Origin of the sequence: Candidatus Palauibacter sp. (assembly GCF_965222475.1) — a bacterium.
GTDB lineage: Bacteria > Gemmatimonadota > Gemmatimonadetes > Palauibacterales > Palauibacteraceae > Palauibacter.
On record NZ_CBDCUB010000008.1, the window covers coordinates 634,388 to 692,058 of the forward strand.

General features: G+C 68.2%; 41 protein-coding genes and 2 rRNA genes (2 of these 43 running past the window's edge). 31 read left to right on the plus strand and 12 right to left on the minus strand.

Going from position 1 to position 57,671, the window contains the following annotated elements; all coding sequences use genetic code 11:
• A protein-coding gene (locus tag ACOQPP_RS18260; RefSeq protein WP_419167352.1) for a prepilin peptidase crosses the window boundary here: on the plus strand, window positions 1-239 show its final stretch. 469 nt of this gene lie to the left of the window's left edge; only the last 239 of its 708 coding nucleotides appear in the window; the start codon falls outside the window, past its left edge; the stop codon is at window positions 237-239.
• Window positions 240-275: 36 nt separating this feature from the next.
• On the opposite strand, the gene ACOQPP_RS18265 is transcribed toward ACOQPP_RS18260, so the two are convergent.
• Window positions 276-1,499 (minus strand): hemolysin family protein, encoded by a 1,224-nt coding sequence (locus ACOQPP_RS18265; RefSeq protein WP_420637121.1) that lies wholly within the window; start codon window positions 1,497-1,499, stop codon window positions 276-278.
• Between the two features lie 98 nt (window positions 1,500-1,597).
• Window positions 1,598-2,608: an AAA family ATPase gene (locus ACOQPP_RS18270; RefSeq protein WP_419167350.1), complete on the minus strand. Its 1,011-nt coding sequence runs from the start codon at window positions 2,606-2,608 to the stop codon at window positions 1,598-1,600.
• Window positions 2,609-2,840: 232 nt separating this feature from the next.
• Between ACOQPP_RS18270 and ACOQPP_RS18275 the strand changes: the two genes are divergently transcribed.
• From ACOQPP_RS18275 to rrf, 12 genes are all read left to right on the plus strand, one after another.
• Complete coding sequence (locus tag ACOQPP_RS18275; protein ID WP_419167349.1) at window positions 2,841-3,152, plus strand: AtpZ/AtpI family protein; 312 nt, start codon at window positions 2,841-2,843, stop codon at window positions 3,150-3,152.
• A complete protein-coding gene (locus tag ACOQPP_RS18280) occupies window positions 3,149-3,562 on the plus strand; it encodes a hypothetical protein (protein ID WP_419167348.1) in 414 nt (137 codons plus the stop codon). Before ACOQPP_RS18275 ends, ACOQPP_RS18280 begins: the two co-directional genes overlap by 4 nt.
• A 20-nt stretch (window positions 3,563-3,582) precedes the next feature.
• Window positions 3,583-4,560 (plus strand): F0F1 ATP synthase subunit A, encoded by a 978-nt coding sequence (gene atpB / locus ACOQPP_RS18285; protein ID WP_419167347.1) that lies wholly within the window; start codon window positions 3,583-3,585, stop codon window positions 4,558-4,560.
• Between the two features lie 99 nt (window positions 4,561-4,659).
• Window positions 4,660-4,923, plus strand: a complete 264-nt coding sequence (locus ACOQPP_RS18290) for a F0F1 ATP synthase subunit C (RefSeq protein ID WP_419167346.1) — start codon at window positions 4,660-4,662, stop codon at window positions 4,921-4,923.
• The gene (gene atpF / locus ACOQPP_RS18295) at window positions 4,923-5,474 is read left to right on the plus strand and encodes a F0F1 ATP synthase subunit B (protein WP_420637122.1); all 552 of its coding nucleotides are present in this window, start codon (window positions 4,923-4,925) and stop codon (window positions 5,472-5,474) included. Before ACOQPP_RS18290 ends, atpF begins: the two co-directional genes overlap by 1 nt.
• Window positions 5,475-5,501: 27 nt before the next feature.
• Window positions 5,502-6,035, plus strand: a complete 534-nt coding sequence (gene atpH, locus ACOQPP_RS18300) for an ATP synthase F1 subunit delta (protein WP_419167344.1) — start codon at window positions 5,502-5,504, stop codon at window positions 6,033-6,035.
• A 50-nt stretch (window positions 6,036-6,085) separates the two neighbouring features.
• Complete coding sequence (gene atpA, locus ACOQPP_RS18305) at window positions 6,086-7,723, plus strand: F0F1 ATP synthase subunit alpha (RefSeq protein WP_420637123.1); 1,638 nt, start codon at window positions 6,086-6,088, stop codon at window positions 7,721-7,723.
• An 18-nt stretch (window positions 7,724-7,741) separates the two neighbouring features.
• Complete coding sequence (atpG, locus tag ACOQPP_RS18310) at window positions 7,742-8,608, plus strand: ATP synthase F1 subunit gamma (RefSeq protein WP_419167342.1); 867 nt, start codon at window positions 7,742-7,744, stop codon at window positions 8,606-8,608.
• A gap of 53 nt (window positions 8,609-8,661) precedes the next feature.
• Window positions 8,662-10,110: a F0F1 ATP synthase subunit beta gene (gene atpD / locus ACOQPP_RS18315; RefSeq protein WP_419167341.1), complete on the plus strand. Its 1,449-nt coding sequence runs from the start codon at window positions 8,662-8,664 to the stop codon at window positions 10,108-10,110.
• Between the two features lie 52 nt (window positions 10,111-10,162).
• Complete coding sequence (locus ACOQPP_RS18320; RefSeq protein WP_419167340.1) at window positions 10,163-10,501, plus strand: F0F1 ATP synthase subunit epsilon; 339 nt, start codon at window positions 10,163-10,165, stop codon at window positions 10,499-10,501.
• A 172-nt stretch (window positions 10,502-10,673) separates the two neighbouring features.
• Window positions 10,674-13,702 (plus strand): 23S ribosomal RNA (locus ACOQPP_RS18325).
• A gap of 77 nt (window positions 13,703-13,779) precedes the next feature.
• Window positions 13,780-13,896 (plus strand): 5S ribosomal RNA (rrf, locus tag ACOQPP_RS18330).
• 109 nt (window positions 13,897-14,005) lie between these two features.
• Here rrf and ACOQPP_RS18335 read toward each other — a convergent pair.
• The 5 genes from ACOQPP_RS18335 to ACOQPP_RS18355 form a co-directional block, all read right to left on the minus strand.
• Window positions 14,006-15,085, minus strand: a complete 1,080-nt coding sequence (locus tag ACOQPP_RS18335) for an IS630 family transposase (RefSeq protein WP_420637124.1) — start codon at window positions 15,083-15,085, stop codon at window positions 14,006-14,008.
• A gap of 96 nt (window positions 15,086-15,181) precedes the next feature.
• Window positions 15,182-15,805 (minus strand): thiamine phosphate synthase, encoded by a 624-nt coding sequence (thiE, locus tag ACOQPP_RS18340; RefSeq protein WP_419167339.1) that lies wholly within the window; start codon window positions 15,803-15,805, stop codon window positions 15,182-15,184.
• Between the two features lie 20 nt (window positions 15,806-15,825).
• Window positions 15,826-16,857, minus strand: a complete 1,032-nt coding sequence (gene mltG, locus ACOQPP_RS18345) for an endolytic transglycosylase MltG (RefSeq protein WP_419167338.1) — start codon at window positions 16,855-16,857, stop codon at window positions 15,826-15,828.
• Window positions 16,854-17,327, minus strand: coding sequence for a Holliday junction resolvase RuvX (gene ruvX, locus ACOQPP_RS18350; RefSeq protein ID WP_419167337.1), 474 nt, complete (start codon window positions 17,325-17,327; stop codon window positions 16,854-16,856). Before ruvX ends, mltG begins: the two co-directional genes overlap by 4 nt.
• The gene (locus ACOQPP_RS18355; RefSeq protein ID WP_419167336.1) at window positions 17,324-17,821 is read right to left on the minus strand and encodes a hypothetical protein; all 498 of its coding nucleotides are present in this window, start codon (window positions 17,819-17,821) and stop codon (window positions 17,324-17,326) included. Before ACOQPP_RS18355 ends, ruvX begins: the two co-directional genes overlap by 4 nt.
• Before the next feature lie 88 nt (window positions 17,822-17,909).
• On the opposite strand from ACOQPP_RS18355, the gene ACOQPP_RS18360 reads away from it, so the two are divergent.
• Window positions 17,910-19,232 carry a thymidine phosphorylase gene (locus tag ACOQPP_RS18360; RefSeq protein WP_419167335.1) on the plus strand — a complete coding sequence of 441 codons (1,323 nt, stop codon included), beginning with the start codon at window positions 17,910-17,912 and terminating at the stop codon, window positions 19,230-19,232.
• 18 nt (window positions 19,233-19,250) lie between these two features.
• Here ACOQPP_RS18360 and ACOQPP_RS18365 read toward each other — a convergent pair whose 3' ends face one another.
• The gene (locus ACOQPP_RS18365; RefSeq protein WP_420637125.1) at window positions 19,251-21,494 is read right to left on the minus strand and encodes a penicillin-binding protein 1A; all 2,244 of its coding nucleotides are present in this window, start codon (window positions 21,492-21,494) and stop codon (window positions 19,251-19,253) included.
• A 152-nt stretch (window positions 21,495-21,646) separates the two neighbouring features.
• On the opposite strand from ACOQPP_RS18365, the gene tyrS reads away from it, so the two are divergent.
• From tyrS to ACOQPP_RS18405, 8 genes are all read left to right on the plus strand, one after another.
• A complete protein-coding gene (tyrS, locus tag ACOQPP_RS18370) occupies window positions 21,647-22,858 on the plus strand; it encodes a tyrosine--tRNA ligase (RefSeq protein WP_419167988.1) in 1,212 nt (403 codons plus the stop codon).
• Window positions 22,859-23,153: 295 nt separating this feature from the next.
• Window positions 23,154-26,504 (plus strand): SusC/RagA family TonB-linked outer membrane protein, encoded by a 3,351-nt coding sequence (locus tag ACOQPP_RS18375; protein WP_420637126.1) that lies wholly within the window; start codon window positions 23,154-23,156, stop codon window positions 26,502-26,504.
• Window positions 26,505-26,608: 104 nt separating this feature from the next.
• Window positions 26,609-28,330 carry a hypothetical protein gene (locus tag ACOQPP_RS18380; RefSeq protein ID WP_420637127.1) on the plus strand — a complete coding sequence of 574 codons (1,722 nt, stop codon included), beginning with the start codon at window positions 26,609-26,611 and terminating at the stop codon, window positions 28,328-28,330.
• Window positions 28,331-28,821: 491 nt separating this feature from the next.
• Window positions 28,822-32,187, plus strand: a complete 3,366-nt coding sequence (locus ACOQPP_RS18385; protein WP_420637128.1) for a SusC/RagA family TonB-linked outer membrane protein — start codon at window positions 28,822-28,824, stop codon at window positions 32,185-32,187.
• 105 nt (window positions 32,188-32,292) lie between these two features.
• Window positions 32,293-34,020, plus strand: coding sequence for a hypothetical protein (locus ACOQPP_RS18390; protein WP_419167330.1), 1,728 nt, complete (start codon window positions 32,293-32,295; stop codon window positions 34,018-34,020).
• Between the two features lie 350 nt (window positions 34,021-34,370).
• Entirely contained in the window at window positions 34,371-37,718 is a 3,348-nt protein-coding gene (locus ACOQPP_RS18395) for a SusC/RagA family TonB-linked outer membrane protein (protein WP_419167329.1), read from the plus strand.
• Between the two features lie 45 nt (window positions 37,719-37,763).
• Window positions 37,764-39,491: a hypothetical protein gene (locus ACOQPP_RS18400; RefSeq protein WP_419167328.1), complete on the plus strand. Its 1,728-nt coding sequence runs from the start codon at window positions 37,764-37,766 to the stop codon at window positions 39,489-39,491.
• Between the two features lie 193 nt (window positions 39,492-39,684).
• Entirely contained in the window at window positions 39,685-39,888 is a 204-nt protein-coding gene (locus ACOQPP_RS18405; protein WP_419167327.1) for a hypothetical protein, read from the plus strand.
• A 106-nt stretch (window positions 39,889-39,994) separates the two neighbouring features.
• Here the strand turns inward: ACOQPP_RS18405 and ACOQPP_RS18410 are convergent, their stop codons facing one another.
• Window positions 39,995-41,110, minus strand: a complete 1,116-nt coding sequence (locus tag ACOQPP_RS18410; protein WP_419167326.1) for a carboxypeptidase regulatory-like domain-containing protein — start codon at window positions 41,108-41,110, stop codon at window positions 39,995-39,997.
• A gap of 76 nt (window positions 41,111-41,186) precedes the next feature.
• Between ACOQPP_RS18410 and folK the strand changes: the two genes are divergently transcribed.
• From folK to ACOQPP_RS18440, 6 genes are all read left to right on the plus strand, one after another.
• Entirely contained in the window at window positions 41,187-41,750 is a 564-nt protein-coding gene (gene folK, locus ACOQPP_RS18415; RefSeq protein WP_419167325.1) for a 2-amino-4-hydroxy-6-hydroxymethyldihydropteridine diphosphokinase, read from the plus strand.
• Entirely contained in the window at window positions 41,740-42,894 is a 1,155-nt protein-coding gene (aroB, locus tag ACOQPP_RS18420; protein WP_419167324.1) for a 3-dehydroquinate synthase, read from the plus strand. Before folK ends, aroB begins: the two co-directional genes overlap by 11 nt.
• Before the next feature lie 49 nt (window positions 42,895-42,943).
• The gene (locus ACOQPP_RS18425) at window positions 42,944-44,560 is read left to right on the plus strand and encodes a class I adenylate-forming enzyme family protein (protein ID WP_419167323.1); all 1,617 of its coding nucleotides are present in this window, start codon (window positions 42,944-42,946) and stop codon (window positions 44,558-44,560) included.
• 164 nt (window positions 44,561-44,724) lie between these two features.
• A complete protein-coding gene (locus ACOQPP_RS18430; RefSeq protein ID WP_420637129.1) occupies window positions 44,725-46,965 on the plus strand; it encodes an NYN domain-containing protein in 2,241 nt (746 codons plus the stop codon).
• Window positions 46,966-47,006: 41 nt separating this feature from the next.
• The gene (locus ACOQPP_RS18435) at window positions 47,007-47,573 is read left to right on the plus strand and encodes a DNA-3-methyladenine glycosylase (protein ID WP_420637390.1); all 567 of its coding nucleotides are present in this window, start codon (window positions 47,007-47,009) and stop codon (window positions 47,571-47,573) included.
• Between the two features lie 17 nt (window positions 47,574-47,590).
• Window positions 47,591-49,027, plus strand: coding sequence for a Na+/H+ antiporter NhaC family protein (locus ACOQPP_RS18440; protein ID WP_419167321.1), 1,437 nt, complete (start codon window positions 47,591-47,593; stop codon window positions 49,025-49,027).
• Between the two features lie 99 nt (window positions 49,028-49,126).
• On the opposite strand, the gene ACOQPP_RS18445 is transcribed toward ACOQPP_RS18440, so the two are convergent.
• A complete protein-coding gene (locus ACOQPP_RS18445; RefSeq protein WP_419167320.1) occupies window positions 49,127-50,986 on the minus strand; it encodes a M1 family metallopeptidase in 1,860 nt (619 codons plus the stop codon).
• Between the two features lie 82 nt (window positions 50,987-51,068).
• On the opposite strand from ACOQPP_RS18445, the gene ACOQPP_RS18450 reads away from it, so the two are divergent.
• Both ACOQPP_RS18450 and ACOQPP_RS18455 read left to right on the plus strand, forming a co-directional pair.
• The gene (locus tag ACOQPP_RS18450) at window positions 51,069-52,289 is read left to right on the plus strand and encodes a DEAD/DEAH box helicase (RefSeq protein ID WP_419167319.1); all 1,221 of its coding nucleotides are present in this window, start codon (window positions 51,069-51,071) and stop codon (window positions 52,287-52,289) included.
• Window positions 52,290-52,456: 167 nt separating this feature from the next.
• The gene (locus tag ACOQPP_RS18455; protein ID WP_419167318.1) at window positions 52,457-54,400 is read left to right on the plus strand and encodes a gamma-glutamyltransferase family protein; all 1,944 of its coding nucleotides are present in this window, start codon (window positions 52,457-52,459) and stop codon (window positions 54,398-54,400) included.
• A gap of 25 nt (window positions 54,401-54,425) precedes the next feature.
• Here ACOQPP_RS18455 and ACOQPP_RS18460 read toward each other — a convergent pair whose 3' ends face one another.
• Together ACOQPP_RS18460 and ACOQPP_RS18465 are read right to left on the minus strand one after the other, a co-directional pair.
• Window positions 54,426-56,183, minus strand: coding sequence for an amidase (locus ACOQPP_RS18460; protein WP_420637130.1), 1,758 nt, complete (start codon window positions 56,181-56,183; stop codon window positions 54,426-54,428).
• A complete protein-coding gene (locus tag ACOQPP_RS18465; RefSeq protein ID WP_419167316.1) occupies window positions 56,176-56,460 on the minus strand; it encodes a hypothetical protein in 285 nt (94 codons plus the stop codon). The genes ACOQPP_RS18460 and ACOQPP_RS18465 overlap by 8 nt, the downstream gene beginning before the upstream one ends.
• Before the next feature lie 624 nt (window positions 56,461-57,084).
• On the opposite strand from ACOQPP_RS18465, the gene ACOQPP_RS18470 reads away from it, so the two are divergent.
• Window positions 57,085-57,671, plus strand: the 5' portion of a protein-coding gene (locus ACOQPP_RS18470; RefSeq protein ID WP_420637131.1) for a TonB-dependent receptor domain-containing protein. The gene runs 1,768 nt beyond the window's last position; the window shows 587 of its 2,355 coding nt (coding positions 1-587); its start codon is at window positions 57,085-57,087; its stop codon lies off the right edge, out of view.

Genomic DNA, 57,671 nt, shown 5'->3' on the forward strand with positions numbered 1-57,671 from the left:
GCGGAGGCGACGTGAAGCTGATCGCGATGGTCGGGGCCTTCCTGGGCCCGGCCGGCGTCCTCCTCACCATCTTCCTGGGTGCGCTGGCCGGCTCCGTCGTCTTCGGGCCGGTCTCGCTCCGGACCGGGAAGCCGGTTCCGTTCGGGACGTTCCTCGCTCTCGGCGCCGCCGTCTCGTTCCTGTTCGGCGATGCGCTGATCGACGCCTATCTGCGCCTCGCCACGTCCGCGAGCGGGTGACGGGGAGCGGCTGGCCGCGCCCGCCGATCCGGGCGGCTAGCGCCGGCGGATGCGTGCGCGGGTCACCTGCGTGTCGGTGGTCTCGACCACATGGATCCGCACGTCGCCGTGATCCAGGACCTCGCCCGCTTCCGGAACCCGTCCGAGTTCACCGAGCAGAAACCCGTTGAGGGAGCGGTGCTCGAGCACCGGGAACGAAGTTCCGAAAAAGTGGTTGATCTCCCGAAGTTCCGTCGCCCCGTCCGCGAGGATTTCGTTCCGGCCGAGCGCGACGATCGACTCCCCCGGCTCGTCCGTCTCGTCCTCGATGTCGCCGACGACTTCCTCCAGGATGTCCTCCATCGTCACGAGTCCGTCGAGCCCGCCGTGTTCGTCGACGACCAGCGCCATGTGCACCCGGCGCGCCCGGAACTGCTCCAAAAGTTCGATCAGGGTGATCGTCTCGGGCACGAAGTAGGGTTCCCGGGCGAGCTTCGAGAGCGGGACATCCCGCTGCCCGTCGAGGAGCGCCCGGTACGCCTCGGTCCGGTACAGCACGCCCGTGACGTCATCCAGCGAGTCGCCGTACACGGGGATCCGGCTGAAGCGGAGGTCGGACAGTTCGTCCTCGATGTCGCCGAGGCGGCGCGAGTCCTCCCACGCGAGGATGTCGACCCGCGGGGTCATGATCTCCCTCGCACGCAGCCGGTCCAGGGTGAACACCCGGTCGATGAACTGGCGCTCGTGCGCCTCGATGTCGCCCGCCTGCTGGCCGAGGCGCGCCATGGCGCGGATCTCCCACTCGCTCACGTGCGTGGCCGACTCGGCCTCGGGAAGCACCCGCCCGACGAGCCATTCCAGGGGTAGCACCACCGGCAGGAGGAAACGGCCGAGCCCCCCGATGAAGGGAGCGGCGAGGAGGGACAGGCGTTCCGCGTTGCGCGCCGCGAAGCTCTTCGGCGTGATCTCCCCGAAGATGAGGACGAGAAGCGTCATCACGCCCGTGGCGAGACCCACCCCGGCGGAGCCGAACAGCTCGGTCGCGGTGTAGGTGGCGACGGCGGCGGCGCCGATGTTGGCGACGTTGTTCCCGATCAGGATCGTGATGAGGAGCCGCTCGGGGTGCTGTTTCAGCTTCTCGAGCGAGCGCGACCCGGGGCGCCGCTCCTGCGCGAGCGCCCGGACCCTCGTTTCACCGAGCGAAAAGAGCGCGATCTCGGTGCCGGAGAAGAAGCCCGACAGCACGAGGAGGAGCGCGAGGAGCGCGAGGGTGCCGATCACCGGTGTCGTACCCCGGCGGCTCGCGGCGGGATCCCGCGTTGCGCCGCCTGTTCACGACCCGGCGGTGAGGCGCCCGTACTGTCGGTTTCGTCCAAGTTCTACCAGCTGCGGCTGTGCTCGATCAACTCCGCGACGATGTCGTCCGCGGTCCGCCCCTCGGCCTCGGCCTCGAAGCCCGGCACGACCCGATGCCTGAGGACGGCGGGCGCCACGGCCCTCACGTCGTCGAGATTCGGTACCGGCCGGCCATCGAGTACCGCGCGGGCCTTCGCGGCGAGCACGGTGTGCTGGGAGGCCCGCGGCCCCGCGCCCCAGCTGACCATTCTGCGCACGAAATCCGGGGACGATTCCTCCCGCGGCCGGGTGGCTCGCGCCAGACGTACCGCGTAGTCGACGACGGATGGCGAGGCAGGTACCCGCTGCACCAGCGCCTGATAGTCGAGGAGCTGGCCCGCGTTCACGACCGGGTTCACGCTCGCCGGCGCTCCGCTCGACCCCATGTCCGCGATGACCGACTCCTCCTCGGCCGTCGGGTAGCCGATCCGTAGCTCGAACATGAAGCGGTCGAGTTGCGCTTCCGGCAGCGGGTACGTGCCCTCCTGCTCGATCGGATTCTGCGTCGCGAGCACGAAGAACGGCCGGCCGAGGGGAAAGGTCTCGCTCCCGACCGTGACCTCGCCCTCCTGCATCGCCTGCAGAAGCGCGGCCTGGGTCTTGGGCGGCGTGCGGTTGATCTCGTCCGCCAGAATCACGTCGGCGAAGATCGGCCCCCGGACAAAGGCGAAATGGCGCTGGCCGGTGCGCTGGTCATCCTGAAGGACCTCCGTCCCGGTGATGTCGGAGGGCATCAGGTCGGGCGTGAACTGGATGCGGCTGAACTCCAGGTGGAGGGCCTCCGCGAGGGTGGAGACGAGGAGAGTCTTGGCGAGTCCGGGGACGCCCACGAGAAGGGCGTGCCCGTCGGCCAGAAGCGTGATGAGGAGCTTCTCGACGACCTCCCGCTGGCCGATGATCCGCTTTCCGACTTCCCCCTCGAGCTTCAGGCGTGCGTCACCCAGTTCCCGGAGAAGCCGAACGTCATCTGTCTCGACTCTGCGACCGGCTTCCAACTCGTTCGGCTCCAGGGCGCGAGTGGACGGGAAGGGTCGCCGGCGGCCCCTGCCGGCGAGGCCGTTTCGGGGTGGGCGAGGAACCCTCAATATGGTCGCAGCAACGTAGGCTTTCTCTGCCCAGCGTCAAGCGAAACCGGCATTGCGAAATTTTTCACAAGCGGACAGATTGCGCTCGCGAAATTTTTCACAAGCGGTGGCGGCGCGGCGCGGGCGATGGAGATGTCACCCCATGCGACAGCCGTATCGCGGGTCGGCGAACCGGCCGGAACCTGAAGAACCCGAGGAGGGCGCCGCACGCCTGTACGCGAAGGCGGCGGGCAGCGAGTTCGCGAGCCTCGGCATCGCCATGGGCCTGGCGATCGCGCTCCTCGCCGTCGGCGGCAACTGGCTGGATGGCCGTCTCGGGACCGCACCCCTCTTCGTGCTCCTCGGCGTGTTCTCGGGGTTCGCGGGGAGTTGCTACAGCCTGTTCGGCCGGCTGGCGGCCCGGCGCGCGGCGTCGGTGGCCGATGAGGCCGACGAGACGGACTCAGGCGCTTGAGCGGCCGCCGAGGCGGGCCGTCGCGCGGCCGGCTGATGTACGCGCTGGTCACGCTGGGGCTGGCCGCGGTGGCCGCGGCCCTGGCCGGCGGGGGCGATCGCGCGTGGGGTATCGCCACGGCCTGGGTGATCCAGGTCGCGGCGATGGGACCGCTGGACCGGGCGCTGGTCGCCGGACGGAAGGCAACGAAGCCCTGGCTGGGCGGGATCGCCCTCCGCGCGGGAGGGCTGATCGTGACGGCGGGGCTGGCATGGTCCGCGGCGGCCACCCCCGACCTGCCGATCGCTTACGCGATCGCGGTGTTGGTGCTGTTGTGGGGCGAGGCCATTCGACTCACGCGCGGGCTCAGGCGAGCCGGTGAGGCGGGGGGCCGGACGGACGAACTCGACACGGAACGAAAGACCGGATGAACCCGGTACTCGATAGATCGATGACCCCCTCCGGGAAGCTGGCGGGTTGGGTGCAGGAGCATGCCCCCGCGGCGGTCGCTGCGGCCCAGGAACACGGCGAGGCCGCGGCGGCGGGCGCGCACGCCCCCGAGGAGTGGGGCACCGACGTCATGATGCACCACGTCGTGGACTCGAACGTGTGGGAGTTCGGGCCCTTCGGCGAGATCCATCTCCCGGAGTTCCCCCCGCTGCATGTCGGCGGCCTCGAGATCGACCTCTCGATCACGAAGCATGTTCTGTTCCTCATGTTCGCGACCGTCCTCACCATCATCACGATGTTCATCGCCGCCCGTTCGACGCGGCGACTGGAGGAGGGCGAGAAGGCGCCGGGAGGGCTGCTCAACGGGATCGAGGCCTTCTATCTCTACCTGAGGGATGACATCGTCATGGCCAACATCGGCCGTGGCGGCGAGAGGTTCGTCCCGCTCGTCATCACCCTCTTCTTCTTCATCCTGTATGCGAACCTGCTCGGTCTCATCCCCTTCGGCGCGACGGCGACGGGGAACATCATGGTCACGGCGGCGCTGGCCATCATCGCGCTCGTCGTGATCGAGACGGCGGGTTTCGTAGCCCTGGGGCCGGTGGGCTACGCGAAGACGGTGTTCTTCCTGCCGCCGGGGCTGCCGACGGCGCTGAAGCCGCTCATGCTGATCATCATGGCCCCGGTCGAGTTGATCGCGAAGTTCTCGAAGATCATGGCGCTCGCGATCCGGCTGTTCGCCAACATGACGGCGGGTCACTTCGCCCTCCTCGCCTTCATGGGGCTCATCCTGACGTACGGGCCGATGGTGGGCGAGGATGGGGTCTTCGGGCTCGCGGTCGGCGGCGCGACGATCCTGGGGTCGTTGGGCCTCGCGCTGTTCGTGATGATGCTCGAGATCTTCATCTCGCTTCTGCAGGCGTACATCTTCGCGATGCTGACGTCGGTGTTCATTGGGTTGATCCGCCACGCACACTGATCCGCGAGGCGACTCGCGAAACTCCCGCGCCGGAGGTGCGCGGACTGAACGGGGGCGTCGTCCGGACCCCCGACAGGGAAAGGAAACCGGAGCAATACGATGCTGAACATGTTGACGCTGCTACAGGAGGCCATGTCGACCGGCCAGGGCCTCGCGATCGGTCTGGCCATCGTCGGAGGCGGGCTCTCGGTACTCGGGGCCGGTGTCGGAATCGGCCTCATCGGCGGGCGCATGACGGAAGCGATGGCCCGTCAGCCCGAAGAGGCGCAGACCATCCAGTTGGCCGCGATCGTGCTGGCCGTGTTCATCGAGGGTGTAGCGCTGTTCGGGCTCGTGATCGCCGCCTTCATTCGGGGCATCTGATGCGTTCGGTCGGACTCGGCGCGATCGCGGGGTTTGCGGCGCCACTGAAGCTGGCCGCCCAGTCGGAGACGGGGATCTTCTCGCTCAATGTGGGGCTCGTGGTGTGGACGTGGATCCTGTTCGGGCTCACGCTCCTCGTTCTGGTGAAGTGGGTCTTCCCGCTCATCTCCGGAGGGCTCGAGCAGAGGCACGAGAAGATCCAGGGCGCCATCGACGAGGCCCTCTCCGCACGCGATGAGGCCCAGGAGTTGCTGGCCAGGCAGGAGGCCGCGCTGGAAGCGGCGCGCGGCGAGGCGCGGGAGATGCTGGAACATGCCCGCCAGCACGCCGACGGCCTCCGGAAGGAGATTCTCGAGGAGGCGCGGGCACAGCAGGCCCAGATGCTCGACGACGCGCGACGGGAAATCGGACACGAGCGGGACCGGCTGCGCGAGGAGATCCGGCGGGATGCGGTGGATCTCGCGCTGGCGGCGTGCGAACGGCTGATCCGGGCCCGGCTGGACGCCGAGGAGAACCGGCGGCTCGTCCGCGAGTTCGTGTCGGGCGTATAGCGGTCCGATGACGGAGCGAGCGGAGCGATGAGCGCGTCGGCGGTGGCCCGCAACTATGCGGCGACTCTCTTCGATCTCGCGGCACGGGACGGGAGCGAGGCGGAGTACGGGCGGCTGATCGAGGAGATCGGAGACCTGTACACGAACGTCCCGGAGTTTCAGCGCTTCCTGGAGGTGCCCGCGGTGTCGCTGTTCGAGAAGAAGGAGGCGATCCAGGCGGCTCTTTCCGGCCGGGCGCCGAATCTCTTCGTCCGCTTTCTGATGGTCGTGCTGGACCGCCACCGGCAGCGGGCTCTCCCCGGAGTCGCTCGCGCCTACCGCGATCTCCTGGACGCGAGGGCGGGGCGCGTCAGGGCCAGCGTGACGCTGCCGTTCGAGGCGGATGACCGCGTCCGGAGCGAGGTGGTTGCAGCGCTCCAGCGGCGCTTCGAGCGGGAGGTCGTTCCCGAATTCCACATGGATCCGAACATCCTGGGCGGCGTGATCATCCGGGTCGGCGACGAGTTGCTGGACGCCTCGCTGCGGAGGCAACTCGAGCGGATGCGCCGCGAACTGTACTGAGACCTCTGTACCGGGAAGTTCGTACCGGAGAATAGAGAAGAGAAGAGAATATGACAGGTTTCGACAGCTCTCTTCGAGCGAGCGAGATCAAGAAGGCCCTGCTCGAGCAGATCGACCGCTACGAGGAGGAACTTCGGGTCGAGGAGGTGGGCGAGGTCCTCGAGGTGAAGGACGGCGTGGCCCGTATCTGGGGCCTTTCCACATGCGTGGCCAACGAGATGCTCGAGATCACGTCCCGCCACACCGGGGTCTCGGTGACCGGTCTCGCCTCGAACCTCGAGGAAGACAACATCGGCGCCGTGATCCTCGGCGACTATCTGGCCCTGAAGGAGGGCGACCCGGTGCGCCGCACGGGCCGCGTGCTCTCCGTACCCGTGGGCCCGGACATTCTCGGCCGCGTCGTGGACACGCTGGGCCAGCCCGCCGATGGCCGCGGACCGATCGAGACCGTGACCTACATGAAGGTCGACCGGAAGGCGCCCGGCATCGTCTACCGGCAGCCCGTGAACGAGCCGCTGCAGACCGGGCTGAAGGCGATCGACTCGATGATCCCGATCGGGCGCGGGCAGCGCGAGCTGATCATCGGGGACCGCGGCACGGGCAAGACGGCCGTGGCGATCGACGCCATCATCAACCAGCGGGGTCAGGACGTCGTCTGCGTCTACTGCGCGATCGGGCAGAAGGGTTCGACGGTCGCCGGCATCGTCGAGCGGCTGCGCGAGGAAGGCGCGCTCGACTATACGGTCGTGGTGGCCGCGAACGCCTCGGACCCGGCGCCCATGCAGTTCATGGCCCCCTACGCCGCGTGCGCGATCGGCGAGTACTTCATGTACGAGGAAGGCCGGGCGGTCCTCGTGATCTACGACGACCTCAGCAAGCAGGCCGACGCGTACCGCGAGGCGTCCCTCATCCTGCGCCGTCCGCCGGGGCGCGAGGCGTACCCCGGGGACGTCTTCTATCTCCACAGCCGTCTGCTCGAGCGGGCCGCCAAGATCAGCAACGATCCCGAGGCGATCGCCGGCCATCCGGACATCAGGAAGCCCGGCGGTTCGCTGACCGCGCTCCCGATCATCCAGACGGCGGCCGGCGACGTGTCGGCCTACATCCCGACGAACGTGATCTCGATTACCGACGGCCAGATCTTCCTTGAGACCGACCTCTTCTACTCGGGCATCCGTCCGGCCGTGAACGTGGGGATCTCGGTCTCACGCGTAGGAGGGAACGCGCAGATCAAGGCCATGAAGAAGGTCGCCGGACGTCTCCGGCTGGACCTCGCGCAGTTCCGCGAGATCGAGGCCTTCGCACAGTTCGGCACCGAACTTGACGCGGCGACGCAGCGGCAGCTGGACCGCGGCCGGCGGACCGTCGAGGTCCTCAAGCAGGGGCAGTACGACCCGATGCCGGTCGAGGAGCAGGTGATGGTGATCTTCGCCGCCACGCAGGGATTCCTCGACGACCTCGAGGTGTCGAGCCTCCGCGGCTGGGAGGTCGGATTCCTCGAGTACATGCGGACACGCCATTCGGGGGTCGGAGAGGCCATCCGGGAGGAGAGGGAGATCTCGAGCGAGACCGAAGCCGCGCTCCGCGCGGCGATCGAGTTCTACTCGGACACCTTCGCCCACGACGGCACCTCGCGCACCGACGGTTCGGAAGCCGCGGCGAGTCCGGCCGCGGCCGTGACGGCGTAGGGCAGCCGGGGCGGGGGCATGAGCAAGTCGAGAGACATCTATCGGCGGATGAAGTCCGTCGACAGCACGAAGAAGATCACGCGAACCATGGAGATGGTCGCGACCGCCAAGCTCGCGCAGGCGCAGGGGCGGGTGATCCGCGCGCGCCCGTACTCGGCCCAGCTGATGGACATGATCGCCCGGCTCGCCACGCCGGATCTGGCGGAGTCCCAGCCCCTGCTGCGGCAGCCCGACCGCATCGCGCGGGCCGCGGTCGTGCTCGTGACGAGCAATCGGGGACTGTGCGGTGCCTTCAACGCGAACCTCATCCGAACCGCGCAGGCGCAGCTTCGGGAGCTGGGGGAAGCCGGGGCCGCCATCGAGTTCCACGTCTACGGGAACAAGGGGATCTCCTACTTCCGGTTCCGGGGCGTCGAAATGGCGCACGCCCGCAACGACCTCGGGGATCCTCCGGCCACGGAGGATGCGCGGAGTCTGATCGAGGACCTGGCCGCCCGCTTCGTGTCGGGCGAACTGGATGCGGTCCGGCTCGTGTTCGCGGAGTTCCGAAACATGGTCAGCACGCCGCCCAGGGTCCGGCAGATTCTGCCGGTCGGCGTCGGAGAGGCGCGCAGCGGGCCGCAGCCCTTCTACATCCTGGATCCGTCGGAGGACGGGATTCTCGACCATCTCCTGCCGCTCTACGTCACGAATTCGACGTACAGCGCGCTCCTCGAGACGGCGGCGGCGGAGCAGGCCGCCCGCCGTACGGCGATGAAGTCGGCGACGGACAACGCCAACGACTTTCTCGACAACCTGCGACGCACGTACAACCGCGCCCGCCAGGCCGAGATCACCAACCAGATCGCGGAGATCATCGGCGGTGCGGACGCACTCGATGGATAGCATGCACGGGGGCGGCGACGCCCCTCACGAACCGAAAGCCATGAGGCTGACACATGTCTGAAGTATCGCCCGAGGGATCGACGAAACGAGGCGTCGGCCGGGTCGTGCAGGTCATCGGGCCCACGATCGACGCCGTGTTCGAGCCCGGGCATCTGCCGGAGATCTACAACGCGCTCTCCCTGTCGTGGCAAGACGATGACGGGACCGCGCACGATCTCGTCTGCGAGGTGGCGCAGCACATCGGCCGCAATCAGGTGCGCGCCGTCGCCATGGACGCGACCGACGGGGTGAGGCGCGGCATGGACGTCGTGGACACGGGTCACGCGATCACGACCCCCGTCGGCGAGGCCGCGCTGGGCCGGATCCTCAACGTCCTCGGCGAGCCGGTGGATGAGATGGGGCCGGTGGAGGCGAGCGAGCGCTGGCCGATCCACCGCAAGGCCCCCACCCTGCAGAACCTGGAGTCGAAGACCGAGATCTTCATCACGGGGATCAAGGTCGTGGACCTCATCGCCCCCTACGTGAAGGGCGGCAAGACGGGCCTGTTCGGCGGGGCCGGCGTCGGGAAGACCGTCATCATCATGGAACTCATCAACAACATCGCCCAGGAGCACGGCGGCCGGTCCGTCTTCTGCGGGGTGGGCGAGCGCACGCGCGAAGGCAACGACCTGTGGCTCGAGATGAAAGAGTCGGGCGTCATCGATTCGACGGCGCTCATCTACGGGCAGATGAACGAACCCCCGGGCGCGCGTCTGCGCGTGGGGCTCACCGGTCTCACGGTGGCGGAGTATTTCCGCGAAGTGGAGGGCCTCGACGTCCTTCTCTTCATCGACAACATCTTCCGCTTCAGCCAGGCGGGGTCCGAGGTCTCGGCGCTTCTGGGCCGCATGCCGAGCGCGGTCGGCTACCAGCCGACGCTCGCCACCGAGATGGGCAACCTCCAGGAGCGGATCACCTCGACGACGAGGGGCTCGATCACCTCGGTGCAGGCGATCTACGTGCCGGCGGACGACCTCACGGACCCGGCCCCGGCCGCCGCGTTCACGCACCTCGATTCGCAGACGGTGCTTTCGCGCCAGATCGCCGAACTCGGCATCTACCCCGCCGTCGACCCGCTCGACTCGAGCAGCCGGATCCTGAGCGAGCAGTTCCTGGGCGAGCGCCACTACCGGGTCGCGACGGCGGTTCAGCGGACGCTGCAGCGCTACAAGGACCTGCAGGACATCATCGCGATCCTCGGGATGGACGAACTCTCCGAGGAGGACAAGGTCATCGTGAACCGCGCGCGGCGAATCCAGAAGTTCCTCTCGCAGCCGTTCCACGTGGCCGAGCAGTTCACCGGGATCCCCGGCCGCTACGTGCCGCTCGAGACGACGATCGAATCGTTCGAACGCGTCGTCGAGGGCGAGTTCGATCACCTTCCGGAGCAGGCCTTCTACATGGTCGGCGGGATCGAGGAAGTGATCGAGCAGGCCCGGAAGCTGGAGGCGGAGGCCGCATGAGCGGGCGCGACCGGGACGGCCGCGCCGCGCCGGGGCGCGAGGGAGGCGGCTGATGGCGGCGGCGCGCATCGGGGACCACGACGGGCCCTGGAATGACATCCCGTCGGCCGCGAACCTGTCGACGGAACGTCGCCTGCGGGTGACGGTGATATCTCCGTCCGCAGCGGCCTTTTCCGGGGCCGCGACATCCGTCGTCGCGCCGGCGCACGACGGGGAGATCGGCATCCTGTACGGGCATGCCCCGATGGTGGTGCTGCTCGGCGAGGGCTTCCTGCGCGTGCGTACGGACGACGGACCGCGTCGATTCCGCGTCGCCCGCGGCTTCCTGCAGGTGCTCGACAACACCGTCTCCGTCCTGGCCGAACACGTGGACCCGGCCGAGGCCGAATGACCTCGGGGTGGGGCGCGCCGCGAGCTTGACGCGCGCCTCCCCGACCCTTATTCTCCCCATCTTCCCCGCGAGCCCGTTCCATGTGTTCGCGGGGTGCTTTTTGACAATCCGGTAGCGAGTGAGTGCTGGGCGCCGAGTGCGTCTGAGGTGCTTGATGCCGTCAATGAAGATGGATCAAGCAAGTAAGGGCACAGGGTGGATGTCTAGGCACGGACTGGCGATGAAGGACGTGGCAAGCTGCGATAAGCCGGGGGTAGCTGCAAGCAGGCGTTGATCCCCGGATTTCCGAATGGGGAAACCCGGCCGGGGTGATGCCCGGTCATCCCTTCGCTGAATACATAGGCGTTGGGAAGCGAACCGAGGGAACTGAAACATCTAAGTACCTCGAGGAAGAGAAAACAACCGTGATTCCCTTAGTAGCGGCGAGCGAACGGGGAAGAGCCCAAACCGCGGAGGTGCCAAGGCGGCAGCCGTTGCTTCCGTGGGGTTGCAGGGTGGTTCGTGAGAGTCTGCCGGCTCTCGGAGCGTCGCGCGACGGTGAGTCGAATCCGTCTGGAAAGCCAAGCCATAGAGGGTGACAGCCCCGTAGGCGAAGCCGACGTCGCGATCTCCGAACCATCCCTGAGTAGGTCGGGACACGTGAAATCCCGATTGAAACCGGCAGGACCACCTGCCAAGGCTAAATACACGTCCGTGACCGATAGTGAACTAGTACCGTGAGGGAAAGATGAAAAGTACGCCGGGAGGCGGGTGAAACAGATCCTGAAACCGTGTGCCTACAAGCGGTGGGAGCTCGACGCTTTCTTCGTGAGAGACGTCGGGTGACCGCGTGCCTTTTGCATTATGATCCGGCGAGTTATTCCTCAGTAGCAAGGTTAAGCCGTTCAGCGGCGAAGCCGAAGCGAAAGCGAGTCTTAACTGGGCGACAAAGTTGCTGGGGATAGACCCGAAACCAGAGTGATCTATCCATGGCCAGGTTGAAGCGAGGGTAATGCTTCGTGGAGGACCGAACCGTTGTGGGTTGAAAACTGCTCGGATGAGCTGTGGATAGGGGTGAAAGGCCAATCAAACCTGGAGATAGCTGGTTCTCCCCGAAAGATATTTAGGTATCGCCTCTGAGTGTAGACTGCGGGAGGTAGAGCACTGGAAGGGCTAGGGCCCTAAACCGGGTACCAACCCCTACTAAACTCCGAATGCCCGTCAGTTGGTCTCAGGGAGGAAGTGCACGTGCGATAATGTTCGTGCGCGAGAGGGAAAGATCCCAGACCTTCAGCTAAGGTCCCCAAGTGCTAGCTAAGTGACAAAGGTGGTGGATTTGCGGAGACAACTGGGAGGTTGGCTTAGAAGCAGCCATCCTTGAAAGAGTGCGTAACAGCTCACCAGTCAAGCGGGTCTGCGCCGATAATGGTCGGGACTCAAGCTAGCCACCGAAGCTAAGGCTGCGCGCCTCATGGCGCGCGGGGTAGGGGAGCGTTGTCTGAGCTGTGAAGCGGGGCCGGAAGGCTACCCGTGGAGCGCAGACAAGTGAGAATGCCGGAATGAGTACGCGAGAAACAAGGTGAGAACCCTTGTCGCCGTAAGCCCAAGGTTTCCTGAGCCATGTCAATCAGCTCAGGGTTAGTCGGCCCCTAAGGTGAGGCCGAAAGGCGTAGCCGATGGGAAACGGGTCAACATTCCCGTACCACACGATACTGCGCTTGAGTTCGCGGAGGGACGCAGAGGTGAAAGGTCCGTCGTTTCCAAGGACATGAACGATGCAAGGAGGTAGGCGTTTCCGGGTAGGCAAATCCGCCTGGTTAAGCCGAGATCCGACGCCGAAGAAGTCTTCGGACTTCGCTAAGGGATCGTAATCGAACTGCCGAGAAAAGCTTCGCGAACGAGGAGTACGTGTGACCGTACCGCAAACCGACACAGGTGGGCGAGGCGAGTAGCCTCAGGCGCTCGAGTGAGTCTTGGTTAAGGAACTCGGCAAAATGTCCCCGTAACTTAGGGAGAAGGGGAGCCGGCGGTAGGTGAACCCGCTTCGCGCGGGTGAGCTGACACCGGCCGCAGAGAATCGGCCCAAGCGACTGTTTAGTAAAAACATAGGTGTCTGCAAAGTCGTCAAGACGACGTATAGGCACTGACGCCTGCCCGGTGCCGGAAGGTTAAGTGGAGGGGTCAGCTTCGGCGAAGCTCCCAAACGAAGCCCCGGTAAACGGCGGCCGTAACTATAACGGTCCTAAGGTAGCGAAATTCCTTGTCGGGTAAGTTCCGACCTGCACGAATGGCGTAACGACTTGGGCACTGTCTCAACCAAGAGCTCGGCGAAATTGGAGTCTCGGTGAGGATACCGAGTACCCGCGGCAGGACAAAAAGACCCCGTGCACCTTTACTACAACCTGATATTGGGTTCGGGCATAGTCTGTGTAGGATAGGTGGGAGGCATTGAAGCAGGGCCGCCAGGTTCTGTGGAGCCATTGGTGAAATACCACCCTTGCGATGTCTGGATTCTAACCCGGGACCGTTCATCCGGTTCGGGAACAGTGTCAGGCGGGTAGTTTGACTGGGGCGGTCGCCTCCCAAAAGGTAACGGAGGCGCGCAAAGGTTCCCTCAGCGCGGTCGGCAATCGCGCGAAGAGTGCAAAGGCATAAGGGAGCTTAACTGCGAGACCGACAGGTCGAGCAGATGCGAAAGCAGGCCTTAGTGATCCGGCGGTTCTGTGTGGAAAGGCCGTCGCTCAACGGATAAAAGGTACGCCGGGGATAACAGGCTTATCGCCCCCGATAGTTCACATAGACGGGGCGGTTTGGCACCTCGATGTCGGCTCATCGCATCCTGGGGCCGAAGAAGGTCCCAAGGGTCGGGCTGTTCGCCCGTTAAAGCGGTACGCGAGCTGGGTTTAGAACGTCGTGAGACAGTTCGGTCTGTATCCGCCGTGGGCGTTGGAGATTTGAGGAGAGCCGCTCCTAGTACGAGAGGACCGGAGTGGAGTGACCGCTGGTGTACCTGTTGTCCCGCCAGGGGCATCGCAGGGTAGCTATGTCGCGAAGGGATAACCGCTGAAAGCATCTAAGTGGGAAGCCTACTTCAAGATGAGATCTCCCGCACCGTAAAGGTGCCTGAAGGACCGCAGGAGACGACTGCGTTGATAGGCGGCAGGTGTAAGGCGTGTGAACGTCTCAGCCGAGCCGTACTAATCGTCCGTGAGGCTTGATCCTGATCTTTATACAAGGTCTATAAGCGCTTCAGCGCACTCAAGAGTTTGGCACTCACTCGCTGCTTGTTCTCGAGAATTGCCGGCGGCTTTAGCGAGGGGGAAACACCTGGTCCCATCCCGAACCCAGCAGTTAAGCCCCTCAGCGCCGATGGTACTTGGGCGGAGACGCCCTGGGAGAGTAGGTCGCTGCCGGCGCCTTATCGGAAACGCCTCGTGTCCACGTGGATACGGGGCGTTTCTTGCATCGGGCGACGGGGGCGGGAAGGCGACGGGGCGTCCGTGATGCGGCACCCGGCCGCGCTAGCTAGTGTAGTGTCGCGAAAGTGGCGTTCGCACGGCTCACTTTCGCCAGGATGTCCTCCACGGCGGCGGTCCACTTGAACGGCGCCGGGTCCCGGTTCCGGTCGTCGATGTAGGCCGTGATCGTGTCGGTCAGCTGCTTCACGCCGGTCACGGCGAGCCGCTTGAGCCGGCGCTGCGCCAGCTCCGAGAAGAAGCGCTCGACGAGGTTGAGCCACGAGGACGACGTGGGGATGAAGTGGAACTTCACCCGGGGGTGCTTCTCCAGCCACGCCTCCACCTTCCCGTGCTTGTGCGTCGAGTAGTTGTCGAGGATGACGTGAAGGTCCAGCTCCGGATCGACCCGCGTCTCCACCTCGGCCATGAAGCGGAGGAACTCCCGGTGCCGGTGGCGGGGCACGCACTTGTGGATCACCTCCCCGGTCGCCACGTCCAGCGCCGCGAACAGGGTCGTCGTCCCGTGGCGCTTGTAGTCGTGCGTCATCGTGCCGCACCGGCCCTTCTTCCACGGAAGCCCCGGCTGCGTGCGGTCCAGCGCCTGGATTTGGCTCTTCTCGTCGAAGGCGAACACGACCGCCCGCTCCGGCGGGTCCACGTACAGCCCCACCACGTCGCGGAGCTTCTCCACGAACTCCGGGTCGGTCGAGAGCTTGAAGGTGCGCGTGAGGTGGGGCTTCAGCCCGTGCGCCCGCCAGATCCGCGCCACCTGGCTGTGGTGGAGCCCGGCCGCCTCCGCCATCAGCCGCGTGCTCCAGTGCGTCCCCCGCGGCGGCTTCTCCTCCAGCGTCCGGCGCACGACCTCCGCCTCCACCTCCGGCGTGATGCTCGTTCGCGGACGGCCCCGGCGGGGCCGGTCCTCCAGTCCGGCGAGACCCTCGGCCTCGTACCGGTCCAGCCACCGCTGCACGGTCGGCAGCGAGAGGCCGAACTTCCGGGCCATGGCCCGGCCCGACAGGCCGCTGGCCGAACCGAGGACGATCCTGGCGCGCTCGGCGCGCCGCTGCGGGGTCTTCCGGGCTCGAACCCGCCGTTCGAGCTCCTCGCGGTCCCCGGGCCGCAACCGGATCCTTCGTATCTTGGGCATGCGCCGAAGATAGCACGTGTTTCCCCCATTGACCATCTCATCTCTGCGACACTACACTAGGGCTGCGGACGGCGACGACCTTTCGCCATTGTCTTGCTACGGGGTGGTGACGGCGAGGAAGCGGCGGACGGCGGCGGCGGGGTCTGGGGCGGACATGACGGCGGAGAGGACGGCGATGCCGGCGCCGGTGGCGTGGACGCGGGCCGCGTTGTCCGGAGTGATGCCTCCGATCCCCAGGCAGGGCAGGCCGCTCGCCTTCCGGACTGCGCGGACGCGGTCGGGGCCGATCGCTTCGTCGGCGAGGCCGGGCTTGGAGCGGGTGCCGAAGACGGCCCCGACACCGAGGTAATCGGCTCCGGCCGCGGCGGCGCGGCGGGCCTCGTCCGGATCATCGGTCGAGTAGCCGATGAGGAAGTCGGGGGGAGAGAGTCTGCGCGCGGTGGGGAGGGGCAGGTCCTCGGGGCCGAGGTGGACGCCATCGGCGCCCGCGGCGAGGGCGACATCGAGGCGATCGTTGACGACGAGCAGGGCGCCGGCGGGCGCTGTGATCGCGAGGAGCCGGATGGTCGTCTCGAGCAGGGTTCGGCTGTCGACCGTCTTGTGGCGAAGCTGGATGGCGGTGGCGCCGGCGCCGACGCAGTCCGCGACGACCTGTTCGAGCGGTCGTCCGCAGGCGGGCCGTGGGTGCGTGAGCACCATGAGACGCCCCGGATCGGGCACGGCGGGCGCCGGGCGCGGGCTCAGCGCGCCGCGTCGCGGGCGAGCCGTATGCGGCTTATTGCGGCGTTGTGTTCCCGCAGGGTGCGCGTGAACTCGTGCGAGCCATCGTTCCGCGCCACGAAGAAGAGGTATTCGTGCTCCGCGGGTTGGAGGGCGGCGCGCAGCGACGCCGCGCCCGGAGAAGCGATGGGGCCGGGCGGCAGCCCCGGCTGCGTGTAGGTGTTGTAGGGGTGGTCCGCGACGGCATCGATGTCGCGGTAGAGGAGGCGCGACCTCGGTTCCCCAAGCGCGAAGTGCACCGTCGGGTCCGCCTGGAGCAGCATCCCGCGTTGCAGGCGGTTCCAGTACACGCCCGCGACGACCGTACGCTCATCCCCTCTCTGGACCTCCTTTTCGACGATGCTGGCCAGGGTCACGATCTCGCGCTCGTCCAGTCCGAGCGTCGCGGCCCGGGCTCGCTCGTCCTCGCCCCAGAACGCGTGATAACGGCCGACCATCGCGGCGACGATCGCAGGGAGGCCGACGCCCTCGGCGAACCGGTACGTCTCCGGAAAGAGGTATCCCTCGAGTGTCGGCCCCGGGACACCGAGTTCGGAAGCCCGCGCCGGATCTGTCAGGTAGGCCTGGACCGCCTCCACCGGATCTCCGCTGTACGCGGCGAGACGATCCGCGACTTGCGGGATCCCGAAACCCTCCGGAATCGTCAACGGTGTGGTGACGACCGCGCCGCTGTGAAGCGCCCGCAACAGGTACGCGTACGGCGCCCCTCTGGGAATCTCGTAACGGCCGGCCTTGAGCGACCTCGCCTCTCCCCTGAGGCGCACGTAGGCGTCGAACACTCCGAAGTGGCCGATCAGTCCGGCCGTCTCCAGCAGTTGGGCGACGTCTCCGGAGGCGACCCCCTCGGGCACGCGAATCTCGACGGTAGATCCGTCCGCGGGCCCCACCCCCCGGAACTCGGTGGAGAAGAACCCGTACGCCACGGGTGCCGCGGCCGCCAACACGGCGGCCACGCACCGACCCGCCTGCCGCCTCCCCGGCCGGCCGCTCATGGCCCTTCCGTGTCCGCGCCCACGGCCGAGATCGCAGTGCTCCGCAGGTAGGCGGAGAGCATGAGGGAGGCCGCGACCTCGTCGGCCCGACCCTTCTGTTCTCGCTTCGCCCTGGGCAGCTGCATGGCGAGAATCTCCCGTTCCGCGCGCGCCGTGGACAGCCTCTCGTCCCACTCGATGGTGCGTACCCCGGTGGCCTCCCGGAGGGCTCGCGCGAAGGTTCGTGCCTCCTCCGCCATCGCTCCCGCGGTACCGTCCATCGCGAAGGGAATACCCACGAGGATGGCCGCGGGCTCCACTTCGGTCACGAGCGCGACCAACCTATGTGGGAGGGCGGAGGCTGGTGCTCCCCGCCTCGGTCGCTCGATCACGCCGCGAGGCGTCGCGATCGTCCGGGTCGGGTCCGTGACGGCGACCCCGATGCGCCGCCGGCCGTAGTCGAGGGCCATGAGGCGCCCCGCGGGGGTCACCAGCGCCCCGCGCCTCCGAGGTCGACCCCGGCCGGGACCTCCCGGATCGTTGTCGCGGAGCCGAACATGAACCAGCAGGGCTGGCCGCCGCCGCATCGGACTTCCCTGACTGCCACCGGGCGGTTCGCCGCGCGGCTCAACACTCCACCGAGCAATGCGGCCGCGAAGTGACAGCACGCCCCGCCGGGAAGTTCCTCCGGCGCCTCAACGGAGTCGCGCCACGCAAGGGCGCCCGACCGTTGGCTTACGGGCCGGTACGATACCGAGCCGAGTCCGGCCCGGCGGAGGGCCGCATCGAGCCGGGACCAGAACTCGGACGCCGGCAGCGCCGCGGGCGCCTCGGCCAACGTCGCGAGAAGACCTCCGCCCGCGCGGTCGCCGGCTTCACGCACCGCCTCGATCCCCGGATCGCCGCGCTCGACGCAACGGCGGAAGAGGGTCGAGAGGGCGGACCTGGGGAGGCTTACGACGGGATCCTGCGTGGGGGAATTCATCGGCCGGAAAGCTAGACAGGCGATCGAAGGGGGACAAGGTTGGCCCGCACGCGTGGTCTGCGCGAAGCTCCCGAACCCGGATGATGCCTTGCTCCTGACGCCACTCATCGAGAAGAAACGCGACGGCGGCCGCCTCACGCCCGACGAGCTGGAGACACTCCTTCGGGCGTACATGGAGGGCGCGTTCGCGGACTACCAGATGTCCGCCTTCCTCATGGCGGCGTTCATCCGCAGCCTCGATCCCGGGGAACTGTCCGTGCTCACGCGGGCGATCATCGAATCGGGCACAAGGCTCGACTTCGCGGACGATGGCCCGCCGCCCGTCGACAAGCACTCGACGGGCGGCGTCGGCGACAAGGTCTCGCTCGTACTCGCGCCCCTCCTGGCGGAAGCGGGGCTTCGGGTTCCGATGATGTCGGGTCGCGGGCTGGGGCACACGGGCGGGACGCTGGACAAGCTCGAGTCGATCCCGGGATTCCAGGTCTCCATCGAACTCGACCGCTTCCGGACCATCCTCGACGAGGTCGGCTGCGCGATGATCGGGCAGACGAGGGAGATCGCGCCGCTCGACGGGCGGCTCTACGCCCTGCGGGACGTCACCGGGACGGTGCCCTCGCCGACCCTCATCGCGGCCTCCATCGTCTCGAAGAAGGTCGCCGAGGGGATCGAAGCGCTGGTGCTCGACGTGAAGTTTGGGCGCGGTGCGTTCATGACCGACGAGAGACGGGCCCGGGGACTGGCCCGGACGATGGTCGACCTCGCCGCCGCCGAGGGGGTTCGGGCCACGGCGCTGCTGACGGCCATGGATGCGCCCCTCGGCTATACGATCGGCAACGCGCTCGAGGTGGCGGAAGCGATCGAGACGCTGAGGGGCGGCGGGCCCGCCGATCTGCGCGAGGTCACGCTCGCCCTCGGCGCCGAATTGCTCGTCTCCACCGGCCGTGCCGCCGATGTCGAGGCTGCCGCGGCGGGGCTCGGCACCATACTGGAGGGTGGCGCGGCGCTGGGGCGGCTCGCGCGGCTCATCGAGGCGCAGGGCGGCGACCCGCGCGTGGCGGACGACCCGGGCCGGCTCCCGTCGGCGCCGGTGCGGGTGCCCTTCCGCTCGCCGGCTCCCGGCTGGCTCGACATCGACGCGCGCCGCGTGGGGCTCGCCTCGGTCGAACTGGGCGCGGGCCGCCGGCGCGTTGCGGACAGGATCGATCCGACGGTCGGCTTCGAGTTGCACCGCTTGGCGGGCGATCACGTGTCCGAAGGCGAGGTCCTGGTCACGATCCACGCGGCCGATTCGTCGAGCGCCGCCACCGCCGGGCAGCGTCTGATCGAAGCCATTGAACTCTCGGAGGAACCGCTCCCCCCGCGGAGGCTGATCCTGGACCGGGTCGACGAAGCTGGCCGGGCGGACGGCTGACATCCGCCCCCGCCCCGGTCAGTAAGGTGGGCCCACCGGCCGCCTTGAGGACGACCCGGCCGTCCACGGGCCGTGCGCGTCGCACGTCTCCGTCGGCTCGGTCCCTTCCAGGTAGATCTCGACGTAGCTGAGTTCGACCGGGCACCACCGCGTCGACAGGAGGCCCGTCGTCTCGTCCACCGTACGCTCGATGAGGCCCTCGGGACGTTCCCAGGCGTCGGGGTATTCGTGCGTCTCGTAGTAGTGCGCGAGCACCGCCGCCCCGACGGGCGCCGCCGTTCCGCCCCCGGTCGCCCCCCGATAGATCCGCTGCGGCCGGTCGAAGCCGATCCAGGTCGTCGTCACGAGATCCGGCGTGAAGCCGACGAACCAGGTGTTCGTGGCGTCGTTCGTGGTTCCGGTCTTCCCCCCGACCGGCACGGTGTAGGGAATCTCGTAGCGCGACCGCACCGCCAGCGTTCCCGTTCCCATGTCCACCGCGTCGCGCAGCATCGACTGGGCGATCCAGGCGATGCCGGGGTCGAGTACGCGCTCCCGCTGCACCTGGCTCTCCCACATGACGCGGCCTTCCTTGCTCTCGATGCGGAGGATCGACCGCGGGCTGACGCGGACGCCGAGATTCGCGAAGGTCGTGTACGCGGTGGCGACCTCGATCGGCCGCAGGTCGACGGAACCGATGGCGGCGGACGGAACGCGCGGGACTGCCGACGAGATCCCCATCCGTTCGGCCATCTGCGCGAACGACTCCTCTCCGACGCGCTGCCCCAGCTTGACGGCCACGACGTTGATGGAGCGGGCGAGCGCGCGCCGCAGCGTCAGCGGCCCCTTGAAGTCCTCGTCGAAGTTGCTGGGCGCGTAGGGGTCGCCGCCTACGTTCTCGAGGTAGTACGGCTGGTCGTAGATGACCTCGGAGGCCGGGATCCCGGAGGCGATCGCCGTCGTGTAGACGAACGGCTTGAACACCGAGCCCGGCTGCCGGACGGCCTGCGTCGCCCGGTTGAACTCCGAGTCGCGAAAATCGCGTCCCCCCACCATCGCGCGTACGTCGCCCGTCGCCGCATCCAGCGCGATGAACATGCCCTGGACGTACGGCATCTCGCCATCGCGGCTCGCCTGATACTGATACAGGCTGTCCGGGGGCCAGGCGCGCACCTCCTCGAAGGTGACGCCCGAAAACGCCGGGTGTCGGTCCACCCACTCCAGCTGCGCGAGCAACGCCGAGTCCGCCACGGCCTGGAGATCGGGATCCAGCGTCGTGTAGACCCTGTATCCCTTCTCGTAGATGTCCATGCCGTACAGAGCCTGGAGTCGCTGCCGCACCCATTCCACGAAATACGGGGCTTCCTGCCGGATTCGGGCCCCGCGCGTCAGCTCCAGCGGATACGCCTTTGCCGCCGCCGCGTCCTCGGGGCTCACGAGTCCCTGCTCCGCCATCAGCGCGAGGATGAGGTTCCGCCGCCCGATCGCCCGTTCGGGGCGGCGGGTCGGGTTGTAGCCGGCGGGATTCCTGGGGATCGCCGCGAGGAGCGCCGCTTCGGGCAGGTTGAGCTGCGCCGCCGTCTTCCCGAAATAGCGTTCGGCCGCGGCCTGGACCCCGTACACGCCGTCGAAATTGATCTGGTTGAGATAGGCCTCGAGGATCTCGGTCTTGCTGTACGCGCGCTCGAGATCGATCGCGACCCGCATCTCGCGGAGCTTCCGGCGCACGGTGATGTCCCGCCGGTCCACCGACCCCTGGAACATGTTGCCCGCGAGCTGTTGCGTGATCGAGCTACCGCCGGCGGCTCCGTAGCCCTGCAGCAGAAAATCGACAAACGCCTTGCTGGTCCGCCACAGGTCAACGCCGGCGTGGCCCCAGAAACGCTTGTCCTCGACCGCGATGAAGGCGTTGTAGATGTGCCGCGGGAGGTCGTCCATCCGGATTGGCGTGCGGCGCTCGATGGCGAGTTCGGCGAGGAGCGAGCCGTCCGCGGCGAACAGCTTCGTAGCCTCCTTGGGTTCGAAGGCGTAGATCTGGGCGATCGATGGGCATGCGTCGCAGAGGTGCGTCCAGCCCCGCCAGCCCAGGCCGGCCAGGAAACTCGCCGCGCCGAGGATGGCGACCACGATGCCCCCCCGCACTCGCGCCGGGAGCCTCCTCCAGCCCGCGATCGTCCAGCGGAGGGCGGTCTTCCTCCGCGGAGCGGTCTTCTTCCGCCGTGGCGTCCCGCGCCGCCCGCCGCGGGCGCGTCGCGCCTTCCGGGAGTTCCGCCTCCGCATCATGCCGCTCCCCGCCCTGCGCTCCCGCTGCCGCTCACGATCTCCTCCGGACTTCGCCCCTCGCGTCGAACCGCCGCGAGGCCGATTGTATCGTCACGCCGCTCCCGACGGGAGCCACGACGAGATGACAGGGAATATACCGAACCCGCGTGCGAATGTTTCTCCCCCTGGAAGAACAGCTCCGTCGAATCCGGCAGGGCGCCGAGCAGATCGTCCCCGAAGCCGAACTCCTCGCCAAGCTCGAACGCTCGGCGAAGGAGGATCGTCCACTCATTATTAAACAAGGCTTCGACCCCACGCGCCCGGACCTCCACATCGGCCACGGCGTCTCGATCCACAAGCTGCGCACGTTCCAGAAACTCGGTCACCGGGTCGTCTTCGTGATGGGGGACTTCACGGCCCGCGTCGGGGACCCGAGCGGGCGCGACGAAACGCGTCCGATGCTGTCCGAGGAGGAGATCGAGTCAAACCTCGCCACCTACGAGGAACAGCTGTTCCGCATCCTCGATCCGGAGACGACGGAGATCCGCCGGAACAGCGAGTGGCTCGCGCGGCTCACGCTCGCGGACATTCTGCGCCTCACCTCCCAGTACACCGTGGCCCGCATGCTCGAGCGCGACGACTTCGCGGAGCGCCACCGCGAGGGCCGCCCGATCAGCCTCGTCGAGTTCCTCTACCCCATGATGCAGGGCCACGACTCGGTCGCCCTGCGGGCCGACGTCGAACTCGGCGGGACCGACCAGCTCTTCAACCTCCTGCTCGGCCGGACGCTGCAGGAGCGTGCCGGACAGGAGCCGCAGGTCTGCCTGATCATGCCGCTGCTGCGCGGCACGGACGGCAGGCGGAAGATGTCGAAGAGCTACGACAACTACATCGGCATCTCGATGGAAGCGGAGGATGCCTTCGGGCGCGTAATGTCGATTCCGGACACGCTCCTCGAGGAGTGGATCTCGCTCGCGTCGAGCGCCCGGGGCGAGGAGCTTGCCCGGCGCCGGCGCGAGGCCGGGACCGATCCGCTGGCGGCCAAGCGCTGGCTGGCCGGGGACATCGTCGCGCGATATCACGGCGCGGCCGCCGCCCGGCGGGCGCGGGAGGCGTTCGACCGTCTGCACCGCCACCGGAAGGTGCCGGAGGATATCCCGACGGTCGCGCTCTCGCTCGACGGCCGTGATGGGTTGTGGATCGCCCACGTATTGCGCGACTCGGATCTCGCGTACTCCTCCTCGGAGGCCGGCCGGCTCATCCGCCAGGGAGCCGTGCGCGTGGACGGAGATGTCATCGCCGACCGGGACCTGCGCCTCGGCGCGGGTGAGTACGTCGTGCAGCGCGGCAAGCGGAAGTTCGCGCGAATCTCGGTTGAGCCGTAGATCGAGCCCTTGCACGCCCTGAAATGCCCGCTCATGTTATCCGGTCCCCTCCACCGGGGGAATTGGCGTTCCTGCACCCGGGAAGCGGACAGGGTGTCCCGAAACGGTGCGCTCGAACGTTATACACAGGAGCGGTAACGCGCAGCAGACTCTGACGGCTTGTTTTCGGACGCGGTGTATCGACCCGGCCGCGCCGACGAGGGGAGCACCTCTCGAATAGTTCCGGGTCCTGGAGGATCCCACTGCCACAGGAGGGTGATCCATGTTGTTTGACTTGTCAGGAAGGCGGAGGCGCGTGAGCGCGCTGGCCGCCACCGCAGTGAGCGCCTGGCTCTTTATCGGTGCGGCTCCGCTGCTCGCCCAGGGGGCGGTGTCGGGGACGGTGACCGACGCGGAGTCGCTCGCCCCGGTAGCGGGCGCGCAGATGTTCGTAGCGGGTACGGTGATCGGCACGCTGTCGGGCCCGGAGGGCACGTACCGCATGGAAGGGGTGCCGGCGGGCGAGCAGACGGTGACGGTGCGTCTGATCGGCTATCGCGAGCTCTCTCAGACGGTGACGGTCCAGTCGGGGCAGGTGGCCACGGCGGACTTCTCGGTGCAGCAGACGGCGCTGCGGATTCAGGACATCGTGGTCACGGGGGTGGTCGGCGCGACGCCGCAGGTGAAGCTCCCGTTCACGGTGGAGCGTCTCTCGGCGCAAGACCTCCCGGTCCCGGCCGCGGACGCCTCTTCGCTGCTCGCGGGTAAGGCGGCGGGCGTATCGGTCGTGTCCGGCTCGGGCCAGCCCGGCCAGCCGGCCGACATCCTGCTCCGCGGCCCGACGTCCATCAACGCATCCGGCCGTTCGCAGGCGCCGCTGATCGTGATCGACGGCGTGATCCAGTCCGAGCAGGCATCGCTCTCCGACGTGGGCGCGCTGGATGTCGACCACGTGGAGATCGTGAAGGGCGCGGCGGCGGCTTCGCTGTACGGCTCGCGTGCGCAGAACGGCGTGATCCAGATCACGACGAAGCGCGGCACGGGTCTGCAGACGAACTCGCTGAACATCCTCACCCGGGGCGAGTACGGCTTCGGCCAGCTCGTCGGCGAAATCGGCCTCGTGCGATCGCACCCGTACACGATGAACGCCTCCGGGACGAAGTTCATCGACTCGACGGGCAGCGAGGTCGACTTCCGCGACCTCAACCGTCCGGGCTTCGGGTCGGCGATCCTCTACAACCAGATCATGCCGGGAGAGGCCGCGACGCCACAGACGGCGTTCGCGAACCAGGCTTTCCCGAACGACCTCTTCAACCACATGGACACGTTCTTCGATCCGGGCGAGACGGTGGACATCTACGGGGCGGTGACGGGCCGCTTCGGCGAGTCGAGCTTCCGGGTGAGCGTGGACCAGTTCCGCGAGGCCGGGGTGGTCAGCTGCGCGGTGTGCGCCGACAACCTCGGCGATCTGAACGCGGACCGCGTCGCGCAGGGGCTGTCGGCCTTGAACGTCGGGTTGCCGAATGACGAAGGCTACCAGCGGCAGAACGTGCGCCTCAACGTCGACACGCGTTTCGGCGACCTGGACATCGCGGCGAGCGGCTTCTACTCGCGCGCCGACCAGGACGACCGGGCCGTTTCCACGGGCGCCTTCTCCCGCCTGACCTTCATGTCGCCCGCGATCGACATCACCGACATCGATCCGAGCGACGGGTATCCCGACATCAACGCGGACCCGCAGTCGATCGAGCCGAACCCGCTCTACCTGCTGGCCGTCAACGACAGCCGGGACAAGCGGACGCGGACGATGGGCTCGGTGGACCTCAACTACTCGCCCACGGGGCTCGACTGGCTGACGTTCGAGGCGAACGCCTCGTTCGACCGCACGGACTTCCGCGACTACAGGATCCGGCCCAAGAACGAGCGCACGGCCGGCGGCGGCGGCACCGGTGACTTCACCGGCGGCAGCCTGAGGGAGTTCAACTTCACGGACGAGGCGATCAACGCCTCGGTGACGCTCGGCGCCAGCCAGACGTTCATGGACGGCGATCTCACGGTGCGCGGGAAGGCCCGCTACCTGATCGAGGATCAGGACTTCGGCTCGAACGGCGTGTTCGGGAGCCGCTTCTCGGTGCAGGACGTGCCGAACTTCGGCGCGATCATCGGCGAGACGAGCGGGAACAACCAGGTCCGCCAGATCAAGGCGGAGGGGCTGTTCGGGATCGCGAGCGCGGACTACCGCGGCCGCTACATCCTCGACGGTCTGGTCCGTCGCGACGGCTCCTCGCTGTTCGGTCCGGACGAGCGCTGGCAGACGTACTACCGGGGCTCGGTCGCGTGGCGGATCGCGCAGGAGGACTTCTGGAACATCGACGCGATCGATGAGTTCAAGCTGCGCTTCTCGCTGGGGACGGCGGGCGGCCGGCCCAACTTCTACGCCCAGTACGAGACGTTCGGCGTCTCGGCGGGCGCGATCTTCCCGGTCAACCTCGGGAACACGGCGTTGAAGCCGGAGTTCACGACCGAGCGCGAGGCGGGGATGAACTTCGTGTTCTTCGAGAACATCGGGCTCGACCTCACGTATGCGTGGCAGACGACGGACGACCAGCTGCTGCAGGTCCCGCAGCCGGCGTTCGTGGGCTTCTCGAGCCAGTGGCAGAACGCGGGCGAGATCTCGGCCCAGACGTACGAGGCGTCGCTCCGCTACGCGGCGATCGACGAACAGGACGTGGGCCTGCAGTTCCGCGTGAACTGGGACAAGACGAAGCAGGAGATCACGCGCCTCGACGTTCCCGCCTATCAGTTCAGCGCCTTCTACGTCGCCGAAGGTCGTCCGCTGGGCGAGATGTGGGGCGAAATCTGGGCCGAGAGTTGCGCGGACCTCGCGCCGGTCGGCATCTCCGCCTCCGACTGCGCCTCGAACTTCCAGGTGAACGACGACGGGCTGCTCGTCCCGACGGGCAGCGCCAACTTCACCGACGGGTTCAGCAGCGGGCTGTGGGGCACCCAGGTCATGGTCGCCACGGAGGACGGCGAGAACTCGTACCACTGGGGTCTTCCCATCAAGATCCGGGACTACTCTCCGGTGTGCGTGGAGAAGAATCCCGGCGACTACATGGAGAAGTGCCCGCTCGTCGAAGATCGCCTCCCGATCGGGAACACGACGCCCAACTTCAACACGTCCTTCGCGACCAACTTCCGGTACAAGGGCCTGAGCCTGAACGCCCTGCTCGAGGCCTCCATGGGGCACCACATCTACAACGGGACGAGACAGTGGTCGCTTCGCGAGCTGCGTGGTGAGGACACGGACCAGACGGGCAAGTCCCTGGAACACAACAAGCCCGTCGGATACGCGTCGGCGATCTACTCGGTCAACGCCGACAACTCGTGGTTCATTGAAGACGGCTCCTGGATCAAGGTCCGCGAGCTGTCACTCGGCTACACGCTGCCGGCGTCGATCGTGGAGAGCCTGTTCGGCGGCGTCTTCGACCGCGTGACGATCAACGCGATCGGTCGCAACCTGTTCACGATCACCGATTACCGCGGCTACGATCCCGAGGTCGGCGGCGGCGGCGGCCAGCTGGGAAGCACGGCGATCAACGCCCAGGACAACTTCGCATATCCGAACTTCCGGACGTTCACCTTCTCGGCGGAACTGGTCTTCTAGACCTCAACCTGTTGACAGCGGCGGGCCCCGCCCTCTCCGGAGGGCGGGGCGCTCCCGGGTTTCGACGAACCGACGGGAGATCCCGATTGCATTGGAGGAGAAGAATGAAGAACAAGCTGGTACCCACAGCCTTCGCGCTGGCGATGCTGGTCGGCTCTACGGGTTGCGACCTCCAGGTCGACAACCCGAACGAGCCGGACCGCGCGCGCGCTCTGGCCGGGCCGGATGATGTGGAGACGCTCATTGCGAGCTCCTTCCAGAAGGTCTGGGAGGTCGGGCATTACTGGAACAACGCGAACTTCGCCTTCGGTCACATGGCGAGCCGCCACACGGCGACGTGGGGCAACATGGGGATGAACGACCTCGGCCGTGAGCCGCGGGAGACGCTCCCCAACTCGCCCTCGTATCGCTGGTCCTACGTCTTCGAGGCGAACTGGGGCGACACGTACGGCGGCATTTCGGCCGCGTCGGACGGGATCCGGGCCATCGATTCCGGTCTGGAGATCGGACCGGGCGGCGATCGCAACACCCGTGCGCGTGCCTTCGCCCAGACGAGCCAGGCGATTCTGAGCTGCCTGCTCGCGCTGTGGTACGACCAGGCGTTCATCGTCGACGAGACGGTCGACCTCTCCGGCGAGCTCGAGACGGTCGACTACAACGCGACGTTCAGCTACGCCATGGGCAAGCTGGACGAGGCCGAGTCGGCCGCCCGTTCCGCCTCGTTCGACCTCGAGGATACGTGGATCAACGGCAACTCCTGGAGTAACAACGAGCTTGCGGACTACCTCGTGAGCTGGAAAGCGCGCTGCGCGGCGAACCTGCCGCGGACGGATGCCGAGGCGGCGGGCTCGAACTGGAGCCAGATCATCGCGAACGCGCAGAACGGAATCCGCGACGTCGTCGTGCTCGGCGAGGACTCCTCGTCCGACACCGCGTGGTTCGACGGCCTCAAGTCGCTCATGCAGGAGAACGAGACCTGGCACCGGATGCACATGGACTGGGTCGGCATGGCGGACCAGAGCGGCGAGTATCAGGACTGGCTGTCGACGCCGACGGAGCAGCGCACGGCGCGCCTGCTGACGTTCGGCGATGACATGCGCTTCCCCCCGCAGAACCTGGAAGGGACGACCTCCGACGTGGTGAGTCCGTCCGTCGCGTCCTACGGGCCGCGGTCGCGCTTCAACGCGACGATCATCTTCCGTCCCGAGCGCGGTACGTATCGCCAGTCGCACTACGGCGACATGCGCTACGACGCGTACACGCAGAGCTGCAGCTTCTGCTTCTTCGGCGACATGGAGCACATGACGTCGCAGGAGATGGACGCCTACGTCGCCGAGGGCCATTACCGCATGGGCAACTTCGCGGGCGCGGCGGACATCGTGAACCGGACGCGCACGGAGGCGGGTCTGCCGGCGGCGCCGGCGAACCCGACGGATGCGGTGCCGTCGAACGGGGCGGGCGAGTGCACGCCGCGCAAGCGATACGACGTGCGGGGACGCTGCGGCAACCTGCGCGATGCGATGTGGTTCGAGCACTTCGAGACCGTGTTCAACGTGTTCGGCGGGCTCGAGCACTGGCACGGGCGTCGCAACGACCTCCTGCCGGCGGGGACGGCGCTGCAGTTGCCGATGCCGGCGGCGGACCTCGAGGTCCTGCAGCGGGACATCTACACGTTCGGTGGAGTAGGCGGAGTGAGTTCGGCTCCCAACCCGATTCCGCCGTCCGTGGTTCCAGGCAACCTGAACTCCGCGCTGGAGCGGGCGGCCTACTCGCTGGCCCGTCTCAAGGCGGATCGGGTCGCGAGGACGAGTCTCGTCCGGCGCTAGGATCCGACGCCAGCGGGTTGCGGGGGGCGTGAGCCCTCCGCGACCACGCTTCATACAGCGATGTTGCCGGAGTTCACGCACCTCCGGGCCAGGCCTTTCAGGGCCAGGCTCGGAGGTGCGTTGTTTTCGGCTTCAGCGGGGGTCGTCGTCGGGGAAGGGCCGCGGTCTTGTCACGGTCGCGGGGTCATGAAACGTTTAGGGTGAGGATATCCTCGGCGAACACGGAGCCTGGACGGGCTTCCCTGGCGTCCGGGGAGCGCGCCCTGGATTCCCGGGGCCCACGGAGGACGGCTCTTGCAGAGACTTCTTCGCAGACAGCAACCACGCACCTTCGCGCCACGCCCGCGGGCGGATGATGCGGATGATGCGGGGTGCGTTTTTTTGCAGTGATTTCTCGACCCGGCGTGTCGGCCCGGCCGTGTCGAGCGGGGGCGAGCGCCCCCGGAATTGCGGGCCGCAGGGGAGGATCCCGCTTGCACAGGAGGTGATCCATGCTGTTTGACTTGTCAGGAGGGCGGAAGCGCGTGAGCGCGCTGGCCGCCACCGCAGTGAGCGCCTGGCTCTTTATCGGTGCGGCTCCGCTGCTCGCCCAGGGGGCGGTGTCGGGGACGGTGACCGACGCGGAGTCGCTCGCCCCGGTAGCGGGCGCTCAGGTGTTCGTAGCGGGTACGGTGATCGGCACGCTGTCGGGCCCGGAGGGCACGTACCGCCTCGAGGGCGTGCCCGCGGGCCAACAGACGGTGAGCGTGCGTCTGATCGGCTATCGCGAGCTCTCTCAGACGGTGACGGTCCAGTCGGGGCAGGTGGCCACGGCGGACTTCTCCGTGGAGCAGACGGCGCTGCGGATTCAGGACATCGTGGTCACGGGGGTGGTCGGCGAGACGCCGCAGGTGAAGCTCCCGTTCACGGTGGAGCGTCTCTCGGCGCAGGACTTTCCGGTCCCGGCGGCCGATGTCTCTTCGCTGCTGACCGCGAAGGCGGCGGGCGTATCCGTGGTTTCCGGTTCGGGCCAGCCCGGCGCGGAGGCTTCGGTCCTGCTGCGCGGCCCGACCTCGATCAACTCGTCCGGCCGCTCGCTGGGACCGCTGATCGTGATCGACGGCGTGATCCAGTCCGAGAGCGCGACGCTCTCCGACGTGGGCGCGCTGGATGTCGACCACGTGGAGATCGTGAAGGGCGCGGCGGCGGCGTCGCTGTACGGCTCGCGCGCGCAGAACGGCGTGATCCAGATCACGACGAAGCGCGGCACGGGTCTGCAGACGAACTCGCTCAACATCCTCGTGCGAGGCGAATACGGGATGGGCCAGCTCGTCGGCGACGTCGGACTGACACGCTCGCATCCGTACCTGATGAACTCGTCCGGGACGAAGTTCATCGACTCCGACGGGAACGAGGTGGACTTCACCGACCTGAGCCGCCCCGGTTTCGGAGCCCCGGTCCTCGCGAACCAGATCAACCCGGACGAGACGGGCGATTCCTTTACGTCGTTCGCGAACCAGGCTTTCCCGCACGAGCTGTTCGACCACATGGACACGTTCTTCGATCCGGGCGAGACGACGGACGTCTACGGGGCGGTGACGGGCCGCTTCGGCGAGTCGAGCTTCCGGGTGAGCGTGGACCAGTTCATGGAGGGCGGCGTCGTGCGCTGCGCACCGTGTATCGACAACCTCGCCTCGCTCAACACCGACCGGGTCGCCCAGGGGCTGACCGCCTTCGACGTGGGGCTTCCGGATGATGACGGCTACAACCGGCAGAACGTGCGCCTGAACGTGGACACGCGCTTCGGCGACCTGGACATCGCGGCGAGCGGCTTCTACTCGCGTGCGAACCAGGATGACAAGGCCGTGGCGAACAGCGCCTTCAGCCAGCTGACCTTCGCGTCTCCCGCGGTCGACCTCACGCAGATCGATCCGACGGACGGCTACCCGCTCATCGATGCCGACACGCAGTCGATCTCGTCCAATCCGCTGTACCTGCTCGCGGTCGTCGACAGCCGCGACAAGCGGACGCGGACGATGGGCTCGGTGGACCTCAACTACTCGCCGACGGGACTCGACTGGCTGACGCTCGAGGCGAACGCCTCGTTCGACCGCACGGACTTCTACGACTACACGCTCTTTCCGAAGAACGAGAAGACGCGAGAGGGACCGACCGGCGGCAGCCTGCGCGAGTACAACTACACCGATGAGGCGATCAACGCCTCGGTGACGCTCGGCGCCAGTCAGACCTTCATGGACGGCAATCTGACCGCCCGCGGGAAGGTCCGCTACCTGATCGAGGACCAGGCCTTCGGTGCGAACGGCGTGTTCGGAAGCCAGTTCTCGGTGCAGGACGTGCCGAACTTCGGCGCGATCATCGGCGCGACGACCGGGAACAACCAGGTCCGCGAGATCAAGGCGGAGGGTCTGTTCGGGATCGCGAGCGTGGACTACCGCGGCCGTTACATCCTCGACGGTCTGATCCGTCGCGACGGCTCCTCGCTGTTCGGGCCGGACGAGCGCTGGCAGACATACTACCGGGGCTCGGTCGCGTGGCGGATCGCGCAGGAGGACTTCTGGAACATCGACGCGATCGACGAGTTCAAGCTGCGCTTCTCGCTGGGGACGGCGGGCGGCCGGCCGAACTTCTTCGCCCAGTATGAAACGTTCGGTATTCAGGGCGGCGCGATCTTCCCGGTCAACCTCGGGAACACGGCGTTGAAGCCGGAGTTCACGACGGAACGCGAGGCCGGGATGAACTTCGTGTTCTTCGACAATCTGGGTCTCGACCTGACGTACGCCTGGCAGACGACGGACGACCAGTTGCTCCGGGTGCCACAGCCGGCGTTCGTGGGTTTCTCGAGCCAGTGGCAGAACGCGGGCGCGATCGCGGCGCAGACGTACGAGGCGTCGCTCCGCTACGCGCCGATCGACACGCAGGACATGGGCCTGCAGTTCCGCGTGAACTGGGATCGGACCCGGCAGGAGATCACGCGGCTGGACGTACCCCCTTACCAGCAGGGGACGTTCTTCGTCGCCGAGGGTCGCCCGCTGGGCGAGATGTGGGGCCATGTGCTGGCGAGGACATGCTCGGACCTTTCGCCGATCGGCGTCTCGGCCTCGGACTGCAACGCGAACTTCCGGGTGAACGACGACGGGCTGCTCGTATGGACGGGCGGCGCCGATTTCACCGAGGGGTTCAGCAGCCGTCTGTGGGGCACCACGGGCGACGTGACCACGGACACCGGTGACCAGTCCTTCGGCTGGGGCCTCCCGGTCAAGGTTCTGGACTACTCGCCGGCTTGTGTGGCGAAGAACCCGTCCAACTTCACGGACAAGTGCCAGCTCACGGACATCCTGCCGTTCGGGAACACGACGCCGGACTTCAACGTTTCCTTCGGATCGAACTTCCGGTACAAGAGCCTGAACGTGAACGCCCTGGTCGAGTCGTCGATGGGCCACTCGATCTACAACAACACGGCGCAGTGGTCCCTTCGGGATGACCGCGGCGAGGATGTGGACCAGACGGGCAAGCCGCTCGAGTTCAACAAGTCCATCGGGTACGTGGCGGGGGTCTACCTGTCGAACAACGACAACGACTGGTTCCGCGAGGACGGCGACTGGATCAAGATTCGCGAGTTGTCGGTCGGCTACACGCTGCCCGAGTCGATGATGGGAAGCCTGTTCGGCGACGTGTTCGACCGGATCACGCTGAACCTCATCGGCCGCAACCTCCTCACGATCACCGATTACCGGGGATACGATCCCGAGGTCGGACGATCCGGCGGGGAAATCGCAAGTTCGACGCTGCAGAGATACGACAACTTCGGCTATCCGAACTTCCGGACGTTCACCTTCTCGGCCGAACTGGTCTTCTGACCGTCCTGCCGTCGTGGGTCGGCCAACCTCGTCGCGACGGGGCGGCTCCGGCCCGCGGCCCGGGAGAATGGAGCCGAAGATCATGATCGAACTAATGGAGGGACCATGAAGAGGAAGCTGACACTTCCGGCCTTTGCGCTGGCGCTCGTGGTCGGCTTTTCGGGCTGTGACCTGCAGGTCAGCAACCCGAACCAGCCGGACCGGGGGCGCGCGCTGGCCAGCCCGGACGACGTGGAGTCGCTCATCGCGAGCACCTATCAGCAGGTCTGGGCGATGGGACACTACTGGAACAACGCGAACTTCGCGTTCAACCACATGTCGAGCCGGCATACGGCGACGTGGGGCAACAACGGGCAGAACGACCTCGGTCGCGAGCCCCGCGAGCCGATGCCGAACTCGACCTCGTATCGCTGGTCGTATGTGTTCTCGGAGCACTGGCAGGACGCCTACGGCGGCATCTCGGCCGCTTCGGACGGGGTCCGGGCCATCGACGAGGGGCTGGAGATCGGCCCCGGCGGCGAACGGAACGCGCGGGCGCGCGCCTTCGCCGTCGCGAGCCAGGCCATGCTGAGCTGCCTGCTTTCGCTCTGGTACGACCAGGCCTTCATCGTCGACGAGACGACGGACCTCACCGGCGAACTCGAGACGGTCGACTACAACGCCATGTTCGCCTACGCGATGGGCAAGCTGGACGAAGCGGAGTCCGCCACGCGGGCGGCATCGTTCAGCATCGAGGATGCGTGGATCAACGGGAACCCGTGGAGCAACCAGGAGCTCGCCGACTATCTGGTGAGCTGGAAGGCGCGCTGCGCCGCCAATCTGCCGCGGACCGATGCGGAGGCGGCGGGAGCGAACTGGAGCCAGATCATCGCGAACGCGCGTAGCGGCATGCAGAACGTCGTCGTGATCGGCGAAGACCGTTCGTCGGACACCTCCTGGTTCGACGACCTGAAGGCGAAGGCGCAGCAGAACGGCACCTGGCACCGCATGCACATGGACTGGGTCGGCATGGCGGACCAGAGCGGCGAGTATCAGGACTGGCTCTCGCTCCCGACTCAGAGCCGGACCGCGCGCAAGATGACCTTCGGCGATGACAAGCGCTTCCCGCCCGTCAACGAGGACGGAACACTCGGGGAGAGCGTGAGTCCCACGGCCGCGTCCACGGGCCCGCGCCATCGCTACAACGCGAACATCATCTTCATCGCCTCGCGGGGGACGTATCGGCAGTCGCACTACGGCGACGCGCGGTACGATCACTACACCCTGAGCTGCAACTTCTGCGAGTCCGGGGACATGGAGGAGATGACCGGGCAGGAGTTGAGCCACTACATCGCCGAGGGCCTCTACCGGATGGGGGACTTCGGGGGTGCGGCGGACATCATCAACGTGACCCGGATGGAGGCCGGACTGCCGCCGGCGCCGTCGAACCCGACGGATCCGGTGCCGTCGAACGGGGCGGGCGAATGCACGCCGCGCAAGCGGTACGACGTGCGGGGACGCTGCGGCAACCTGCGCGACGCGCTGTGGTTCGAGCACTTCGAGAACGTGTTCAACGTGTTCGGTGGGCTGGAGTTCTTCCACGGCCGCCGCAACGACATCCTCCCGACGGGGACGGCGCTGCAGCTACCCATGCCGGCCGCGGACCTCGAGGTGCTGCAGCGGGACATCTACACCTTCGGCGGAAGCGCCGGCGGCGGAGCGGCGAATCCGACGCCTCCGTCGATCGTCCCGGGCAGCCTCGACGCCGCGCTGGAGCGGGCGGCCTTCTCGCTGTATCGCCTCCGGGCGCGGCAGAAAGCCGCGCGCGCGAACCAGGACCTCGTGGTCCGCTAGTTGGAATTCGGGACCTCGGCAGGCTTGGGGGGCGTGAGCCCCCCGCCCTGTCGCGGGGCGGATATCGTGGCCATGTTTGATCGGCAGGACGCGGCGGACGACACTTTTCGCTGTGCCGAGTGTCACGATTACGAGGTCACGGATCGTTTAATTTAATATGGAGCGTGGTGCCGGGTTCCCTGGAGGGGTTGGGGGCCATGAAGGTTGTCTCTCTACATACGTATCTCGGAGGAAGTCGTACGCACCTCCTCGTCACGCCCCATGCGGGCGATGACGAAGGGTGCGTTTTTTTGTCCCGCTGGCACAGGAGGTGATTCATGTTGTCTGACTTGTCCGGAAGGCGGAGGCGCGTGAGCGCGCTGGCCGCCACCGCAGTGAGCGCCTGGCTCTTTATCGGCGCGGCTCCGCTGCTCGCCCAGGGGGCGGTGTCGGGGACGGTGACCGACGCGGAGTCGCTCGCCCCGGTAGCGGGCGCGCAGATGTTCGTAGCGGGTACGGTGATCGGCACGCTGTCGGGCCCGGAGGGCACGTACCGCATGGAAGGGGTGCCGGCGGGCGAGCAGACGGTGACGGTGCGTCTGATCGGCTATCGCGAGCTCTCTCAGACGGTGACGGTCCAGTCGGGGCAGGTGGCCACGGCGGACTTCTCGGTGCAGCAGACGGCGCTGCGGATTCAGGACATCGTGGTCACGGGGGTGGTCGGCGAGACGCCGCAGGTGAAGCTCCCGTTCACGGTGGAGCGTCTGTCGGCGCAGGACATCCCGGTCCCGGCCGCGGACGCCTCTTCGCTGCTGGCGGGCAAGGCGGCGGGCGTATCGGTGGTTTCCGGCTCGGGCCAGCCCGGCCAGGCGGCGGGGATCCTGCTCCGCGGCCCGACCTCGATCAACTCGTCCGGCCGCAGCATGCAGCCTCTGATCGTGATCGACGGCGTGATCCAGTCCGAGAGCGCCACGCTCGCCGACGTGGGCGCGCTGGATGTCGACCATGTGGAGATCGTGAAGGGCGCGGCGGCGGCGTCGCTGTACGGCTCGCGTGCGCAGAACGGCGTGATCCAGATCACGACGAAGCGCGGCACGGGTCTGCAGACGAACTCGCTGAACATCCTGGCCCGGGGCGAGTACGGGATGGGCCAGCTCGTCGGCGACATCGGTCTTGTGCAGTCGCACCCGTACACGATGAACGCGGCCGGGACGAAGTTCATCGACACCGATGGGAACGAGGTCGACTTCCGCGACCTCAATCGCCAGGGTTTCGGTTCTGCGCTCCTCTACAACCAGATCAACGTCGGCGAGCCCGGCACGACGTCGACGGCGTTCGCGAACCAGGCCTTCCCCGGCGAGCTGCTCGACCACATGGACACGTTCTTCGATCCGGGCGAGACGATGGACATCTACGGGGCGGTGACAGGCCGCTTCGGCGAGTCGAGCTTCCGGGTGAGCGTGGACCAGTTCCGCGAGGCCGGCGTGGTGCGCTGCTCGGCGTGCATCGAGAACCTCGCCGACCTCAATTCGGACCGCGTCGCGCAGGGGCTGACCGCCTTTGACGTCGGCGTGCCCGACGACGAGGGCTACCAGCGGCAGAACGTGCGGCTCAACGTGGACACGCGCTTCGGCGACCTGGACATCGCGGCGAGCGGCTTCTACTCGCGCGCCGACCAGGACGACAAGGCCGTCGCTACGAGCGCCTTTGCGCGGCTCACCTTCGTCTCTCCGGCGATCGATATCTCGGGCATCGATCCGTTCGACGGATACCCCGACATCGACGCGGACCCGCAGTCGATCGAGGCCAACCCGCTCTACCTGCTGGCGGTCAACGACAGCCGGGACAAGCGGACGCGGACGATGGGTTCGGTGGACCTCAACTACTCGCCCACGGGGCTCGACTGGCTGACGCTCGAGGCGAACGCCTCGTTCGACCGCACGGACTTCCGCGACTACAGGATCCGGCCCAAGAACGAGCGCACCTCCGCCGCCAGCGGCACGGGGGAGGTCACCGGCGGCAGCCTGAGGGAGTTCAACTTCACGGACGAGGCGATCAACGCCTCGGTGACGCTCGGCGCGAGCCAGGCGTTCATGGACGGCGATCTCACGGCCCGCGGGAAGGTCCGCTACCTGATCGAGGACCAGAGCTTCGGCTCGAACGGCGTGTTCGGGAGCCGCTTCTCGGTGCAGGACGTGCCGAACTTCGGCGCGATCATCGGTGAGACGAGCGGGAACAACCAGGTCCGTTCGATCAAGGCGGAGGGGCTGTTCGGGATCGCGAGCGTGGACTACCGCGGCCGCTACATCCTCGACGGTCTGATCCGTCGCGACGGCTCCTCGCTGTTCGGCCCGGACGAGCGCTGGCAGACGTACTACCGGGGCTCGGTCGCGTGGCGGATCGCGCAGGAGGACTTCTGGAACATCGACGCGATCGATGAGTTCAAGCTGCGCTTCTCGCTGGGGACGGCGGGCGGCCGGCCCAACTTCTTCGCCCAGTACGAGACGTTCGGCGTCTCGGCGGGCGCGATCTTCCCGATCAACCTCGGGAACCGGGCGTTGAAGCCGGAGTTCACGACCGAGCGCGAGGCGGGGATGAACTTCGTGTTCTTCGAGAACCTCGGGCTCGACCTCACCTACGCGTGGCAGACGACGGACGACCAGCTGCTGCTCGTCCCGCAGCCGGCGTTCGTGGGCTTCTCGAACCAGTGGCAGAACGCGGGCGCGATCTCGGCTCAGACGTACGAGGTGTCGCTCCGCTACGCGCCGATCGACGAACAGGACGTGGGCCTGCAGTTCCGCGTTAACTGGGACAAGACGAAGCAGGAGGTCACGCGGCTGGACGTCCCGGACTTCACGCAGGGGACGTTCTTCGTCTCCGAGGGTCGTCCGCTGGGCGAGCTGTGGGGTGAAGTGCTGGCCACGAGCTGCGAGCAGCTCGCGCCGGTCGGTATCTCCGCCTCCACCTGCGCCTCGAACTTCCAGGTGAACGACGACGGGCTGCTCGTGCCGACGGGCAGTTCCGATTTCACCGATGGGTTCAGCAGCGGCCTCTGGGGCACGACCGTCACGGTGGACGCCGAGGAAGGGGAGCGAACGTATCCCTGGGGGCACCCGATCTACGTGCAGGACCGTTCGCCGGCATGTGTGGCGAAAAACCCCACGGACTACATGGACAAGTGCCGCCTCAGCGAGTTCCTGCCCTACGGGAACACGACGCCGGACTTCAACGCCTCGTTCGCGACGAACTTCCGGTACAAGGGCCTGAGCCTGAACGCCCTCCTCGAGTCGTCCGTGGGTCACAAGGTCTACAACAACACGGCGCAGTGGGCGCTGCGCGAGCTGCGCGGCGAGGACGTGGACCAGACGGGCAAGCCGCTCGAGCACAACAAGCCGACCGGATACGCCTCGGTCATCTACAACGTCGGCTCGGACAACTCCTGGTTCGCCGAGGATGGGGACTGGCTCAAGATCCGTGAGCTGTCGCTCGGCTACACGCTGCCGCAGGGGATGATCGAAGGCCTGTTCGGGGGCGTGTTCGACCGGGTCACGCTGAACCTGATCGGTCGCAACCTGATCACCCTCACCGGCTACCGCGGCTACGACCCAGAGGTCGGCCGGAGCGGTGGATCGTTGGGGAGCGAGACCCTCAACCGCGTGGACAGCTTCGGGTATCCGAACTTCCGCACCTTCACTTTCTCGGCGGAACTGGTCTTCTGATCAGAGAGATCCAGACTTGGGCAACGAAGGAAAAACGGAGGTACGATGAAAAGGAAGCTGACACTACCGGCCCTCGCGCTGGCGCTCGGCTTTACGGGTTGCGACCTGCAGGTCGACAACCCGAACGAGCCGGACCGCGCGCGCGCGCTGGCCGGGCCGGACGATGTGGAGACGCTGATTTCGAGCTCCTTCCAGAAGGTGTGGGAGATCGGGCACTACTGGACCAACCCGAACTTCGCCTTCAACCACATGTCGAGCCGTCACACGGCGACGTGGGGCAACATGGGGATGAACGACCTCGGCCGTGAGCCGCGGGAGCCCCTGCCGAACGCGGCGTCGTACAGCCCCTCCTACGTCTTCGAGGCGAACTGGGGCGATGCGTACGGCGGCATCTCGGCCGCCTCGGACGGGATCCGGGCCATCGACGAGGGTCTGGAGATCGGACCGGGCGGGGAGCGGAACGCGCGCGCGCGGGCCTTCGCCGTCGCGAGCCAGGCCATGCTGAGCTGCCTGCTCTCCATGTGGTACGACCAGGCGTTCATCGTGGACGAGACGGTCGATCTCGGCGGTGAACTCGACACGGTCGACTACAACGCGGTCTTCGCGTACGCGATGGGCAAGCTGGATGAAGCCGAGTCCGCGGTCCGGGCCGCGTCGTTCACGCTCCCGGAGACGTGGATCAACGGGAACGCGTGGAGCAACCAGGAGTTCGCCGACTATCTGGTGAGCTGGAAGGCGCGCTGCGCGGCGAACCTGCCGCGAACCGATGCCGAGGCGGCGGGCGCGAACTGGAGCCAGATCATCTCGAACGCCCAGAACGGCATGCGTGACGTCGTGGTGATCGGTGAAGACCGGTCGTCGGGCACGGCGTGGTGGGACGGTCTGAAGATCTTCGCGCAGGAGAACCGGACCTGGCACCGCATGCACATGGACTGGGTGGGCATGGCCGACCAGAGCGGCGAGTATCAGGACTGGCTCACCTTCCCCACGGAGCAGCGCACGGCGCGGAAGATGGCGTTCGGCGACGACCGGCGCTTCCCGGCGGTGAACGAGCACGGCACGCTCGGCGAGAGCGTGAGTCCCACGGCCGCCTCCACGGGTCCGGTGCACCGTTACAACGCGACCGTGATCTTCCGGCCCGAACGCGGCACGTATCGTCAGTCGCACTACGGCGATGCCCGCTACGACCACTATACGCTCAGCTGCAGCCGGTGCGAGTTCGGCACCATGGAGCACATGACGTCGAACGAGTTCGAGCACTACATCGCCGAGGGTCACTACCGCATGGGCAACTTCGCGGGCGCCGCGGACATCATCAACGTGACGCGGATGCAGGCGGGGCTGCCGCCCGCGCCGTCGAACCCGACGGACGCGGTGCCGTCGAACTCGGCGGGCGACTGCACGCCGCGCAAGCGGTACGACGTGCGGGGCCGCTGCGGCAACCTGCGCGACGCGATGTGGTTCGAGCACTTCGAGAACGTGTTCAACCTGTTCGGCGGGCTGGAGTTCTTCCACGGGCGCCGCAACGACATCCTCCCGGCGGGGACGGCGCTGCAGCTGCCGATGCCGGCCGCGGACCTCGAAGTCCTGCAGCGGGACATCTACACATTCGGTGGCGGGGAGCCGAGTTCCGCGGGCGACCCGACGCCGCCGGCGATCGTGCCGGGAAGCCTGACCTCTGCGCTGGAGCGGGCGTCCTTCTCGCTCGAACGGCTGCGTGCGAGTCAGGCGGCCGCGCGCCGGGGCGGGCAAGCGACTCTGATCGTCCGCTAGCCGTCCTCGGCGGGACGCCGCGTCCGGAGCCGCCTTCGGGCGAGTTCGGACCGAAGAGAGGCCACCGGGTTCGCCCGGTGGCCTCTTCTGTCTGTAAGAAACTGCGCGCCCGAGACGTTATGTTCGTTGTGTGGCGGACATCGTCCGTGCCAGTCTCCGCACGCGAAGCCTGAGGCTTGACGAGGAGTTGTAGATGAGGAACAAGAGTGCGCCGGTCCTGGCGCTGATGGCCGTCCTGATCGGCCTCGCGGGGAGTTTCGCCACCGGCTGCGTGGATCTCGACGTCGGGACGCGACTCCGGTCGGACACCGACTCGATGCCGGACCCGGGGCTGGATGAGCCGAACCCCGGGAATCCGGGGAACAGCATCGTCCCGCTCGGACCTTCAGGGCACTAGCGGCCCGCAACGATGAGCGAAGCGTTCACGCGCGATGGATCGCCGCTCGAATGCAGCGGGGCTTTTACCACGGGCTGCTGGCAGTCCGCGAGGAGGTTCGCCCCGCTCAGCGCACCCCGCGGCGGGTCCAGATGACGATGGACCCACAGCGTCCGTAGAACTGCGGCGGAGACTCCGAGACCCCGCGATAGACCTCCACCGCGGCGATCTCCGCCCCCACGGCCAGCGTATCGAGATCGATCATCCCGTCGTCCGGATCGGTCAGTTGATGGACGCGGCGGCCGTTGACGTAGAATGTCGGTATGCACCCGCGCATCGTAGACCCCGCCATCGCGATCTGAACCTGGCAGTGCGGGAAACACCTCTCCCGAAGGTTTATGGCGGGGATCGTCCGCAGGACCTCTGCCAGCGTGCGGTGCGGCTGGCGGTCGATCTCCTCGGGCGTGACGAACGAGCCCAGGTGGCTCTCGAGACGACGGTAGAACTCGTTGTCCTCGAGCCACTTCCTGCGCGCGGTGATCGTGACCGCGATGGGTTCGACGGCAATCGGCCGGGGCTCCAGGCGGATGACGGCGTGCGTGCTCATCGCCTGATCGACCACGAGGTCCATCGTCGGCTCACCGTAGGCGATGTGTCGGATGACGACTTCGTGCGATCCCACCGGGACATCTTCGAGGCGGAACCTCCCGTTCGAGTCCGTGACGTCCTCGGCCGAGGCCCTTGCGATCCGGATCGTGGCGCCGCCGATCGGCTGTTCCGTGGAATCGTCGATCAGGAACCCGGACACGGCCCCGAGGGCCTGCTGCAAGATGACATTCAGGTCTTCGCGGACCGTTTCGCCTCCCTCGAGGACGAAGGCGACGCGCGGGCTGGTGAGACCGAGCGCGTCCGCCCAGGCTGTGAGACGGGTGCCCTGCGGTACGTCGCAGAAGATGTAGCCGCCGTCCTCCGAGTCGGCCGCGACCCGGTTCTGGAACAACGCGCCGCCCTCGCCGCTCGTGTTCCACTCGAGGTGCACGCGGCTCCCCGGGAGCGGCATGCCGCTCCGCCCGTCGATGATCGCCCCGTAGATGATCGATTGATTCTCGATCTGGTGGACGACCTCGCAGCGGGCGCGGACCAGGGCGGGATCCAGCTGGCCGGCGAGGGGTGGAGCGCCACCGGACAGGACGACCAGCGCCGCGATCGCGCACACGGATCGCCGAACGATGGTCTCGCCCATTCGAGGATCGAAGGGTTCTGATGCGTACACAGCGGCCTGCCCCGGGCTGCCGGGATTCTGGCGACCATAATACCTCATGGACCTGAGCGTGGATACGGCGGCCCGGCCGCCCCATCCCGACCTGCGCGCCGTGGCCATCGGCCTGGGCTCGAATCTCGGCCCGCGCTTCGCGCAACTGCGCGAGGCCGCCCGCCGTCTCGCGGAGGACACCCTGGTCGATGCGAGCTTCTCGCGGGTCTACGAGACCGTCCCCGCCTACGGTCTGGATCAGCCACCGTACCTGAATGCCTGCTGCGTGGGGTGGACGCGCCGGGATCCGGGCGGGCTGCTCGCGACCCTCAAGAACCTGGAGTCCGAGGCGGGCCGGGACCCGGGGGCCCCGAGGTTCGCCTCGCGCCCGCTCGATCTCGACATCCTCCTCTACGCGGACGAGGTTGTGTCGACTCCGCGCCTCACGATCCCGCACCCCGCGTTGCGGGAGCGTGCCTTCGTGCTCGTGCCCCTGGCGGAGATCGCAGGAGCGTGGCGGCATCCCGCGCTCCGCCTGACGATCTCCGAACTCGCGGCGGCGGTCGATCCCGTGGGGGTACAGGTCACGCATCTCCGTCTGAGGGAGGCCAGAGAGGCCCATGAGCCGTAGGACCCTCGAAGTCCGGACCCCCGCGGGCGGGCGCTATTCGATCCACGTCGAGCCGGGCCTGCTCGGCGACGTGGCCGCGGTTTGCCGCCGACACGCTCCCGCGCACCGGTACGCCGTGATCGCGGATTCGCAGGTGGCGCGGCTCTACGGCTCCGCCGTCGTGGCCAGCTTCGCCGGGGCCGGCCTCGGGGCCGAGCTGGTCCCGTTTCCGGCCGGCGAGTGGAACAAGAGCCGCGAGCAGTGGGCCGCGCTGAGCGATCGCATGGTCCGGGCGGGATTCGGCCGGGATTCCGCCGTCGTCGCGCTCGGTGGCGGCGTTGCGGGGGACCTCGCGGGGTTCGTCGCCGCGACGTACATGCGCGGTCTCCCCGTCGTCCAGGTTCCCACGACGCTGCTGGCCATGCTCGACAGCTCCGTGGGGGGGAAGACGGGGGTCGACACCGCGGCGGGCAAGAACCTGATCGGCGCCTTCCATCACCCTTCGGCCGTCCTCATCGATCCGGCCGTACTCCGGACCCTCCCGCGCCACCAGCGCTGCGCCGGTCTGGCGGAAGCCGTGAAGACGGCGGCCATCCTCGATCTGGAGCTGTGGCGCTGGATCGAGTCCCGGGCCGCGGACCTCGCCGGAGGTGAACCCGCGGCCTCGGCCGAACTCATAGAGCGGGTCGTCCGGCACAAGGCGGCGGTCGTGGCGGACGATCCCCTCGAGCGCGGCGTGCGGGAGATCCTGAACTTCGGGCACACCGTGGGGCACGCGCTCGAAGCGCTCGAGGGGTACAAGCTCCTCCATGGCGAGGCCGTCGCCGCGGGCATGCGGGTCGAGGCCCGCCTCGGGGAGTCGCTCGGGATCACCGAGAGGGGCACCGCCCGGCGGCTCACGGCGGCCCTCGAGGCGTGCGGGCTCGATGGCGACTGGGAGAGCGAACGCCGGGCAACGGAGATCCGTGAGGCGATGTCGATGGACAAGAAGGCCCGCCGGGGCCGCGTGCGCTGCGTGTTCCTGGCCCGCGTGGGCGAAGTGGCGACCGATCCCGACGGGCGCCACAGCTTTGCGCTCGACGAAGAGGCTCTGGGCGAGCCGCTCGCCGCGGCTTTACGGCCAGCCTCGGAGAGTGGAGATTGTCCGGACCCTGGCGGCCCATGACGAGACTTCACGACGCGCGGTTTGCCGCGGGCCGCCCACTGGATACCAAGTGACCCCAGCCGACTACTCGAAGATCCCGCCGCTGAGCGTCGCCGACCTGTTCGCCGGACACGTCGAGTCGCACCCTCACGCGCCCTGCCTGTGGGCCGGCGGCGGATCCTGGAGCTACTCCCGCGTCGCTGCGCAGGCCCGGGCGCTGGCCGTCGGGCTGCACAATCTGGGCGTAGAGCCGGGCGATCGGGTCGCGATCGACCTTCCGAACTGGTCCGAGTTCGTGATCTCCGCGCTGGCGGCCGCCGATGCGGGGGCCGTCCTCGTTCCGATCAACCCGACCTGTTCGGCGCGAGAGCTTCGCTTCATCCTGCGCAACTCCGAAGCGGCCGTCGCGATCACCGCCGAGGCGTGGAACGGCATCGACTATCTCCAGCGTTTCGAGAGCCTCCTCATCGAATTGCCGGATCTGCAGTACGTGGTCACGGTCGGGGAAGAGGACCTCTGGTACGACGACCGGATCTTCCAGTACGAGGATCTGATCGCGGCCGGCCGCGGCCGCGAAGCGCCGCCCGCGGAGGTGGACCCGGGCCGGGATTCGTGCGCGATTCTCTACACGTCCGGCACCACGGGGGCCCCGAAGGGGGTCGTCCTCACGCACGACAACCTCGTGCGCACGGCGCTCGGGACCGCCCACCGGATGATGCTGGGCCGCGAAGATCGGACCCTGTGCAGCGTACCGCTGGCGAACATCTTCGGGTTGACCGCCATGCTGACGACGCTCGGTACCGGAGGCTCGCTGCTCCTGCAGGAGATGTTCGACCCGGCGGACGCGCTCGCGCTCGCGGCCGAACACGAGGCGACGGTGGTGCATGGTGTCCCCACGATGTTCGTCATGTTGCTCCGCGAGATCGAGCGCGCGGGGTCGCGGACGGGTTCCCTGCGGACGGGCGTCATCGCCGGGGCCCCCGTCAGAGAGGACCTCGTGCGGGACGTGCGCCGGCGCCTGGTCCCCGACCTCGAGATCGCCTACGGCCTCACCGAGACCTCGCCCACCGTCTCGATCACCACCCGCTCCGATCCCGAGGCCAAGCGCGCCCACACGGTCGGCCGTCCGCTCGACGGGGTCGAGATCAAGGTGCTCGAGGAGGACGGCAGCGAACTCCCCGATGAGTCCGTCGGACAGCTCGCCGTCCGGGGCTTCAACGTGATGCGCGGCTATTTCCGGCAGCCGGGACAGACCCGCAAGACGATGACCGACGACGGTTTCCTGAAGACGGGCGACCTTGCGATGGTCGACCCGGAGGGTTATCTGCATATCGTTGGCCGTTCGAGCGATGCGATCATCCGCGGGGGTTACAGCATCCATCCCGCCGAGATCGAGGCGCAGCTCCGGTCCCACCCTGCGGTGGATGAGGCGGTGGTTCTGGGGGTTCCCAACGACGTTCTGGGTGAACTCATCTGCGCATGCGTGCTCACGGCCGAAGGGGCGTTGATCACGGCGGAAGAGATCCGCGACTTCTGCCACGAGTCGCTGGCCGACAACAGAGTGCCGGATGTCATCCACTTCCTGGATGAGCTTCCGGAGGCCTCGACCGCGCGCGCGCGCCGCGTGAGTCTGGCCCGCATCATACGCGCCGAGGCCGAAACGAGAACCGGGCAGAGCGAACGGTAGTCGGCGCCGCCGGGATGACCGTCCAGCGAGGACGGCTCCGGACGGCGCTGCGGTAAGAACGCGAACGGTGGTCCGACGACCCCTCTCGCCATCCCCCCCGTCGAACGGGGGCGAGGGAGGGGGGCCTCAAGGAACCGTTCGCAGCAACGAACGGAACAAGAGGCATGAACGAATCCTACACGCGGGCGCCGCACAGGCATCCAGCCGCCGATACGGTACGACACACCGCGGCGCTCCTCATCGACTTCGACAACGTCACCATGGGGATCCGGTCCAACATGGGCCAGGAACTCCGCAATTTCCTCGACTCCGACATCATCCGCGGCAAGGTCGCGGTCCAGCGCGCGTACGCGGACTGGCGCAGATATCCCCAGTACATCGTGTCGCTGTCCGAGGCCTCGGTGGACCTGATCTTCGCACCCGCCTACGGATCGTCGAAGAAGAACGCGACAGACATCCGGCTCGCTATCGACGCGCTCGAGCTGGTGTTCACGCGCCCCGAGATCGAGACCTTCATCCTCCTCTCGGGAGACTCCGATTTTTCGAGCCTCGTGCTGAAGCTGAAGGAGTACGGCAAGTACGTGATCGGCGTGGGACTGCAGGAGTCGACTTCCGATATCCTGGTCCAGAACTGCGACGAGTACTACAGCTACAACCGCCTGTCGGGGCTCACCTCCGCCGACGAGATCCAGACGGACAAGCGCGATCCTTGGGAACTGACGACGCGGGCGGTCACGCGGATGGCCGAGCGCGGCGACGTGATGCGATCGGACCGGCTCAAGCAGGTCATGCTGGAGATGGACCCCGGTTTCGACGAGCGTTCCGCCGGTTTCTCCAGGTTCAACCGTTTCCTCGGCGAAGCCGCGCAGCGCGAAGGGATCGTGCTCCGCAAGCGGGAGAACGGACAGTACGAGGTCGCCCCTCCGGCCGGCGGCGCGTCGCCCGCCGACGGGAACGCCGGACGCCGGAGCAAGACGGCTTCGGACGGAGAGAGTGCGCAGCGCAGCCGGAACCGGCGGGGACGTCGGGGAGGTTCCGGCCGGGGCCGCTCTCGGTCCCCGGCCTCGAAGCCCGCGTCGGAACCGGCGCCGTCGCCCGAGGCGAAGGCGTCGGACGACGGCCTGCAGGGCGCCTACGACGCGCTGGCGCGCGCGGTCGGCGACCTGTCTCCGGGCGGGGCTCCGGTCCGCGACTCCATGGCCAAGCGGAAGCTGCTCGAGTACGACAGCTCCTTTGACGAGGGGAGCGTCGGCTTCAGCAAGTTCAGCCTCTTCCTTCGCGCCGCCCACGAGGCGGGGGTCATCCGGATGACGCGGCACGACGACGGCAACCACTACCTGACGCCGGCCGGGGCCGGGGCCGGGGAGAAGCCGGGGCAGCAGAAGCGGGCGCAGCAGAAGCGGGCGCAGCAGGCACAGCAGAAGCCGGACGGCGGGCGAGGGCGGTCTCCGTTCTCGGCGGCCGCGGCCGCCGCTCGGAAGACGCTGGGTCGTCTCCGGCGAGGGCCGGATGCCGAAGAGGGACCGGCGGAGCCGATGGATCGCCCGGATGCGCCTCGGGCAGCGGAGGCCCCGCGGGACCGCGGGACCGCGTCCGCCGCGAGCCGCGGTACGCGACAGCGTTCTCGACAGGACCGCGGATCGCCCCGGCGCGACCACCCGCGACCGCAGGGCTCGCGAGCGAAAGAGGAGCCCGCTCCGGCCGCCGCCGCCGGGGCGCCGAAGCCCGCGAGTTCGCCTCCGGAGCGCAAGAGCCAGCCTCCGGAGCAGAAGAGCCAGCCTCCGGAGCAGAAGAGCCAGCCTCCGGAGCAGAAGAGCCAGCCTCCGGAGCAGAAGAGCCAGCCGGCCGTGCGGAAGAGCCAGCCGGCCGTGCGGAAGAGTCGGTCGGCGGCGCCCCGGCGCGAACCCGCGGCCCGCCCGCAAGAACCCGCAGCCCGTCCCGCCGAGCCCGTTGGGCAACAGAGTGAGCCCGGGGGCTCGGAGAAGCCGGCTCCCCGGCGCACTCTGGGGCGCTACCGGTCGGGGTCGCGCGGCCGCGCCCCCGCGCCGCGGACGGCCGGAAGGGCGAGCGGCCCCCGCATCGGGCCGATCTCCGATGACGAAGTGCCTTCCGATGGCGCGAAGAAGGAGGCGGAGCAGGAGACGAAGAGGGCGGCGGCGACGCGCGAGCGGGGCCGGACGCGGCGGAAGCCCGAAGGACCGCGGAAGCCCGTCGCCGGGCCTGTCGTTCACATGGTCCGGAACTACGCCGGCGTCGGGAAGCGCACCGCGGAGGTGCTGTTCGATCATTTCGGCGACCAGTTGTTCGACGTCATCGACTCCGACCCGCAGCGTCTGACCGAGGTGCTCTCCGGGGCCCGCGCGAAGATCGTCCGGGAGGCCCGTCGCGCCGAGCTCGAAAGCTGACCGGGAGAAGAACCCCGTCCGGAGCGGAGCGCACCGAACCGCTGAGTCCGGATTTCTTCGCCCGTCCCGCCGCGGAGGTCGCGAGAGACCTGCTCGGCTGTGTGCTGCGCTCGGAGTGTGAGGGCGAGCGAACGGCCGGCCGCATCGTGGAGACGGAGGCCTACACGGGACCCGAGGACGAGGCCTGTCACGCGGCCGAACGGATCGGGCGCACCACACGCAACGCACCCCTCTTCGGCCCGCCGGGCACCGCATACATCCATCGAAACTACGGGATCCACTGGCTCCTCAACGTCGTGACGGGTCCCGAGGGATTCCCGGCCGGCGTCCTCCTGCGTGCCGCCGAACCCCTCGAGGGCGCCGACGTGATGCGCCTCCGGCGCGGCCGCGAAGAGCTGACCAACGGGCCCGCCCGCCTCGCGCAGGCGCTCGCCGTCGGGCCGCAGCTCCAGGGACACCGGCTCGATCGCCGCCCCCTTTCGCTGCACCGGGGCGAGCCCGTCCCCGACGAGGAGACGGAGGTGACGACGCGGATCGGGATCTCGCGCGCGGCGGACCGACCCCTCAGGTTCTACGATCGACGGAGTCGCTGGATCTCGCGGCGCTGAACCCCGGGAGGATGTGAATGGCCGACATCGCCCTGCAGGAAGTCGCAACTCACGGCTTCGCGTCGATCCTGCCGCCCCTGCTCGCGATCGGGCTCGCGATCTACACACGCCAGGTCTTCCTCTCCCTCGCGGCCGGCATCTGGCTCGGGTACACGATCCTCGCCGGGTGGAATCCCGCCGCGGGCGCCGCGAGTGCCATCGAGGGGGCCATCACCACGCTCGGCGACGCCGGCAACGCCCGGGTCATCGTCTTCACCTTCCTCATCGGCGCCCTCATCGCCACGGTGGAAGCGAATGGCGGGATGCGCGGGTTCGTGCGCTGGGTGGAGGAGGCCCGCTGGGTGACCGGCAGACGCCGGGCGCAGATCATGGCCTGGATCATCGGCATCGTCATCTTCATCGAGTCGAATCTCACCATCCTGGTCGCGGGGTCCGTGTCCCGGCCCCTGTTCGACCGCTTCAGGATCTCGCGGGAGAAGCTCGCCTACATCATCGACTCGACGTCGGCGCCCGTCTGCATCCTCATCCCCTTCAACGCGTGGGGCGCGCTGGTCCTCGGGATCCTGGAGGATCAGCAGGTCGCCAACCCCCTCGGCGTCTTCCTCATCGCGATCCCGCTCAACCTCTACGCGGTGGCCGCGCTCGCGCTCGCGGGCCTGACGGCCTTCAGGGGCTGGGATCTGGGGCCCATGAAGAAAGCCGAGGCGCGGACGCGGGAAGGGCGGCTCCAGTGGGAGCACGCCGTCGCGCTCGCCGACCCCGAGGAGATCGCCCCGCCACCGGCGGAGGGCGTCGCGCTGAAGCCGCGCAACATGCTGATCCCGATCGTGGCCATGGTCGTCTCGATGCCCGTCTTCATGTGGATCACGGGCGACGGTTCCATCGCGAGGGGCTCCGGCACGACGAGCGTGCTGTGGGCGGTCCTGTTCGGGCTGGGCCTCGCCTGGCTGCTCGCGCTCGCGCAACGTTCCCTGAATCTGGACGGGTTGAGCCGCGTGGGTCTCAAGGGCGCGGGCGCGCTCACCGGGATGGCCGTCGTGCTCTGGCTCGCGCTGACGCTCGGCCAGGTGACTCGGTCGCTGGGGACCGGGCTCTACGTGGCGGGCGTGGTGGGCGACACGATCCCGCTCGCGGCGCTGATTCCGCTCGTCTTCATCGTGACCAGCGGCATCGCCTTCGCCACCGGGAGCAGCTGGGGGACGTTCGCGATCATGCTCGCGGTGGCGATTCCGCTCTCGAACGCGCTGGGGCTGCCGCCCGCGCCCTTCGTGGCGGCCGTGCTCTCGGGCGGCGTCTTCGGCGACCACTGCAGCCCGATCAGCGATACGACGATCATCGCGTCGCTCGCCTCGGCCACGGACCACATCGAGCACGTGCGCACCCAGATCCCGTACGCCGTCATCGCCGGCGGGGTCGCCACGCTGGGCTTCGCCATCGTCGGCGCCGCGATGTGAGAGCGGGTGCGGTGAAGCACGTCCTGCCCATCTCCTGGACGGAAGCCGGGCGGGGGAGCGTCGGCGGCATCCCCGCGGCCGACCTCGCCGCCCGCTCGGTCAGCGCCGCCGCATCTCGGCGGTCGCGAGCACACTGACGTCGGGGTCGAACACCAAGCCCTCCGCGTCTCCGGCCCCGGGAATCCGCAGCATCGCCTCTCGCGTCTCCACCCGGACGCGCGCCCGCCGCCCATCGGCCCCACCGCCCTCGACCTCGAACTCGATATCGAGCGTGAAGGTGGGCCACTCCGGCGGCTGCACCTGGCGGATCGACACCATCAGTTCCGACCCCTCCGGTTCCCATTCGATCTCGAGCCGCGGGTGCCCCGGCCCGCGCACCCACTGGTCGAAGAACCACCCCAGTTCCTGTCCGGAAGCCGCCTCGAAGGCCGCGTGCACGTCCGCGGTCAGCGCCACGCCATGCAGATGACGGGCGTAGTACTCGCGTATACCGCGGAAGAAGGCCTCGTCCCCCACCTGTCCGCGCAGCATGTGGAGCAGCCAGGCGCCCTTCTGGTAGTTGTTCCGGTTCAGCAGGTCGAAGAGCTGGTTGGAGCTGGAGTCGACGATCGCCTGCCCGACGACGTCCGACCCGACCGCGACTTCGCGGCTGTTGCTCATGAGCGACCGGAACGCCTCCACACCGTCCCGCGCCTCGAAGTAGAGCGGGCTGAAGTAGCTCGCGAAGCCCTCGCTGACCCACAGGTGGCTCCAGGAGGCCGGGCTCACCGCGTCGCCGAACCACTGGTGCGCCGTCTCGTGGGCGATGACGCCTTCGCCCATGCGACGCTCCTCCCAGGCGCCCCGTCCGTAGAAGATCGCGCTCGAGTTCTCCATCCCGCCGAAGCGGGTCGAAGACTCCACGTGCGCGAGCTTCTCGTACGGATAGGGCCCGATCAGCTCGCTGTAGTAGTCGAGCATGTCGGGTGCGCGGGAGAAGCGCTCGGCCCCGTAGTCGCCGTCGCCGGCCAGCGCCCACACGCTCACCTCGGCGCACGCGTCGCCGCCGCCCGGGTCGGGAGGCGCCGCGGGGGAGAGACCGCACCCCGCCTCGCCGAGCGGCCGCCGCTCGAAGCGCGCCATCCCGACGACCATCGTATAGGAGGGGATCGGCGCCGCGGGGTCCGTCTCCCAGATCCACGTCGTCCCTCCCTCCGCTCCGGGCCCCCTTTCGACGAGCCGCCCGTTGGCGATGACCTCGAACCCCTCCGGCGCCAGCACCTCGAAGCGGGCCGTCGCCTTGTCGAGCGGATGGTCGTTGGAAGGGAACCACCAGCGCGCCCGGTTCGGCCAGTTGTCAGCGAACACGGCCGGTTCGCCGTCGCGGTCCTCGCCGAAGAAGAGGCCGTTGTCCGGAGTGCCCCCGTATTCGATGCGGATCTCGCGTTCGGTGACGTCGGCGGAGGGTTCGAACGGTCCGATGGTGAGGACCGCCCCGCCCCGCCCGAACTCCGCCGGGGCGCCGTCGAGCAGGACCGATCCCACCTCCAGTCCGATGAAGTCGAGGTCCACGCGGTCCACGCCCGCGGCCACGTCGCCGCGCAGCGTCGCGACGGCGTCGAATCGCCCCGAGGTCGGACGGGAGAGGTCGAGTTCGAGCCGGTAGTGCGCGATGTCGTAGCGCGCGCGGTCCGCCGCCCCCCGCACTTCGAGCCCGGGCTCGGGGGCGACGGACGCCGCGTCGAGCGCCTCCCGGGCGGCGGGAATCGGGGTCGGGCGCGGTCCGTCCGGGGCCGGCCGGCAGCCTGTCGACAGCCCGAGGAGGAGGAGCATGACGGAGAAACCGGCTGACCGCACGGGGTTGGCGGACCGGCTCCCCGCTTGCGGAGCGGCCTCCCGCTCCCCACCGTGGCGGCGCAGCCGTCGCCGGATGAAAGCCCGGCGTCCGTCGAATTCACTCGCGAAACGAAGTCTGCTCATCGCATCCGCTCCTGGAAAGACGCCTGCCTCGCGCGGGCCGTTCGCCCCGACCTCGCACCACGACGCATGAGACTCTACGCCCGTGAGTGAGGAGCGCCACCCCTTCGCCGGACTCGGTCTCGCCCCGGCGCTCGTCGAGGCGGTCGAGCGCGCCGGCTACGTGGAACCGACCGAGATCCAACGCCAGGCGATCCCGGCCATCCTCGCCGGGCACGATGTCCTCGGGACCGCCCACACCGGGACCGGGAAGACGGCGGCGTTCACCCTCCCGGCCGTGCAGCGCCTCGCGGCGACCGAGGATTCCAGCGCGCCGCGCGGCCTCGTCGTCGCTCCGACGCGCGAACTCGCGCAGCAGGTGGGCGCCGCCATCACGACCTACGGCGCGGCGTCCTCCATCGAAGCGGTGGTCATCCACGGGGGCACCCCGCTCGGACCGGAGAAGGAGGAACTCGCGTTCGGGTGCGACATCCTCATCGCGACGCCCGGCCGCCTGCTCGACCACCTGAAGCGCGGCAACGCGGATCTGTCGCGCATCGAAGTCCTCGTCCTCGACGAGGCGGACCGGATGCTCGACATGGGGTTCATCGACGATGTGAAGGAGATCGTCCGGCGAACCCCGGCCGACAGGCAGACCCTCCTCTTCTCCGCCACGATGCCGAGCGGGGTGCGCTGGCTCGCTCACGAACTGATGACGGACCCCGAGGAGGTCCAGGTGGGCCGCGAGACCGCTGCGGCAGGGATCCGCCAGGTGCTGCATCCCGTCGACTGGTCGCAGAAGCACGCCCTCCTGCATCACCTCCTCGAGGCGTGGCCGGAGGGCCAGGTGCTCGTCTTCACGCGCACGCGGGTGACCGCGACCTACCTGGCCGACTATCTGCGGGCGCGCGACGTGTCGGTGGCGGGCCTGCACGGGGGCAAGCATCAGGATCAACGGGACAAGGCCCTGCGCAGGTTCCGCGAGGGGACGGTCCGGGTGCTGGTCGCGACCAACGTGGCCGCGCGGGGCCTCGACATCCTCGGCATCCGGCATGTGGTCAACTTCGACGTGCCCGAAGACCCGCGGGACTACGTGCACCGCGTCGGCCGGACCGCTCGCGGCGACGACACCGGCGATGCGGTCACGCTCATGGCCTCGAGCGACTGGGTCGAGATCCGGGCCATCGAGCGTCTCCTCGGCGAGAGCATCGAGCGCCGCGCCGTGCCGGGCTTCGAACCCGATGTCGTCCCGCCGCCCCCCGAGGAGGAGCCCGACGAGCGACCGGAACCCTCGGCCCTCCGGCGCGGCATCCGGCGGCGGCGCTAGCTCTGGGGTGAAGATCGGCCAGCTCATGACCGACAACGGATCGGCGCACCGCTCGAAGCGGTGCCCCTGTGTCGGCCCAGGCCAATCAAAAATGCGATGTTGAATTGGCATAGGGCTTCACAGGGACTTCCAGCCAACAACCCGGGTCCTCTGCCGGAGGTGTCCAGATGTCTCTCGATCTCAGCGTCCGCCACCGTTGCGTCCGCCGCCGTCGCGCTCGCCGCCGCTCCCACCGCCGCGCGGGCGGCCTCGGAGTCGTGGTCGCCGCCGCCCTCCTCGTGGCGCTCCCCTCGGTCGCCGAAGCCCAGCGCACCGCGAAGCCGGTGCTGCACGGGCGCCACTGGATGGCGATCACCGGCAAGCCCCTCGGTGCCACCGCCGGAGCGCGCATGTTCCACCAGGGCGGGAACGCGGTTGACGCCGCGGCGGCCATGCTCGCCGCGACCTCCACCATGTGGGACGTGCTGTCGTGGGGCGGAGAGACGCAGGCCCTCATCTACCACCCGGGGGAGCAGCGCGTGATCGGGCTCAACGCGCTCGGCGTGGCCCCCACGGACGCCACCCCCGCACACTACCGGTCGGAGGGACACGAGGACTTCCCGCCCGAGTTCGGCCCCCTCGCGGCGGTGACCCCGGGCACGCCGGGCGGGCTCATGACGATGCTCGCCGAGTGGGGCACGCTGAGCCTCGCCGACGTCCTCCAGCCCTCGATCGAGATGGCGGAGGGGTATCCGATCGAGGCGGATCCGGTCCGGCGCATCCGGGACTCGCGGGACGAGATCCGCCAGTGGCCCTCCTCGGTGGCGGTCTACTTCACCCACCCCGGGGACCCCGACGACCCGGGCCCACGCGAGGGCGAGATCTTCCGGCAGCCCGGCCTCAAGCGGACGCTCGAGCGTCTCGTGGCCGCCGAAGCCGAGGCGCTCGCGGCCGGCGCCGACCGCCGCGAGGCGATCCATGCGGCCTACGACGCCTTCTATCGCGGCGACATCGCGGCCGATTTCGTGGCGGGCGCCCGCGCGGCGGGGGCGCTGATCACGATGGAGGACATGGCGAGCTGGCAGGTCCATATCGAGGAGCCCGTCACCACCAACTACAAGGGGATCGACGTCTACAAGCTCACGACCTGGGTCCAGGGACCCGTGATGCTGCAGGCGCTCAACATGGTCGAGCAGCTCGACGTCCGGTCCATGGGCTACAACAGCGCGAACTACCTGCATGCCCTCTATCAGGTGATGAACCTCTCCTTCGCCGACCGCGACTTCTACTACGGCGACCCGTACTTTCCGCCCGAGGAGCCGGTCGAGGGCCTCCTCTCGAAGGACTACGCGAAGGCGCGCCTCGGCATGATCGACTGGGAGCGGAACGATCCGACCGCCGGCCCCGGGGATCCGTATCCCTTCCAGGGCGGCGAGAACCCATTCCTCCACCTCCTCGAGCGCTGGGGAGAGCGGAGCGAGGTGACGACGGAAGACGGCGCGGCGGAAATGGACGCAACGGCCCACGCGGCGCTCGACGAGGACTTCTACCTCGGGACGACCTCGGTGCAGACGGCCGATGCCGAAGGCTGGGTCGTCTCGATCACGCCGTCGGGCGGGTGGATTCCCGCCGTGATCGCGGGCGAGACCGGGATCGGACTCTCACAGCGGGCCCAGAGTTTCGTGCTCGATGAAGCGGACAACCCGTACAACGTGATGGAGCCGGGGAAGCGGCCGCGCGCCACGCTCACGCCCGGCATGGCGCTCAGGGACGGCCGGCCGTTCCTCTCCTTCGCGGTCCAGGGCGGCGACGGGCAGGACCAGAACCTGCTCCAGTTCTTCCTCAACGTGGTCGAGTGGGAGATGAACGTGCAGCAGGCGGTCGAGGCGCCGAACATGAACAGCTACCAGATGCGCGGCTCGTTCGGCGAGCACGAAACGCGGCCGGGACGGATGCTCCTGCAGGACGCGACGCCGCCGTGGGTCCGCTCCGCCCTCGCATCGATGGGCTACGACCTGACGTTCTCCGAGCGCACGTCGGGACCGATCAACGCGATCTTCTTCGACTGGGAGAACGGTGCCTTCTGGGGCGGCTCCAGCCACCACGGCGACGACTACGGCATCGCGTGGTGAGCGCCGGGTGAGCGCGACGCGCCCGCTATTCGCCCAGATCCATCACGTCGAACAGGTCGTATCGCGCTCCGGGCCCCGGACCCGGGACGCCGCCGTCCCCTTCGGCGGGCCGCAGTTCGTCCGGGTTCGCGGGGCGACGCAGATGCCAGTCCATCGCCCGCTGGTACGCCGCGATGGCCGACAGGAGGTGGTGCTCCGAGTAGGGCTCGGCGCCGAACATCGCCCCGATCGGTCGCGGATAGCCGGTCGACTCCGTCTCGAACCCGATCGGGAAGCCGATGAGCGGCAGCCCCACCATGTCGAAGGGGAAGGGCTGCGTCTGCGTCACCAGATCGCAGCGGCCGAACACCTCGTCGAGGATCTCCTCGAGGAGGATGAGCCGGGCCCGTGACCCGCGCACGTACTCCGCGGCGGGGAGGAGGAGCCCGTTGATCCACGGGGCGAGCGAGACACCGAACTTCCGCACGTCGTCGCGCAGGTGCTCGAGGAAGATCTCCGAGCGCTCCGGGAGGCGCACGTTGTTGAAGTTGAAGCTGGTCAGCGTCTCCCAGTGGGTCGGGAAGTCGAGTTCGATGACTTCGGCCCCCAGTTCCTCCAGCGTCGCGAGCATCCGCCGCCGCGCCTCCGCCGTCGCCACCTCCCGCCGGTAGGCGGCCTGCGTGCGTTCGCGCCGGGGGAAGGAACTCCCGATGCGGTCGATGTCGGGGTCCGGCTCGGGCTCGGGACCGGCGGGCGGCTCCGGCTCGTCGAGGTATCCGGGCAGCACGCCGATCCGGACCGGTCCCCCGCGCTCCGGATGGACGAGCGGCCGTCCGTCGCCGCCGCCGTCGCGCACGGCCCCGATGTAGTCCGGGACGGGCGGCAGCCCCAGCGAGCGCGGGTCCAGCGGATCCGGCCCCGCCATCACCTGCAGCATCGCGGCCGCGTCCACCGCGTCGCGCGCCAGCGGCCCGGGGTGGTCGCGCGTGTAGGTAAGCGGGAGGACGCCGTACAGCGACACGCGGCCCATCGTCGGCTTGATCCCGGTCAGCCCCTGGGCGTTCGAGGGGTTCGTGATCGACCCGCCCGTCTGTGTGCCCGTGCTCGAGGCGGCCATGCGGGCCGCGACCGCCGTCGCCGACCCGCTCGACGAGCCGCTCGGGCTCACGTCCTCGTGGTGCGGGGCCCACGCGTTGGCCGTCGTGCGCTCCCCGGTGGGCGTACTCGCGGCCGTCGTCGCGAGCGGTCCCATCTGCGTCTTGCCGAGCAGGATCGCGCCCGCATCCCGGAGCCGGGCCCAGGCGGTCGCGTCGAAGTCCGGCACGAAACCCTCGAAGATGAACGAGTTCGCCGTCGTCCGGACCCCCGCGGTGAAGAAGTTGTCCTTGATCGCGAGCGGTACGCCCGTCAGGGGACCGCTGCCGCGCGTCCGGTCGGCCATCCGCGCCGCATCGAGGGCGGCCTCCGAGACCACGGTGTTGAACGCCTGGTAGCGGGGGTCCCAGCGCCCGATCCGCCGGAGATACGCCTCCACCAGTTCGACCGCGCTCACGTCGCGGCCCCGCATGAGGCGCGCCGCCTCGACGAGCGTGAGTTCGGTGAGATCCGTGGGCTGGGGGCGGTCCGCGGCCGGAAGATCGAACTCCGGTGATCGTAACCCGTCACGCGGCGCGGCCGCGCGCCCGGCCGCACGCCCGGCGGGGGCGAACAGCACGGCCCCACCCAGGGCCCGTGGTGTCGCGATCGCCGTCGCGCTCAACGCCGTCATCCGCTCCAGGAAGCGGCGCCGGTTCAGCTCACCCACGGTTCCACGCGCCCATTTCGGAGGGATAGAGGGCGGGCGCGGGCCCCATGGCGTCGAGTTCGAAATCGGCGATGGCCCCCGGCGTCGAGCGCAGGAAGCGGCGCGCGGACGCCATGATACGCCGTTGATCGGCCGGCGCATCCTCGTCGTCGTCAGGGAGGACCGAGAGATCGACGCCGAGCAGCGCCAGACGCGTGCGGATGTACGCGTCGAGCTGTTCGTCCGTCAGCTCCTGCACGGCCGCGGCGGATCGCGGCGGAGCCTGTCGGCGGGCCATGGCGCCTCCGTGGGCAGGGTGTTCGGAAGGATCATGACTTCGGCGACCGCCCCGCGCCACGGTCCAACCCGCCTTGGCGCATTCCCGGCTGCGGTCCGGACACCTAGATTGACTGCAGCCGCGGCCCGAGAGTCCGCGGCGCGTGGGGCGTAAGGAGAGACCTATGGCTTACCGAAGCGACGAAACGGGGCGGATGGGATGCCCGCGTGCGTTGGCCGGTGTCGCCTTCGCCTTGCTGTTCATCGTCTCCGGGGCGATGGCGGGCCAGCACAGCCACGCGGATACGGCCGAATCGCCGGCCGCGTGTGCCGTCTGTGCGTCAACGCATCAGGCTCCTGTCCTCGCAGCCCCCACGCAGCTCCCTGACCTCAGGCTCGACGATCGGTCGACGCCGCCGGACGGCGGTTCCCGACTCGCCGTTCGGCCCGCGGCCGCGAGCCCCGACCGCGCCCGCGCTCCCCCCCCCGCTCTCTCCCTCTGACCAACTGAATCCGACAGCCAGGCACGTTCGAATGCGGCGTCGACCCGGTGGTGGTCGGCCCGACGTGCCGGCGTCATCCGAGAAGAAACGGAGATCCGCCCGTCCCGGGACGCCCTCCCTGACGCGCGGATCGGGAGAGGACAATGAAGAGATCATTCACGAGTGGTCTGTGGACCGCGTGTCTTGCCGTGTCATCCATCCTCGTCGCGGCTCCCGCGATCGCAGCCCAGCAATCCGGCGAGATCCGCATCCGCATCGTCGATGTCGAGGGTAACCCGGTCGAGGAGGCCGATGTCAGAGTGTTGGGTCTGGGTCGGGTGCTGCACGTCGAGGGCAACGAAGAGGCGCGCTTCGAGCGGGTCCCCGCCGGAGAATACCTGATCGAGGTCGAGAGCCCCCGTGCGGGGCGCGGCATCCGGGCGGTTCAGGTCATCGCCGGAGAGGCAATCGAGGTGACCGTCACCGTGTCGCTGTTCTTCCACGGACAGGAACTCATCGTCTCGGTCGGGGGGGGCACCCAGGCCGACCTGTACACACCGAGCCACGTCGAGCGCGGCATCGACCTCAGGGCCTCGGCGCAGACCAGCCTCGGAGAAACGCTCGCCGACCAGCCCGGCGTGAACTCCTCCTATCATGGACCCGGAAGCTCACGCCCGCTCATTCGCGGACTCGGCGGGTCGCGGGTGCGTGTGCTCGAATCGGGTCTGGGATCGGGAGACGCCTCCACGAC

What these genes read in the sequence shown, in the direction of transcription:
- ACOQPP_RS18380 (WP_420637127.1), top strand. Translation starts at nt 26,609, where the DNA reads ATGAAGAACAAGCTGGTACCCACAGCCTTCGCGCTGGCGATGCTGGTC.
- ACOQPP_RS18465 (WP_419167316.1), bottom strand. Translation starts at nt 56,460, where the DNA reads ATGGCCCGCCGACAGGCTCCGCCGCGATCCGCCGCGGCCGTGCAGGAG.
- atpB (WP_419167347.1), top strand. Translation starts at nt 3,583, where the DNA reads ATGACCCCCTCCGGGAAGCTGGCGGGTTGGGTGCAGGAGCATGCCCCC.
- atpF (WP_420637122.1), top strand. Translation starts at nt 4,923, where the DNA reads ATGCGTTCGGTCGGACTCGGCGCGATCGCGGGGTTTGCGGCGCCACTG.
- atpD (WP_419167341.1), top strand. Translation starts at nt 8,662, where the DNA reads ATGTCTGAAGTATCGCCCGAGGGATCGACGAAACGAGGCGTCGGCCGG.
- ACOQPP_RS18430 (WP_420637129.1), top strand. Translation starts at nt 44,725, where the DNA reads ATGAACGAATCCTACACGCGGGCGCCGCACAGGCATCCAGCCGCCGAT.
- ACOQPP_RS18445 (WP_419167320.1), bottom strand. Translation starts at nt 50,986, where the DNA reads ATGAGCAGACTTCGTTTCGCGAGTGAATTCGACGGACGCCGGGCTTTC.
- mltG (WP_419167338.1), bottom strand. Translation starts at nt 16,857, where the DNA reads ATGAGCGGCCGGCCGGGGAGGCGGCAGGCGGGTCGGTGCGTGGCCGCC.
- folK (WP_419167325.1), top strand. Translation starts at nt 41,187, where the DNA reads ATGGACCTGAGCGTGGATACGGCGGCCCGGCCGCCCCATCCCGACCTG.
- ACOQPP_RS18390 (WP_419167330.1), top strand. Translation starts at nt 32,293, where the DNA reads ATGAAGAGGAAGCTGACACTTCCGGCCTTTGCGCTGGCGCTCGTGGTC.
- ACOQPP_RS18290 (WP_419167346.1), top strand. Translation starts at nt 4,660, where the DNA reads ATGCTGAACATGTTGACGCTGCTACAGGAGGCCATGTCGACCGGCCAG.
- ACOQPP_RS18440 (WP_419167321.1), top strand. Translation starts at nt 47,591, where the DNA reads ATGGCCGACATCGCCCTGCAGGAAGTCGCAACTCACGGCTTCGCGTCG.
- atpG (WP_419167342.1), top strand. Translation starts at nt 7,742, where the DNA reads ATGAGCAAGTCGAGAGACATCTATCGGCGGATGAAGTCCGTCGACAGC.
- ACOQPP_RS18275 (WP_419167349.1), top strand. Translation starts at nt 2,841, where the DNA reads ATGCGACAGCCGTATCGCGGGTCGGCGAACCGGCCGGAACCTGAAGAA.
- aroB (WP_419167324.1), top strand. Translation starts at nt 41,740, where the DNA reads ATGAGCCGTAGGACCCTCGAAGTCCGGACCCCCGCGGGCGGGCGCTAT.
- ACOQPP_RS18405 (WP_419167327.1), top strand. Translation starts at nt 39,685, where the DNA reads ATGAGGAACAAGAGTGCGCCGGTCCTGGCGCTGATGGCCGTCCTGATC.
- tyrS (WP_419167988.1), top strand. Translation starts at nt 21,647, where the DNA reads ATGTTTCTCCCCCTGGAAGAACAGCTCCGTCGAATCCGGCAGGGCGCC.
- ACOQPP_RS18385 (WP_420637128.1), top strand. Translation starts at nt 28,822, where the DNA reads ATGCTGTTTGACTTGTCAGGAGGGCGGAAGCGCGTGAGCGCGCTGGCC.
- ACOQPP_RS18410 (WP_419167326.1), bottom strand. Translation starts at nt 41,110, where the DNA reads ATGGGCGAGACCATCGTTCGGCGATCCGTGTGCGCGATCGCGGCGCTG.
- ACOQPP_RS18355 (WP_419167336.1), bottom strand. Translation starts at nt 17,821, where the DNA reads ATGAATTCCCCCACGCAGGATCCCGTCGTAAGCCTCCCCAGGTCCGCC.
- ACOQPP_RS18455 (WP_419167318.1), top strand. Translation starts at nt 52,457, where the DNA reads ATGTCTCTCGATCTCAGCGTCCGCCACCGTTGCGTCCGCCGCCGTCGC.
- ACOQPP_RS18365 (WP_420637125.1), bottom strand. Translation starts at nt 21,494, where the DNA reads ATGATGCGGAGGCGGAACTCCCGGAAGGCGCGACGCGCCCGCGGCGGG.
- ACOQPP_RS18335 (WP_420637124.1), bottom strand. Translation starts at nt 15,085, where the DNA reads ATGCCCAAGATACGAAGGATCCGGTTGCGGCCCGGGGACCGCGAGGAG.
- atpH (WP_419167344.1), top strand. Translation starts at nt 5,502, where the DNA reads ATGAGCGCGTCGGCGGTGGCCCGCAACTATGCGGCGACTCTCTTCGAT.
- ACOQPP_RS18320 (WP_419167340.1), top strand. Translation starts at nt 10,163, where the DNA reads ATGGCGGCGGCGCGCATCGGGGACCACGACGGGCCCTGGAATGACATC.
- atpA (WP_420637123.1), top strand. Translation starts at nt 6,086, where the DNA reads ATGACAGGTTTCGACAGCTCTCTTCGAGCGAGCGAGATCAAGAAGGCC.
- ACOQPP_RS18400 (WP_419167328.1), top strand. Translation starts at nt 37,764, where the DNA reads ATGAAAAGGAAGCTGACACTACCGGCCCTCGCGCTGGCGCTCGGCTTT.